Source organism: Martinezella lusitana, from assembly GCF_016901135.1.
In the GTDB taxonomy this organism is placed as follows: domain Bacteria; phylum Pseudomonadota; class Alphaproteobacteria; order Rhizobiales; family Rhizobiaceae; genus Rhizobium; species Rhizobium lusitanum_D.
On sequence record NZ_JAFEVL010000015.1, the window covers coordinates 1 to 57,224 of the forward strand.

At 59.4% G+C, this 57,224-nt stretch carries 54 protein-coding genes and 2 pseudogenes (1 of these 56 running past the window's edge); 35 read left to right on the forward strand and 21 right to left on the reverse strand.

Annotated features, from left to right (window positions below; genetic code table 11):
* Window positions 1–224: 224 nt before the first annotated feature.
* A complete protein-coding gene (locus tag JTP94_RS05920; RefSeq protein ID WP_246754677.1) occupies window positions 225–656 on the forward strand; it encodes a transposase in 432 nt (143 codons plus the stop codon).
* A gap of 272 nt (window positions 657–928) precedes the next feature.
* Here the strand turns inward: JTP94_RS05920 and JTP94_RS05925 are convergent, their stop codons facing one another.
* Window positions 929–1,756 carry a LuxR C-terminal-related transcriptional regulator gene (locus JTP94_RS05925; protein ID WP_204849612.1) on the reverse strand — a complete coding sequence of 276 codons (828 nt, stop codon included), beginning with the start codon at window positions 1,754–1,756 and terminating at the stop codon, window positions 929–931.
* 153 nt (window positions 1,757–1,909) lie between these two features.
* Entirely contained in the window at window positions 1,910–3,082 is a 1,173-nt protein-coding gene (locus JTP94_RS05930; protein ID WP_246754673.1) for an acyl-CoA dehydrogenase family protein, read from the reverse strand.
* A 282-nt stretch (window positions 3,083–3,364) separates the two neighbouring features.
* Here JTP94_RS05930 and JTP94_RS05935 point away from each other — a divergent pair, with 282 nt between their 5' ends.
* The 6 genes from JTP94_RS05935 to JTP94_RS05960 all read left to right on the forward strand — a co-directional run bounded on the left by JTP94_RS05935 (window position 3,365) and on the right by JTP94_RS05960 (window position 9,421).
* Window positions 3,365–3,910, forward strand: a complete 546-nt coding sequence (locus tag JTP94_RS05935) for an NAD(P)H-dependent oxidoreductase (protein ID WP_204849614.1) — start codon at window positions 3,365–3,367, stop codon at window positions 3,908–3,910.
* Between the two features lie 13 nt (window positions 3,911–3,923).
* The gene (locus JTP94_RS05940) at window positions 3,924–4,730 is read left to right on the forward strand and encodes an alpha/beta fold hydrolase (protein ID WP_204849615.1); all 807 of its coding nucleotides are present in this window, start codon (window positions 3,924–3,926) and stop codon (window positions 4,728–4,730) included.
* A 32-nt stretch (window positions 4,731–4,762) separates the two neighbouring features.
* Window positions 4,763–5,206, forward strand: coding sequence for a cupin domain-containing protein (locus tag JTP94_RS05945; RefSeq protein WP_204849616.1), 444 nt, complete (start codon window positions 4,763–4,765; stop codon window positions 5,204–5,206).
* 134 nt (window positions 5,207–5,340) lie between these two features.
* Complete coding sequence (locus tag JTP94_RS05950; protein ID WP_204849617.1) at window positions 5,341–6,624, forward strand: nitrate/nitrite transporter; 1,284 nt, start codon at window positions 5,341–5,343, stop codon at window positions 6,622–6,624.
* A 164-nt stretch (window positions 6,625–6,788) separates the two neighbouring features.
* On the forward strand, window positions 6,789–8,441 hold the full coding sequence (locus JTP94_RS05955) for an AMP-binding protein (RefSeq protein WP_204849618.1): 1,653 nt from the start codon (window positions 6,789–6,791) through the stop codon (window positions 8,439–8,441).
* Between the two features lie 149 nt (window positions 8,442–8,590).
* Complete coding sequence (locus JTP94_RS05960; RefSeq protein ID WP_204849619.1) at window positions 8,591–9,421, forward strand: alpha/beta hydrolase; 831 nt, start codon at window positions 8,591–8,593, stop codon at window positions 9,419–9,421.
* 228 nt (window positions 9,422–9,649) lie between these two features.
* Here the strand turns inward: JTP94_RS05960 and JTP94_RS35340 are convergent, their stop codons facing one another.
* The 4 genes from JTP94_RS35340 to JTP94_RS05980 form a co-directional block, all read right to left on the reverse strand.
* Entirely contained in the window at window positions 9,650–10,177 is a 528-nt protein-coding gene (locus tag JTP94_RS35340) for a hypothetical protein (protein WP_246754674.1), read from the reverse strand.
* Window positions 10,178–10,406: 229 nt separating this feature from the next.
* Window positions 10,407–11,192 (reverse strand): NAD(P)-binding domain-containing protein, encoded by a 786-nt coding sequence (locus tag JTP94_RS05970; protein ID WP_204849620.1) that lies wholly within the window; start codon window positions 11,190–11,192, stop codon window positions 10,407–10,409.
* A gap of 56 nt (window positions 11,193–11,248) precedes the next feature.
* Window positions 11,249–12,253, reverse strand: a complete 1,005-nt coding sequence (gcvA, locus tag JTP94_RS05975) for a transcriptional regulator GcvA (protein WP_204849621.1) — start codon at window positions 12,251–12,253, stop codon at window positions 11,249–11,251.
* Complete coding sequence (locus tag JTP94_RS05980; RefSeq protein WP_204849622.1) at window positions 12,250–13,323, reverse strand: LLM class flavin-dependent oxidoreductase; 1,074 nt, start codon at window positions 13,321–13,323, stop codon at window positions 12,250–12,252. Before JTP94_RS05980 ends, gcvA begins: the two co-directional genes overlap by 4 nt.
* A gap of 275 nt (window positions 13,324–13,598) precedes the next feature.
* Here JTP94_RS05980 and JTP94_RS05985 point away from each other — a divergent pair, with 275 nt between their 5' ends.
* From JTP94_RS05985 to JTP94_RS06035, 11 genes are all read left to right on the forward strand, one after another.
* Window positions 13,599–14,330, forward strand: coding sequence for an SDR family NAD(P)-dependent oxidoreductase (locus tag JTP94_RS05985; RefSeq protein WP_204849623.1), 732 nt, complete (start codon window positions 13,599–13,601; stop codon window positions 14,328–14,330).
* 32 nt (window positions 14,331–14,362) lie between these two features.
* Window positions 14,363–15,424: an LLM class flavin-dependent oxidoreductase gene (locus JTP94_RS05990; protein WP_204849624.1), complete on the forward strand. Its 1,062-nt coding sequence runs from the start codon at window positions 14,363–14,365 to the stop codon at window positions 15,422–15,424.
* A gap of 118 nt (window positions 15,425–15,542) precedes the next feature.
* Window positions 15,543–16,784 (forward strand): branched-chain amino acid ABC transporter substrate-binding protein, encoded by a 1,242-nt coding sequence (locus JTP94_RS05995; RefSeq protein WP_204849625.1) that lies wholly within the window; start codon window positions 15,543–15,545, stop codon window positions 16,782–16,784.
* Window positions 16,781–17,878 carry a branched-chain amino acid ABC transporter permease gene (locus JTP94_RS06000; protein ID WP_204849626.1) on the forward strand — a complete coding sequence of 366 codons (1,098 nt, stop codon included), beginning with the start codon at window positions 16,781–16,783 and terminating at the stop codon, window positions 17,876–17,878. The genes JTP94_RS05995 and JTP94_RS06000 overlap by 4 nt, the downstream gene beginning before the upstream one ends.
* Before the next feature lie 3 nt (window positions 17,879–17,881).
* Window positions 17,882–19,552 carry a branched-chain amino acid ABC transporter permease gene (locus JTP94_RS06005; RefSeq protein WP_204849627.1) on the forward strand — a complete coding sequence of 557 codons (1,671 nt, stop codon included), beginning with the start codon at window positions 17,882–17,884 and terminating at the stop codon, window positions 19,550–19,552.
* On the forward strand, window positions 19,545–20,360 hold the full coding sequence (locus tag JTP94_RS06010; RefSeq protein WP_204849628.1) for an ABC transporter ATP-binding protein: 816 nt from the start codon (window positions 19,545–19,547) through the stop codon (window positions 20,358–20,360). The genes JTP94_RS06005 and JTP94_RS06010 overlap by 8 nt, the downstream gene beginning before the upstream one ends.
* A complete protein-coding gene (locus tag JTP94_RS06015) occupies window positions 20,357–21,073 on the forward strand; it encodes an ABC transporter ATP-binding protein (RefSeq protein WP_204849629.1) in 717 nt (238 codons plus the stop codon). The genes JTP94_RS06010 and JTP94_RS06015 overlap by 4 nt, the downstream gene beginning before the upstream one ends.
* Complete coding sequence (locus tag JTP94_RS06020; RefSeq protein ID WP_204849630.1) at window positions 21,070–21,594, forward strand: flavin reductase family protein; 525 nt, start codon at window positions 21,070–21,072, stop codon at window positions 21,592–21,594. The genes JTP94_RS06015 and JTP94_RS06020 overlap by 4 nt, the downstream gene beginning before the upstream one ends.
* A gap of 30 nt (window positions 21,595–21,624) precedes the next feature.
* Complete coding sequence (locus tag JTP94_RS06025) at window positions 21,625–22,380, forward strand: SDR family NAD(P)-dependent oxidoreductase (RefSeq protein ID WP_204849631.1); 756 nt, start codon at window positions 21,625–21,627, stop codon at window positions 22,378–22,380.
* Window positions 22,381–22,394: 14 nt separating this feature from the next.
* A complete protein-coding gene (locus tag JTP94_RS06030; protein ID WP_204849632.1) occupies window positions 22,395–22,778 on the forward strand; it encodes a VOC family protein in 384 nt (127 codons plus the stop codon).
* A 468-nt stretch (window positions 22,779–23,246) separates the two neighbouring features.
* Complete coding sequence (locus JTP94_RS06035; protein WP_204849633.1) at window positions 23,247–23,441, forward strand: hypothetical protein; 195 nt, start codon at window positions 23,247–23,249, stop codon at window positions 23,439–23,441.
* 428 nt (window positions 23,442–23,869) lie between these two features.
* Here the strand turns inward: JTP94_RS06035 and JTP94_RS06040 are convergent, their stop codons facing one another.
* Window positions 23,870–24,412, reverse strand: coding sequence for an NADPH-dependent FMN reductase (locus JTP94_RS06040; protein ID WP_204849634.1), 543 nt, complete (start codon window positions 24,410–24,412; stop codon window positions 23,870–23,872).
* Between the two features lie 236 nt (window positions 24,413–24,648).
* Between JTP94_RS06040 and ltrA the strand changes: the two are divergent.
* The 7 genes and pseudogenes from ltrA to JTP94_RS06075 all read left to right on the forward strand — a co-directional run bounded on the left by ltrA (window position 24,649) and on the right by JTP94_RS06075 (window position 32,219).
* Window positions 24,649–25,907, forward strand: a pseudogene (ltrA, locus tag JTP94_RS06045) (group II intron reverse transcriptase/maturase).
* A 62-nt stretch (window positions 25,908–25,969) separates the two neighbouring features.
* Window positions 25,970–26,431: pseudogene (locus JTP94_RS06050) on the forward strand (IS6 family transposase); the annotation flags it as partial.
* Window positions 26,432–26,868: 437 nt separating this feature from the next.
* On the forward strand, window positions 26,869–27,858 hold the full coding sequence (locus tag JTP94_RS06055; RefSeq protein ID WP_204849635.1) for a BMP family protein: 990 nt from the start codon (window positions 26,869–26,871) through the stop codon (window positions 27,856–27,858).
* Entirely contained in the window at window positions 27,848–29,452 is a 1,605-nt protein-coding gene (locus tag JTP94_RS06060) for an ABC transporter ATP-binding protein (RefSeq protein WP_246754675.1), read from the forward strand. The genes JTP94_RS06055 and JTP94_RS06060 overlap by 11 nt, the downstream gene beginning before the upstream one ends.
* Window positions 29,449–30,531, forward strand: a complete 1,083-nt coding sequence (locus JTP94_RS06065) for an ABC transporter permease (RefSeq protein WP_204849636.1) — start codon at window positions 29,449–29,451, stop codon at window positions 30,529–30,531. Before JTP94_RS06060 ends, JTP94_RS06065 begins: the two co-directional genes overlap by 4 nt.
* Window positions 30,528–31,484, forward strand: coding sequence for an ABC transporter permease (locus tag JTP94_RS06070; RefSeq protein WP_204849637.1), 957 nt, complete (start codon window positions 30,528–30,530; stop codon window positions 31,482–31,484). Before JTP94_RS06065 ends, JTP94_RS06070 begins: the two co-directional genes overlap by 4 nt.
* A 6-nt stretch (window positions 31,485–31,490) precedes the next feature.
* On the forward strand, window positions 31,491–32,219 hold the full coding sequence (locus tag JTP94_RS06075) for a creatininase family protein (RefSeq protein WP_204849638.1): 729 nt from the start codon (window positions 31,491–31,493) through the stop codon (window positions 32,217–32,219).
* Window positions 32,220–32,335: 116 nt separating this feature from the next.
* On the opposite strand, the gene JTP94_RS06080 is transcribed toward JTP94_RS06075, so the two are convergent.
* The 11 genes from JTP94_RS06080 to JTP94_RS06130 form a co-directional block, all read right to left on the reverse strand.
* A complete protein-coding gene (locus JTP94_RS06080; RefSeq protein WP_204849639.1) occupies window positions 32,336–32,812 on the reverse strand; it encodes an ureidoglycolate lyase in 477 nt (158 codons plus the stop codon).
* Window positions 32,812–33,729 (reverse strand): allantoinase PuuE, encoded by a 918-nt coding sequence (locus JTP94_RS06085; protein WP_204849640.1) that lies wholly within the window; start codon window positions 33,727–33,729, stop codon window positions 32,812–32,814. The genes JTP94_RS06080 and JTP94_RS06085 overlap by 1 nt, the downstream gene beginning before the upstream one ends.
* A gap of 25 nt (window positions 33,730–33,754) precedes the next feature.
* Window positions 33,755–34,768 carry an ABC transporter permease gene (locus JTP94_RS06090; protein WP_204849641.1) on the reverse strand — a complete coding sequence of 338 codons (1,014 nt, stop codon included), beginning with the start codon at window positions 34,766–34,768 and terminating at the stop codon, window positions 33,755–33,757.
* Between the two features lie 10 nt (window positions 34,769–34,778).
* Entirely contained in the window at window positions 34,779–36,320 is a 1,542-nt protein-coding gene (locus tag JTP94_RS06095; RefSeq protein WP_204849642.1) for a sugar ABC transporter ATP-binding protein, read from the reverse strand.
* A 17-nt stretch (window positions 36,321–36,337) separates the two neighbouring features.
* Window positions 36,338–37,453, reverse strand: a complete 1,116-nt coding sequence (locus tag JTP94_RS06100; RefSeq protein ID WP_204849643.1) for a sugar ABC transporter substrate-binding protein — start codon at window positions 37,451–37,453, stop codon at window positions 36,338–36,340.
* Window positions 37,454–37,793: 340 nt separating this feature from the next.
* Entirely contained in the window at window positions 37,794–38,522 is a 729-nt protein-coding gene (locus JTP94_RS06105; RefSeq protein WP_204849644.1) for a GntR family transcriptional regulator, read from the reverse strand.
* Between the two features lie 168 nt (window positions 38,523–38,690).
* Window positions 38,691–39,779, reverse strand: coding sequence for a ring-opening amidohydrolase (locus JTP94_RS06110; RefSeq protein ID WP_204849645.1), 1,089 nt, complete (start codon window positions 39,777–39,779; stop codon window positions 38,691–38,693).
* A 16-nt stretch (window positions 39,780–39,795) separates the two neighbouring features.
* Window positions 39,796–40,608 (reverse strand): energy-coupling factor transporter transmembrane component T, encoded by an 813-nt coding sequence (locus tag JTP94_RS06115; RefSeq protein WP_204849646.1) that lies wholly within the window; start codon window positions 40,606–40,608, stop codon window positions 39,796–39,798.
* On the reverse strand, window positions 40,605–42,488 hold the full coding sequence (locus JTP94_RS06120; RefSeq protein WP_204849647.1) for an ABC transporter ATP-binding protein: 1,884 nt from the start codon (window positions 42,486–42,488) through the stop codon (window positions 40,605–40,607). The genes JTP94_RS06115 and JTP94_RS06120 overlap by 4 nt, the downstream gene beginning before the upstream one ends.
* Before the next feature lie 3 nt (window positions 42,489–42,491).
* Entirely contained in the window at window positions 42,492–43,193 is a 702-nt protein-coding gene (locus tag JTP94_RS06125; RefSeq protein WP_204849648.1) for an ECF transporter S component, read from the reverse strand.
* A 448-nt stretch (window positions 43,194–43,641) separates the two neighbouring features.
* On the reverse strand, window positions 43,642–44,829 hold the full coding sequence (locus JTP94_RS06130; RefSeq protein ID WP_204849649.1) for an alanine--glyoxylate aminotransferase family protein: 1,188 nt from the start codon (window positions 44,827–44,829) through the stop codon (window positions 43,642–43,644).
* A 270-nt stretch (window positions 44,830–45,099) separates the two neighbouring features.
* Here JTP94_RS06130 and JTP94_RS06135 point away from each other — a divergent pair, with 270 nt between their 5' ends.
* The 6 genes from JTP94_RS06135 to JTP94_RS06160 all read left to right on the forward strand — a co-directional run bounded on the left by JTP94_RS06135 (window position 45,100) and on the right by JTP94_RS06160 (window position 51,321).
* Window positions 45,100–45,834 (forward strand): FCD domain-containing protein, encoded by a 735-nt coding sequence (locus JTP94_RS06135; protein ID WP_204849650.1) that lies wholly within the window; start codon window positions 45,100–45,102, stop codon window positions 45,832–45,834.
* Between the two features lie 119 nt (window positions 45,835–45,953).
* Window positions 45,954–47,069 (forward strand): ring-opening amidohydrolase, encoded by a 1,116-nt coding sequence (locus JTP94_RS06140; RefSeq protein ID WP_204849651.1) that lies wholly within the window; start codon window positions 45,954–45,956, stop codon window positions 47,067–47,069.
* Entirely contained in the window at window positions 47,066–48,271 is a 1,206-nt protein-coding gene (locus JTP94_RS06145; protein ID WP_204849652.1) for an NAD(P)/FAD-dependent oxidoreductase, read from the forward strand. The genes JTP94_RS06140 and JTP94_RS06145 overlap by 4 nt, the downstream gene beginning before the upstream one ends.
* Window positions 48,268–49,671: an amidase gene (locus tag JTP94_RS06150; protein ID WP_204849653.1), complete on the forward strand. Its 1,404-nt coding sequence runs from the start codon at window positions 48,268–48,270 to the stop codon at window positions 49,669–49,671. Before JTP94_RS06145 ends, JTP94_RS06150 begins: the two co-directional genes overlap by 4 nt.
* Before the next feature lies 1 nt (window position 49,672).
* On the forward strand, window positions 49,673–50,416 hold the full coding sequence (locus tag JTP94_RS06155) for an SDR family NAD(P)-dependent oxidoreductase (protein ID WP_204849654.1): 744 nt from the start codon (window positions 49,673–49,675) through the stop codon (window positions 50,414–50,416).
* Window positions 50,413–51,321 (forward strand): NAD(P)-dependent oxidoreductase, encoded by a 909-nt coding sequence (locus JTP94_RS06160; protein WP_204849655.1) that lies wholly within the window; start codon window positions 50,413–50,415, stop codon window positions 51,319–51,321. The genes JTP94_RS06155 and JTP94_RS06160 overlap by 4 nt, the downstream gene beginning before the upstream one ends.
* 49 nt (window positions 51,322–51,370) lie before the next feature.
* Here JTP94_RS06160 and JTP94_RS06165 read toward each other — a convergent pair whose 3' ends face one another.
* The 3 genes from JTP94_RS06165 to JTP94_RS06175 are packed head-to-tail and all read right to left on the reverse strand — an operon-like array spanning window position 51,371 to window position 53,842.
* Entirely contained in the window at window positions 51,371–52,297 is a 927-nt protein-coding gene (locus JTP94_RS06165) for a nucleoside phosphorylase (RefSeq protein WP_204849656.1), read from the reverse strand.
* Complete coding sequence (locus JTP94_RS06170; RefSeq protein WP_204849657.1) at window positions 52,294–52,698, reverse strand: secondary thiamine-phosphate synthase enzyme YjbQ; 405 nt, start codon at window positions 52,696–52,698, stop codon at window positions 52,294–52,296. The genes JTP94_RS06165 and JTP94_RS06170 overlap by 4 nt, the downstream gene beginning before the upstream one ends.
* 7 nt (window positions 52,699–52,705) lie before the next feature.
* Window positions 52,706–53,842, reverse strand: a complete 1,137-nt coding sequence (locus tag JTP94_RS06175) for an SIS domain-containing protein (RefSeq protein WP_204849658.1) — start codon at window positions 53,840–53,842, stop codon at window positions 52,706–52,708.
* 224 nt (window positions 53,843–54,066) lie between these two features.
* Here JTP94_RS06175 and JTP94_RS06180 point away from each other — a divergent pair, with 224 nt between their 5' ends.
* The 4 genes from JTP94_RS06180 to JTP94_RS06195 all read left to right on the forward strand — a co-directional run.
* The gene (locus JTP94_RS06180) at window positions 54,067–55,356 is read left to right on the forward strand and encodes an ABC transporter substrate-binding protein (protein WP_204849659.1); all 1,290 of its coding nucleotides are present in this window, start codon (window positions 54,067–54,069) and stop codon (window positions 55,354–55,356) included.
* Window positions 55,357–55,427: 71 nt separating this feature from the next.
* Window positions 55,428–56,249 (forward strand): carbohydrate ABC transporter permease, encoded by an 822-nt coding sequence (locus JTP94_RS06185; protein ID WP_204849660.1) that lies wholly within the window; start codon window positions 55,428–55,430, stop codon window positions 56,247–56,249.
* Window positions 56,242–57,093, forward strand: coding sequence for a carbohydrate ABC transporter permease (locus JTP94_RS06190; protein ID WP_204849661.1), 852 nt, complete (start codon window positions 56,242–56,244; stop codon window positions 57,091–57,093). The genes JTP94_RS06185 and JTP94_RS06190 overlap by 8 nt, the downstream gene beginning before the upstream one ends.
* Window positions 57,090–57,224 carry the 5' end (the start) of a carbohydrate kinase family protein gene (locus JTP94_RS06195; protein ID WP_204849662.1) on the forward strand. 813 nt of this gene lie beyond the right edge of the window, so only the first 135 of its 948 coding nucleotides appear in the window; it begins with the start codon at window positions 57,090–57,092; its stop codon lies off the right edge, out of view. Before JTP94_RS06190 ends, JTP94_RS06195 begins: the two co-directional genes overlap by 4 nt.

Here is a 57,224-nt window from a genome sequence, read left to right on the forward strand (position 1 = left end):
GGTTCTCACATTAAGTGCCGAAATCCAAAAGAAAATCTCACATTAACTGCCCAATCTCACTTTAAGTGCCGGGCTATCTTATTGAAACTATTGCAGAGAGAGTCTTACGATTAACTGCCAAACGACAGGAACGGTCACAAGCACGGTGCCAAAGGCGCCCGTAGACCTGGCGAAAGCTGCATCTTGCCCTCGATCCTGACAGCGGAGACATTCTCGCATCCGAACTGACGACCGAGCACGTTGGCGACGAGACCGCGCTGCCAAGCCTTCTCGGACGTGTCGACGCACCAGTAGGTCGGTTTCTGGCAAACGGCGCCTATGATGGCTCTGGCGTTTCAGATTGCCTGGCGGCCGCTTTCGGATACTTGGTCGATGTCGTCGTCCCGCCTCCGAAGAACGCTGTTCCCGGCGGCAATTGCCAGCGGAACCAGCATATCGAGCATATCGCCAAACACGGCCGGATGGCCTGGCAGGCTGCGACCGGCTACAACCAGAGATCCCGGATCGAAACTCAGATAGGGCGCTGGAAGGCGGTCATCGGCGACCACCTGCACGCCAAGAACATCGAAAACCAGACCGCCGAAACGTGCATCGCCGCCAGCGCGCTGAACCGCATGTCCGCCTTCGGACGGGCAAACTACGAGCGTGTCAGCTGATCATTGCTGAAAGGGTAAATGCTGACTACGACCTCATCCGTGCAACACGGTCTATCGGGGGCAACGGTCACGGCGAAATCGCCTTCAGTGCGATGCAAGCGAGCCTCGATCTCGGCTACAGCGCGTCCAAGCGACACGATGGGTAACCATCGTCCCAACCGGGACCACTTAAATCGAAACGGCCGCATTCTTACAAATAACTTCTGCCAAGTGACACCGGATCCCACATTTTCATCGCTTCTCGGCGAACGTTACAGTGCCGACAGCCTCTATCACCTCGCAGGTCGCGCTTCAGAACTCACCGCCGTCAACATGCGCTGCACCAGTTCGGTCCGGTTGTGCGCCTCGAGGCGTTTGCAAAGCCGCTCGATGTGATCTTTGACCGTATATGCCGAAATGCCCATCGTGCGAGCGATCTGCTTGTTGGAATGGCCGTAACAAAGGAGCAGGGCGACTTGGCGCGAGCGTTCGGGAAGTTGGCGAATTGTTGCATTGTCGGCCAATCCACGCACATTTCCTGTTAAATTCGAGGATGATTGCTCCGACCAAGTCGTATCGCATTGATTTAACTGGCCAATTTCGACCATATGGGCAAGAGCCAACGAACCCGCCCTGCAAAGGAGTTGCATGCTTTCTTGCGCTGTCTGCAGGTAGGCCTGGGACTTCAGATCGCTGGCGGTGTAAAAGACGCCGGCGATCTTGTGGTCGATAAACAGCGGCCCGGCCATGCAATGCATGAAGCCCCACCGTTGTAGAAGGTCGAAGTTACCGCACCTTGGCCAGTTTGAGGCACCGAGCAGCGTAGCGCCGTCGATGGGCTTGCCTTCTTCCTGGACATAAGCGAGCAAAGGGTCGTGGCGATAGGACCCTTTGCCATATTCGCTGATGAAGCCTTCCGGGGCTTGCTTGCTATAGAAAAGATGAGGTCTGCGCTGATCAAGAAAATAAAGGCCGACGGCGGCAGATCCGATGAGTTGGGCAATTCCCCTGTGGCATGCCTCACCAAGCGCTTGCAGTGATCGACTCCCGGCAACCGACAGAATAGCGTCTCCGACGACCCCATTGGCAGAGCGTTGCGCAACGTCAGAAGACATGTTCATTCATTTCTCCTTCCGTTCGTCGGCCCGGGCTGTCAATGCGGTAAAATAGGCAATTTCCTCGTCCAGATACAACGTTCTCTGCGGATCACAGTTTGCGGCAAAATTGCGCAAATGCAAGTGCTGAAGATGGCCAACGCCCTTGTCCTGCGGGCGTCAACCGTTGACGCCGAACACGTCCCATTTGGCGTTTGGCCCAACGGCGCCGAGATAGACGCGCCCGCATTCCTGTACGATCTCGTCAGCCATCAGAATGTGCTGGGTTCCTGAATGAATGTCACGATAGACACGCTGCATGACGCCGTTGTGCAGCGAGGCACCGCGTGCTGCCCTATGCGCGAAGGTACCGACGTCGGAAATCACGTCATGAACATGGCGTAGCGCCAGCTTGATATCGGCGATCTGCTCGAGCGAGGCTTCCTCATTGCGCGCAAAAGTCTCAGCGACACTGTTCCATGCCTGATAGGCAAAGGCGCGAGCGGAACGGAAACGCGCCTCGGCGCGGGCGAATTCGTACTTGAAGGTGGCGCCCTCGTTCATCTTTCCAAAGGCGTCGATACGTTTTGATGCCAGGCTCTTCAGTTCGTCGAGCATCCGCCTGCCGACGCCAAGCCCCCAGGTCGTATGGCCCCAAGCGGTGTAGCCGACGAGCCCAAGCGTCGATTGCTTGCCGCCGCGCTTGGCTGTGGCAACGCTGAAATCATAGCAGAAGCGTTCCGGCACGAACAACTCTTCGGCACCTTTCAGCGTGTAATCAAAACTCCCGGTGGCGCGCAGTCCGAGGACGTCCCAATTTCCCTTGAGCTCGACAGTCGCGCGCGGATGGTGGGTGACCACGATTTTCGGCTTGCCATCGGGCAGCTTTAGAACATTGCCCGCATCATCTGTGAGGAAGCAGCCGGAATGGATCCAGTCCGCGTGATGAATACCGCTCCCATAAGCCCAATGGCCGCGGATCATATAGCCGTTTTCGACTGCGCGCGCATAGCCGCGCGGCACTCCATTACCCGCAACCATTGTATTCGGCCCGTGTGCGAAGACATCTTGGGCACCATCGTCAGGCAATAGGATCGACAGGACGCCGCCAACGCCGTTGTTTACCACGACGCACCAGCCGGCCGATCCGTGCGCCCAGGCGATGCGTTCACCCAGCCGCATGGCGTCGACATGCGGCAGTTCCGCTCCGCCAAGCTCCTTAGGCATGAGCATGCTGTAGAGCCCCGCGTCCTTCAAAAGGCCGTATGTGCTGTCGGCGAGGCGGTTGAGGTTCTCGCTCTCTTCAGCAGCGGCTTCGATGGCAGGGAGTATGGCCTCGACTCGAAGCGACATTTCTTGGAAATCGTCTGCGCGAGAATCCCTCGGTTTGACGGCGGACATATTCATTCGCTTCACCCTCTATGTCTATTTTGTCGGCAATCTTTGAATAGCTTTCCGCATACGCATGGACGCCGTCTCTTGCCGCTAGCTTCGCTCCGCAACCAGCCTCTTTCAACGCCCCCATGTGGGGGCGTTGTTTGTTTGACGCATGGCGCCGAATACTTCGTGCACTGGGAACTTAGCGGGCGATTGAACAGCAAAAATGCGTGTCGCCCAGATAGGGAGTTCGAGCCAATGGTCGGCATAAAGGTCATAGGCTTTTGTGGAAACACGCAAAGGCCCTCGAAGACACGTGCATTGGTGGAAAGCGTCTCATCCCACCTCCAGCTGCATTATGGCATCGAGGTCGAGATATTCGACCTGGCCGGCCTTCGCTTAGATGCGTTCCAGCCGGGAAGCCTCACTGGCGACGCCAAGAAACTGGTGACGGCGATCGAAGGCGCCGATGGCCTGGTCGTTGGGAGCCCCGTGTACAAGGGATCCTACAGTGGCCTCTTCAAGCATGTCTTCGACCTGGTTCACCCCGGCGCGCTGATTAATCGGCCCGTCCTGCTAACCGCGAGCGGCGGCGGCGCGCGCCATTGCCTCGTGCTTGAACATCAACTGCGGCCCCTGCTCGGCTTCTTCGAAGCCTGCACAGTTCCGACCGCCATCTACGCCAGCGAGAACGACTTCACGGATGGCCTTCCATCAAATCCGCTGATCTTGCAACGCGTTGCGGCCGCCGCGTCGCAATTTGCAAGCCTCATCAACCGTCAGCGCCTCGAAGCCGCAGAGTAGGGGCGATAACAATATGAGACAGAATATAGGGACCCTCTTTCTGCCCGATATGATTGGTTTCCAACGCACGGAATATGATATCGGCGGCGTCCACACTGTCGTGCACGCCATCGGGCAAGGACGACCGCTGGTCTTCTTGCATGGCGCGGGCACGTTTCCGGGCTTCGAGTTCGCCCGCCGCATTGCATTCGAGCGGCGGGTGATCATTCCGTACCATCCGGGCTTCGGTGAATCCGGCGACAGCGATCTGATGACATCGATCGACGGAGTTGTTCGCCATTATGAGAGCCTATTTGCCGATCTCGGCCTCGATGACTTCGATCTTGCAGGCTTTTCGCTCGGCGGCTGGATCGCGGCTGAATTCGCGGCACAGGAGAAAAGCGGAGTTTGCCGCTTGGCACTGATCGCGCCTGCAGGCCTGGTCGTCCCCGAACACCCGGTGCCAGATCTGTCGATCGTCATTCCGCAGGATTTGCCAGGCTATCTCACCCACGATCCGCAGATCGCCCATAGCTATTTCCCGACGGTCCCCGATCCAGCCTTCGACCGCTCCCTTGGACGCGAGATGGCAGCGCTCGGCCGCCTCTTGCAAAAGGATCCGCAAGGCGACCCGAAACTGCAGGGACTACTTCACCGCATCCGTGTCCCCACGTTGCTGCTTTGGGGCGCTGACGATCGTATGCGGCCGGCGGCCCAGGCCGACGCTTGGCTAGCCGCGCTTCCAGATGTGAGATTGCATTTATTCCCGGAGACCGGTCACCTAGTCTTTGAAGAGCGGCCCGAAGCGGCCGACGCTCTTCTTCTTTTTTTCAACACGTAGCTCATCAAGACCGAACTCAGGAAGGAAGAGACATGGTTGATATGCTCCCCGGCGTCACCAAAAACGACGAGGCCTTCGACGGCGTCGTCTGGAACATTCTTGGACAGACCTACACGCTCAAACAGGAGTCGGATTCGTCGATGGCCTGGCATGCGGTATTCCCGCCGGGCACATTCGTGCCTCCCCATGTTCATCCGACGCAGGATGAATTCGTCTATATCTTCGACGGGCGGCTCGATCTGGTTCTGAATGGCGAAAAAGCGACGGCAACTGCTGGTGATGTCATCCGTATGCCGATGGGTATTCCGCATGGCCTCTTCAACAATTCCGCCGGAACCGTGAAGTGTTTCTTCTGGGTTTCGCCCACAGCCAAGCTCAGGGGGTTGTTCGAACGCATCCACAATCTCGGCGATCCGGCCGAAGTCGTTCGCATTGCCGCCGAACACGAGGTTCATTTCCTTCCGCCACAAGGCTGAGTGCCATGCCTGCAACGCGATGAGCGGCGGAGAGGAAACCGCCGCCAATCCGGCCGAATTCATCCGACCTCGCCCCAAGAGCCGCCACCAAGGAGGCCATGGTCGAGCGTAGACATCAAACAAGGGGAACGACAATGAAATGGGAAATGCTATCGGATTTCGACAAATCTCGCATAAGACGCTGGCAGATCGGCATGTTGACGCTGGCCCTCCTGTGCGAGATGTTCCTGGCAGCCGACTGGTACGCCTTTGCCGCCGTCATACCGTTTATTTCAGAGACCTTGACGCTCGATCCGGCCCAGGCCGGTCTGGCGCAGGGCATTTTCGCGTTGACGTATGGCCTGGGCATGATCGTCTGGTCGCAGGTGAGCCGCGGAATGAGTGCCCGTGGCATGCTGCTGATCGGCCTTGCCGGCACCGGCATCGGCATGGTTCTGCAGGTTTATGTCCAGAGCTACAGTCAGTTGCTGACGCTGCGGCTGATCGTCGGCTTCTTCGACGCCGCGATCTTTCTTGGAAACATGAAACTCGTGATCGGATGGTTTCCGCAGGCACGCCGCGGCAGTGTCGTCGGTCTGATCCTTGCGGCATATAGTCTTGCGATTACCCTGGACTTCGCCATCGGGGTGCCCCTCACGATCGCCTTCGGCTGGCGGGTATTCTTCGCGATCTTGGCCGGAGGCACGCTGCTAATCGCAGGATTCATCGCCCTGTTCGTTCGTAATGGTCCGGCCAATATCGGCATTGCCGGCTTCCTCTGGGAAACTGAGAAGGCAAAGGCGGCAACTGCGTCGCTTGCGGGCATCTTCAAATCGCGGTGGATCTACGTCGGAGGTTTCGGGATTTCAGCCTGCACGATGGCCATTGCCGGAACGGCGACCTGGGTCATTCCGGCTTACATCACTGTGCACAGCATGCCTATTGCAGACGCTGCCCTGATTGGCACGTTGATGGGCATCTCTCAGGTGTTCTTCCTGGTAGTCGGCGGATATGCAGCGGATCACCTCGGGAAAGCCCTGATGATCAAGATCGGAGCCGCTCTGGCGCTGCTGGTTGCCATCTCCTTCACCGTTGGAACTGCGCAGCCGATCTCTTTCACCTGGATGATCCTTCTGGCGCTCTTCAGCGGTGTAGCGCTGTTCGGTGGCGGTGCCATCTTTTCTCTGCTCAGCGAGAAGTATCCCGATGAGCTGGCGACTGCGGCCGTCGGCTTTGCCGAAATTTTTGGGATCCTATCGACCTTCATATCTCCATGGGTGATGGGCGTGGTCATCCACACTACGGGCGGGTCGTTCAGCAGCGCGTTCCTCGCATTTGCCATCGCGGAGGCCGTCCTGCTTGTGGTCATCGTCGCCATGGCCCGCGAATCCGCCGCCGTTGCAAGCAACAGTGTGGTGGGCTCTGCGTCCAGAAGCTAAAGGATGCTCACTGTCAGCCGGCATGACCGGCTGACAGTGAGAAGTTCGACACAACGCCTGTCCAGCATGCGTCGCCGGGCGATTGCGGTCTGCAAAGAAAATCGTTGAATGACAGGGAAACGGTCGGCTTTCGAACAAAGCGCCCCGCTTCGATGGAGACAATCATGCGTGACACCTGCCACCTCGACACATTCGTAGTCGACAACCTTCCTCCGCCGGATCGCATGCCCGATCTGATCAATCTGAAGGAACTCGGCTACCCGAAGCATTTGAACGCGACTGTGGAACTGGTCGACCGTCATGTCCTCGATGGCCGCGGAGATCGGATCGCCATCCGGGCGCCCGGGTTGGTCTGGACCTATGCGCAGCTGTCGCACGTCATCGACCGGATGGCGAATATGCTGGTCGACATGCTCGGAATGCGACCGGGAAACCGCGTGCTCTTGCGATCGGCCAATAATCCCACCAAGGTCGCGCTCTATCTCGCCATCATCAAGGCCGGCGGCATCGTGGTCGCAACGATGCCGCTTCTGCGGGCGAAGGAACTCGTCCAGATCATCGAAAAGGGGGAGATCGGTCTCGCTTTCTGCGAGATGAGTCTGATGGACGATATGACGGCCGCCGCCCGACTGACTGGGCGGCTGGACCGGGTGGTCTCATGGTTTGGAACGAGCGACGGAGAGCTGGGCGGTCTTCTGGCAGATATGCCGGACAGTTTCATGGCGCCTGAGACACGCGCTGAAGATCCCTGCCTGCTCGGTTTCACATCCGGAACGACCGGAGTTGCCAAGGCAACCATCCACTATCATCGAGACCTGCTCGTTATCTGCGATTGCTACGCGCGGCACGTCCTGCGGGCCGACGAGAACGACATCTTTATAGGTTCTCCGCCGCTCGCGTTCACATTCGGCCTTGGCGGACTCGTGCTGTTTCCGTTCCGGATCGGCGCTTCTTCCGTTCTGCCCGCACGCTCAGCGCCGGACGACCTGGCAAGGGCGATCGAGGAGTTTCGAGCGTCCGTCTGCTTTACGGCTCCCACCGCATATAGGGCGATCCTGGCAAAGATCGGCGACTACGATCTATCCTCGTTGCGCAAATGTGTCTCCGCCGGTGAAGTTCTGCCGTTGCCAACCTATCAGGCGTGGCTGAACGCGACAGGTATCCAGCTGATGGACGGGATAGGCGCCACGGAAATGCTCCACATTTTCATCTCCGCGCCTGTTGAGGCGATCCGTCCCGGCAGCACGGGGCTTCCGGTTCCGGGCTACGAGGCCATGGTGATCGACGACGCCGGCAATCGATGTCCAGCCGGTACCGCTGGACGACTTGCGGTTCGCGGTCCGATCGGCTGCCGTTACCTTGCCGATGATCGACAACTCAACTACGTCGCCAACGGATGGAACATTACCGGCGATACTTACCGTATGGATGAGGACGGCTACTTCTGGTATCAGGCTCGAAATGACGACATGATCGTCTCTGCCGGATATAACATTGCGGCCCCCGAGGTAGAGGCCAGCCTGTTGGCGCACCCCGCCGTAGCCGAATGTGCCGTCGTCGGCGCAGCCGACGAAAGCCGCGGCATGGTCGTAAAGGCCTATATCGTTCTCAACGATGCCTTTACGGGCGATGATTCCCTTCGGAAGACCTTGCAGGACTATGTGAAGATGGACCTGGCGCCCTACAAGTATCCGCGCGCTATCGAATGGATGGACACATTGCCGAAAACCGAGTCCGGAAAACTGCAGCGCTTCGTGCTTCGTCAACGGGCGAACAGCGCGCCACCGGAGGGCCCGCCGTCCAAAAGGACCGGCTGATACGTTTCCCGTATCGATATTGACCCAAGTGACGTTCCTTCAGCCGGGACCGCGATCCTGTTTGCAGGCATTTCTGAATCTGTGAACACGTGCTGGGTGGACAGCAATCAGATGCAGTCCGCCGCAATTTCAGACAAGGAGACGACACCATGATCCTTCATCATATCGATGACTGGGACGACGCCTATTCCAATGGCCCAAATATTCCCCACGGGGATCGGTGGCCGGCCGCATGGGTGGAACCGGCTCGTGCCTATCGCGATAGGCTTGCCGCGCTAGGGCGATCGAAACTCGATGTCGCCTATGGTGAGCGACCGCGAAACTGCATGGACCTGTTTCTCCCCGAGGGTGAGCCGAAAGGCCTGGTCGTCTTCGTGCATGGCGGTTTCTGGCATCGGCTGGACAAGAAGCTCTGGTCGCATCTCGCCAACGGTCCGGTCTCTCACGGGTTTGCCGTCGCCATCCCTTCCTACACGCTTTGCCCTGAGGCTCGGATAACGGACATTACAATCGAGATCGGTCGAGCGATAGAGACTGCGACTGGTATGGTACGCGGGCCGATACGGCTTGCCGGACATTCGGCCGGCGGCCATCTCGTCACGAGAATGATAACAACGACGTCGCCGCTGCCGGCAGTCATACGCGGACGCATTGACCACGTCGTCTCGATATCCGGCGTGCATGATTTGAGACCGATCATCAAGACGGCGATGAACGCCATGTTGCGGATCGACGCCGAGGAGGCCAAGACAGAGAGCCCTGTGCTGCTGGAGCCGATGCCGCATGCGCGTCTGACATGCTGGGCCGGGGCCGGGGAACGCTCGGAGTTCCTGCGGCAGAACGCGCTTCTTGCCAATATATGGACCGGATTGGGCGCAGAGACGGCAACGGTGGAGCAGCCCGATCGGCACCACTTCAACGTGCTCGACGGGCTCGCAGATGCAAGTCAAGCGATCACGAGAACGTTGTTGGCCATTTAGATCGGCGACAAGTTCGCCAGGGACTTTCCTTGCGGCTACCTAGAGCAGTTCAATTTCTGCTGATCATCAACAATACGCCGATGGGGCCAGTTTTGCTGGGGCGGCCACTCGACGTCATCTGCTGTACCATCAACGAAGGGTGTTCGATTGCCGTCGGCAACAGACACAACAGAACCCTCTCCATCGGCCGCCATCAAGACCCCCGGCTAGCACCCGCCGAGGTGGGGATCAGGCGACCAGCATGGGATCTTGCAGGCTCTGGGCGCCAGCAAATTCGGCGCTCTCCAGGGTCGCATCCATCAGTTCCTTCACGTAGGCGAGAGCAGATTTTGAGTCGTCTGCGCTAAGATGAACGTCGTTGCATTTGGCACGCATCGCTTTGCGGATCGACGAGAGCGCCTGTTTGGCCGCAATCTTATCACCCTCCTTTAATAACAATCGGAGAGATGTCGCAGCAAGGACTTCAAGAACCGTTATTCGGCCTTCTATCGCTCCCATGGATGGAATGGCATGAGAGGCTCCCCCACCTTCACTATCACGCTTCGCATTGTACATTCCGCATTCCTTTTCAAAGGCTTTGGTATCGCCTGTCCGGTCAAGCTCGCATGCGACGATCACGGATCCGAAAGCTTCGAAGCGAAACGGTGGCACGTAGCAAATTTCGGGTGTCCATCGAAAGGATCGTTGGAACAACTCCAGATCAGTCGATAAGTTCCATAATAAGGCGTGATGCCGGATGAGGATCGCGGGGTCCACGGTTCAATACCCATCAAGACCACCACCTTCAGGTCGTAAGCAGCCGGGGTGTCGCTTGGCAGCGTTTCGCCTCATCAGAAACAAAATCGCCATCGTGCCCCAGGGAATGGCCGAGTGGAGAACCCTCACTGGTAGGCTGGTTTGCTCTTTCCCTCGGCAGCTCAATGCTTACGTTTTACCAACAACGTGCCAGCGCGGCACCAATGCCATCGCGAACCGTTTCGCCTATTCATGAACGTCTGGTCAATCCGGAGGCATGGTCCTTGATGATGTCAAGCGCAGAGATAGCCTCGTCGAACCAACCCGCTTCGAGAAGTTGTGCGCGGCCACGCTCGTTGAGACCGCCCTTTGTCTCGTGATGTTGGGGGATCACCGGCTCTCCCACCTTCAATGCTTGCAAGGTGACTTCCGCCAAGCCGTCATACATCGACCGTATATAGGCGGCGGCAGCCGGCACGGGCATACCCTCGGCCACAAGCCAGCCGATCTGCCGGTTCTGCAGTTCATAGTGAGAGGACATCAGCGCACTTGCAATGCCGATGGCATGCAGGTCGCTCTCCTTATCGACAACGATCAAGTCGCCGATTCCGGCAAAGAGCTCCTCAATGAGCGGATTGGCGGGATACAGCACAACCGGTCCCTTTCGGAAACGGATTGGAGGAAGCGGATTGACGCGCACGACATTGCGGGCAGGGTGAACCGTTGGCAGAATCTTCTCGATCGATGCGCCCGCCAGAAAGCTGACGACGATGTGGCTCTCCCGGAAAGGCAGACTCGCCACGGCCTCATCGAGTTGATGGGGCCGCATGCCTAGAAAAAGGATATCGCTCTCCTCTACGACCTCCACACTGCTTTCTGCCCGCCGGACGTTTGGATAGGCAGCGGCGAGCGCCGTTGAGACGGTTTCGGAGCGTGGTGAAAGCAGGATTTGCATCCGCCCAGCGTCGGTTGTTTCGAGGCCACCGATAACGGCTTGCGCGAGCGTTCCGGTTCCGATGAAGCCGAGCCTGTGCATGAAGCGGTCTCCTGTAAGGAAGGGGATAAAGAGTTCGGAAAACGATGGGGTGGGTTTCACCCGCTGCCGGCGCCCTCGGCACGGATCCATTGCCGGAACTCCGCGACGGCCGCCTTTTCGGAGAAATCCGGGCTTGTCAGAATATGATAGCCTTCGCCGCTCTCGATCTCGGTGTTGAAGGGGCGGATCAGCCTTCCGGTCTTGAGGTCGTTTTCCACTAGCATATGGTTTGCCAAGGCGATTCCTTGGCCCTGCACCGCGGCGTCCAGCAACAAACCGGCATCATTAAAATAAAGCGTCTCGTCGAAATTGATGCTGGCGACGCCGGCGGTTGCGAACCAGGTGGCCCAGAGGCTGGAATTCATGTTCTGCAGCAGGGTATGGCGGGCAAGATCGCCGGGGCTGACGATCGGAGGCCCTTCGCGCAGGACGGAGGGGCTGCAGACCGGGAACAGCTTGTCGGGGCCGAGCCGTTCCACTCTTGCGCCCTGCCAGTCGCCGCGACCCCAGCGAATGGCGACATCGATATCCTGGCGGTCAAAATTCACCGTGTCGTTGGAGGCGAGCAGCGTTACCTTGATCTGCGGATTGAGCTGCATGAAGCGCTTCAGGCGCGGCACCAGCCAGCGCGAGGCGATTGCCGGCGGTGCGTTGATGCACAGCACCGTCGGCGCCATTGGGTCGACGATGCGCTCGCAGGCCCGGGCGAGCAGGGCAAGCGATTCATGCACGGCGCTTGCAAGCTGGGTGCCCTCGCGCGTCAGCTCGACCCGACGCGGCAGGCGGCGAAACAGCCGCACATCCAATAGATCCTCGATCTGGCGGATTTGCTGGCTGACCGCGGATTGCGTCACGCAAAGCTCGTCGGCGGCAGCCGTGAAGCTGCCGTGGCGCGCGGCCGCCTCGAAGACGCGAAACAGGTTGAGCGGCGGCAGTCGATTCATGCGACGCCCCGAACCTCCGGATGGCTGGCAGTCCTGCGGCGCGGTCGGCACCGCCTCATTCGTGGCGATCTCGATCGCCTCTCCCAGCAAGTTTGTTCCGAAGGGGCGTTCGTTCATGCGGCATCCCTTAACGTCGTGTTGCGCAGCTCCACCAGACCCTCGAGCTGGGGGATAACCTCGCAGCCGAAACGCTCGATGGAGGCGAGCGTTTCCCGCCGCCCGATGCCGGCAAAACCCATGAAGCAGGAGAGGTGTGTCGGCTTCAGGGCCTTGATTTCGCCGACGAGTTTTTCGGCACAATAGCTTGCCGATCCGATGACGGCATTGTCGAGGAAATCGTCAAGCGGCGGTTCGTCGTTGAGGGGCATCAGGCGCAGGAACGGACCGTCCCGCTTGGGGTCGGCCGTCGAAAGCGGCACGGCCGCGCGGGCGAGGTCGCGCACGCACTGCGCCGCATGGCGCGCGTCGTCGCGGTCGTCGGTGACGTAGACATAACGCTGAACGGCGAGCGGCATCGTGTCCGGATTGCCGCCAGCGTCGCTCCAGCTGGCGGCAATCCTGTCCCGGAAACTGCGTGCTGCGCTCAGGCCGCGATGGCCGAAGCTCATGAACGGCGTGTGATTACCCCTGACCATGCGCGCGATCGGATCGCGATGGCTGGTGGCGACGAAGACGTCCGGCATGGCAAGGCCAAAGGGACGCATGGAGAGTTCGGTGCGTGGGATGGAAAAGTGTCTGCCGCTGAATTCGACCACGCCAGCGGTGAGCCCCTGTTCGAGGATCGTCCAGGCTTCGAGCATGATCGAATGCCGCTCTTCCGGCTGCACGCGAAACCGCTCGAACTCGTGCGGCTGGTAGCCGCAACCCAATCCGAGCACGAGCCGGCCATGGGTCAGGAGATCGGTGAAGGCAGCCTCCTGCACCAGGCGCAGCGGATCGTAGAAAGGCAGCGCGAGCACGGCGGGTGCCAGCCGGATTTGCTTGGTCTCGGCGGCGCAATGGGCAACCATGAGCATGGAGGATGGGCAGATCGAATGATTGGTGAAATGGTGCTCGGCAAACCATGCGACATCGAAGCCGAAATCCTCGGCCATTTTCACCGCGTCGACAGTCGTCTTCAGCACGGAGGCAGGCGAGGTATTCCTGTCGTAGAGTCCCATCAGGTTAAAGAGGCCGAGCTTGACCATATTTGTCTCTTTCCCTAGTCCGGCCTGCATCTGCGCGCGGACGGCATTTGATTTTCTCTGGCATTCGCCAGGTAGCCTAAATGATAGGCATGGATCGATCGGCTCACAAATTAGCTTATCTAATGTGCACGACAGTACAGCTTCAGTCAGCCATGTCATAGCGTCTGCGCTTATCGGGTCATGAGAAGAGATCGTTTGCTGATTGTCCAAAGACCGGAGACAGTCCCCCATCGACATTCGAAACCGGCAAGGTAAGGCCGGCCAAGCGGGGTATCATGAAGAACCAGACCATGATTGTAACTGGTGGTGGCAGCGGGCTCGGGAAGGCCGTTTCGCTCGGACTTTCGGCAGAAGGCGCGCGTGTTGCAATCATCGACATCGATCCGAAAGCGGCCGACGCAGTGGTCGCAGAAATCGAATCCTCCGGCGGCGCTGCATTTGCGATCATCGGCGACATCACCACCCGCGCCGGTGCCGCCGCACTCGTCGGCGATGTCGTTGCCAGAGCAGGCCGCGTTCATGGCCTGTGCAACTGCGCCGGCGTCTACCCAAGACGGCCGATCCTCGACATCAGCGACGAGGACTGGGATTTCAGCTTCTCGGTCAATGTGCGCGGCCTCTACGCCGTGTCCGTCGCCGTCATCGCGCATATGAAGGAAAATGGTGGCGGGCGCATTGTCAATGTCGCCTCCATCGACGCTCTCAAATCTCATCCGAAGAATGCACACTACGCGGCGATGAAGGCGGCGGTGGTCAGCCTGACCAAGAGCCTTGGCGAGGCCTGCGCGCCGGACAATATCCTCATCAATGGCGTGGCACCGGCCGGCATCGCGACGGAAAAGGCGCGCGCGGCGGGTTTTCTGCCGGAGCTTGCGGCCCAGACCGCGATCGGCCGCGCCGCCGAGCCTGAAGATGTCGCCGATGTCATCGTTTTCCTCCTCTCGGAGAAGAACAGGTACATGGTCGGCGAAACCGTCGCCATCAGCGGCGGCTACTTCATCGCCTGATCCATCCCCCCAATTAAAGCAGGGCACTCGACATGCATTTCGGCATTTTCAACCTCATGAGCTTGCGTGACAATCCGGGCGGGATCGGCGGTATCATCGAGGACACGCGCACCATGGTCAGGCTTGCCGAGGATATCGGCTTCGAGATTGCTTGGTTCGCGGAGCATCATTTTACCAACTATTCGATCAGCGTTTCGCCGCTGATGGTCGCCGCGCATATGGCTGGCATCACCAGCCGCATCAAGCTCGGCGCCGGCGTCGTCGTGCTGCCGCTCTATCACCCGATGCGCGTGGCGCAGGAGATCGCGCTTCTCGATCAGTTGAGCGGCGGCCGGGCCGTTCTTGGCGTCGGGACCGGATACCAGGCCTATGAATTCGAGCGCTATGGCGCCGAGGTGACGGAAAAGGCCGATATCTTCCTCGAATACTGGAGCATCGTCGAGCAGGCGCTGACAGAGGGGCGCGCGGCGCTGAAGGGCCGCTACGTCAATGTGCCGGAAGCCGTCTTCACGGTGCGGCCCCAGCAAAGGCCGATGCCACCGGTCTATTGCACCTCGCCGCATCCGCCGATCTTGAAGGCGCTCGCAAAATGGGGCGGGATTCCGTTCGTGACCGCCGGCTGGCGCGGATCACAGGCACTTCCCGACATTACCGAGAAAGTGCGGGAGGCCTGGGTGGCTGGCGGCTTGGATGGTAGATCGATGCCGGTTGCCCTGCAACAATACATTCATGTGACCGACAGCAAGGAAGAGGCGCTCGAGGCGGCCGAACGTGCCCGCTGGGTGGGCAGGCTGGTGCACGGATTGCGTAGCAACGTGCTGACGCTGGACGGCTCGCATGTGGTTGCCGCACCCTTTCCGGACGAGCCGCCGCTTGAGGTCTTCCGCGACAATCTGCTGATCGGCGACGCCCACTATGTCGCCGAAAGGCTGATCGCCGAAATCAGGACGCTCTGGCCCAGCCATTACAATTGCTTCTTCCAGTTCGGCGACATGCCGGTCGCCCGCGCACGTCGCTCGCTCGAGCGCTTCGGCGCCGAAGTGCTGCCGCTGGTCGAGAAGGAGCTGGGTCCGCTCGACAGGATCGGCCGATAGAAGCCGACGACAGATCGCATAGGGAAGGAAAACGCCTCGGAAGGACAGACAGGGAATTTCAGCAGATGACGTGAACGCAACGACGCTCACGGGGACAATCGAACCAGAGGGAAACGACATGTTGAAAGAATTCGCAGCAGCGGTGTCGCTTACGACACTGCTCATGACGACCATTGTATCTTCATCTTCCGCCGAAACGCTGGGTCCCGTGACCGACGATATCGGCGTCGTGAAAATCGCCAAGGGCGATCCCATCTTGATCGGCGGCTACACGTCGCAGTCGGGCGGCGACACCAACCAGGGTATCGACGAGTTGCGCGGGGCAGAAATCGCCATCGCGGATCAGGGTGGCAAGGTGCTGGATTTCCCGGTGAAGCTTCTCGGTGAGGACGCCCAATGCACCGCCGAGGGCGGGCAGACCGCCGCCACCAAGCTTGCCGGCAACAAGCAAATCATCGCCGTTGTCGGCCCGACCTGCTCGAGCGGCGCGCGAGCCGGCCTTCCGATCCTCGCCAATGCCGGGATCCCGAGCGTCGGCATCGGCGCCACGGCTCCGGCATTGACCGCTGCGGATCGCCCGGCGGAGTTCAAGGGCTTCCTTCGCGTCGTGCCGAACGACCTTCTGAGCGCCTCCTTCACCGTCGACTATGCCGTCTCGAAGCTTGGTTTGAAGACAGTCGCCACGATCCATGACGGCAGCCCCTATACAGAACAGCTGGTGAAGGCTTTCGAAAAGGATTTCGTTGCCAAGGGCGGAACCGTCGTCGCCAGCGAAGCGATTGCCCCGACCGACACCGACATGCGTCCGGTGCTGACGCGCATTTCTACCAAGAAGCCCGACCTGGTCTTCACCCCCGTCTTTACCTCCAGCATCGGCTTCATTCTGCGCCAGCTCCCCGAAGTGCCGGACCTTGCCAAGACGACCGTGATCGGCGGCGAAGGTGTGTTCAGCGCCAATGTCATCGAGGCGGCGGGCAAGGATATTGTCGGCTTTCGTCTCGTGGGACCGTCGACCGAACTTTTCTCGGAACGGTTTCCGGTCTTCGTGAAGAAGTTCAAGGATGAGTATGGCGAAGCGCCGACAGGCGGCTTCAGTGCCTATGGCTATGACGCAACATTGCTGACGCTGGATGCGATCAAGACGGCCGCCAAGACCGACGCTGAGGGCAATCTCTATATCGGCCGCAAGGCTCTGCTCGACGCGATGATGGCCTCGAAGAACGTGCCGGGGCTGACCGGCATGCTCTCATGCAACGCCTATGGCGATTGCAGTGCCGCAACCTACGCCGTCTGGCAATTCGTCAGCGACGATGCCTCTTCCTTCGCCCCCGGCGAAAATCCTAAGCGGATCTACCCATGAACGTGCGCGCCGTCTCCGTGACGATCAGCGACGGGATATCGGAATGGCTGCGCCGATCGATATGGGTCGATCATCTCATGCTCGCCATTCGTATCGCCGTGGCGGCGGTCGTCCTGGTGGGTCTTGCCGGCGGAGTGACCGCCGGCACCTACTCTCTCACCAATTTCGTCTCCTTCGTAGTCTTCGGGCTTACGATCGGCAGCGTTTACGCCCTGATCGCACTCGGCTATACCATGGTCTACGGGATATTGAGGATGATCAACTTCGCCCATGGCGACGTGATGATGACCGGCTCCTTTGCCGGTCTGTTTGCGGCGCTGGCGCTGGCCGATGCCGGCCTGACAAGTGCCGCGCCGCTTTTGGCGTTGCCCATCGTGCTGGCGGTCGCCATGGGAACCGGGGCGGCGGTGTCCATGACCATCGAGCGCATTGCCTACCGGCCATTTCTGCACGTCCGCTCGCTAGCGCCACTGATCTGCGCGATCGGCCTCTCCTTCGTGTTGCAATATGGCGCCCGTGGGTTGTTCGGCACCCGCAACCGCGCCTATCCGTCCTTTGGCTGGATGGAGGGAACGGTCAACCTTGCCGGCCTTGTCATCCCCATTCCGCAGATCGTTGCTTTTGCCTTCGCGGCGATCGCGCTCGCCGGCCTGGCAGCCGTGGTTCGCCTCAGTCCTCTCGGCAAGGCAATGCGTGCGGTTTCCGAAGACCGTGACGCAGCGGCCCTGGTCGGGATCGATGTCTCCCGCACCATCGTCTTCACCTTCGCGATCGGCGGTGCGATGGCTGGTGTCGCCGGCGTCCTCTATGCGCTAGTTTTCAAACAGATCACCGTCTTCATCGGTTTTTCGCTCGGCATCAAGGGCTTTGCGGCGGCAATCCTCGGTGGTATCGGCAATCTTGGCGGCGCCATGCTCGGCGGTCTGGTTCTCGGGCTTGCCGAGGCGCTCGGGCCTGCTCTCCTGCTGGAAGGATATGGCTTGCCTGCGCCCTACCAGCTCAAGGATGTGATCGGCTACGGCATGCTGGTGCTCATTCTCATCTTCAGGCCGCAGGGTCTGCTTGGCGAGCGGCTTGCCGCGAAGAGGGCCTGACCCATGTCCTTCAACGTCGTCACTTCGTCCTACAGGCTTGTGCGCAAACGCCGGAGCGCGCTGCAGGAAGCCTTGCGCATCGGCGTACTCGCCGGTCTTTCGGCTGTGGCTTTCGCGCTGATCGGCGCTTACGTCCTCATGGACAAGCGCTTCATCGTCGAGGACACGCTCACCCTCTCGCAGATCGTGCTCGCGGTCACCGCATGCGTCGCCGGCTATTGCGGCGCGAAGGCTGCCGACGAGATCGGCCTATCCAAAGCACCCATTTTTGCCTGGGGCGCCGTAGCGGGCCTCATCGCCGCCATCTGCCTTATCCTGATGCTGGTCCTGGTCGCGACGACCAATATCCGCACGATCCTCGTTGCCGCCAGTCCGATGCTGCTGAATGTCATGAGCTTCGGATTTGCCAGAGCATCATGGCAGTGCTTTGCGGGCATTCTGGCGGGGGCTTTGGTCTTCGCCCTTGCCGGAGCAGGGCTAACTCAACTGGGTAGAAACCTGCGTCGTGCGATCCTGACGGGCCTTGCAACGGCGCTCATCGCTGGACTGTTTCGCGACGTTCTCGTTGCCATGATACAAAATCTTCCGGGCGGCGCCTCGCTCGCCCGCGCGGCATTCGGATCCATGGGGCTCAATCCGCTGACCTGTGGCATCCTCGTCGTTGCGGCCACGCTAATATCCTACATGAAATCCCGACGGCCCGCGTCCCCGCGCAACGGACATTCACGGCTTGGGCTTGCGGCACTCCTAGTCGCTGTTCTGCTGCTGCCGATGATCACCAGTGATTTCGTGGCGCAGATTGCCATGCTGGTCGCGCTCTACATGCTGATGGGCATGGGGCTCAATATCGAACTCGGGCTTGCCGGCCTTGTCGATCTCGGCTTTGTCGCGTTCTTCGCTGTCGGTGCCTACACGATCGCGCTGTTATGCTCCGACGGACCGTTGGCAATCGCTGACATCTCCTTCTGGCTGGCTATGCCGATCGCAGTCGGCTTGGCCGCCACGGCCGGCTTTCTCTTCGGTCTGCCGGTGCTGCGCGTGCGCGGCGATTATCTCGCCATGGCCACCCTCGGCCTTGGTGAAATCGTCCGGGTTCTCGTCCTCTCCGACGCTCTCGCACCGATCCTTGGCGGCTCGCAAGGCATGATCGGCATCAAGCGACCCATGCTCGGCGACATCGTGCTGAACCAACCCACCGAGCTTTATTATCTGGCGCTGGCGCTTGCCGCCGTAGTCGCCTTCATCTCCTGGCGGCTTCAACGCTCGCGCATCGGCAGGGCCTGGCTCGCCATACGCGAGGACGAGGATGTCGCGCAGGCGCTCGGGATCGATCCAGTCGCTTCCAAGCTGGTCGCCTATACCGTCGGCGCGGCCTTTGCAGGGGCAGCGGGCGCGGTCTTCGCGGTGTTGATCGGCTCGGTCTTCCCGTCTTCGTTCCAGCTCCTGGTCTCGATCAACGTGCTGGCGATCCTGGTCATCGGCGGGCTCGGCAGCCTGCCCGGCGTTCTGGTGGGCGCGGCCGTGTTGATCGGCCTGCCCGAATTGCTGCGCGAGTTCGGCGAGTTCCGCTATCTCTTCTACGGCCTGGCGCTCGTCGTGATGATGCATGTCCGCGCCGAGGGGCTGTGGCCGGTCAAGGTCGCTTCCGCCGGAAAGGGGGTCGCCCATGGTTGATACGGAAAACCTTCTGCAAGTCGATGGCCTCTACAAGAGCTTTGGCGGCCTGCACGCGGTCAACAATGTTCATCTGAGCATTGCCGCCGGCAGCATTCATGCCATCATCGGGCCGAACGGCGCGGGCAAGACCTCGTTGTTCAACTGTATCACGGCCTTTGTCAAACCCACCGCCGGAACCATCCATCTCGCCGGCGAGCGGATCGATGGCCTTCCCGCCCATCGCGTGGCGCGATACGGCATTGCCCGCACCTATCAGAACGTCCGGCTGTTTCCGGATATGACGGCGGTGGACAATGTTCTGGTCGGGCTGCATCGCCGGCTGTCCTGCCCGATATGGCAGGCCGTTGTCAGCACGCCGCGGTATCGCAGGGAGGAGCGCGAGGCGAGGGAGAAGGCCCACGAAATCCTCTCCTTCACGGGCATCGAAAACAGGGCGAACGAGCTTGCCCGGCATCTCTCCTATGGCGACCAGCGGCGGCTGGAAATTGCCCGGGCCATCGTTGCCGGTCCACGGCTTCTGATGCTCGATGAGCCGGCGGCGGGCATGAACCCAGCGGAAGGTGTCGCACTCGTGGAGCTTATCGAACGGATCCGAAGCCGGCTCGGTATCACCGTCATTCTGATCGAGCATCACATGAAGGTGGTGATGGCGGTTGCCGAGCGCATCACCGTCATCGATCGCGGCACAGTCCTGACGGAAGGGACGCCATCGGAAATCCAGGCCGACGAGCGGGTGATCGCCGCCTATCTCGGCAGTCGCCGTGTCCGGGCGCCGCAAGCGGGCAGGAAGGTGGCCGTCGAATGAAATCCCTCGAAGTCAGAAACCTGACGGTCGCCTATGGTGAGATCGCCGCGGTGCGCGACGCGAGCTTTCACGTTGCGGCCGGCACCATCGCCACCATCGTCGGCGCGAACGGCGCCGGCAAGACCACGATCCTCAATGCGCTTTGCGGCTTGCGGGACGTGCGATCCGGCACCGTGCTCCTCGACGGGGAGGACATCACGGCACTCCCACCGCATTTGCGGGTGCGCGAAGGTCTTGTGCAGGTCCCAGAAGGGCGCCGCCTGTTTGGGCGCATGACAGTGTTTGAAAATCTCGAGATCGGTGGCTTCGCGCGCAAGGGCAAGACGGGACGCAAGCAGGATCTGGACGAAATACTCGAGCTTTTCCCGCGCCTTGCCGAGCGGCGACGCCAGCTTGCCGGCACGCTGTCGGGCGGGGAACAGCAGATGGTTGCGATGGGACGCGCCATGATGACGAAACCCGGCGTGTTGCTGCTGGACGAGCCGACGATGGGCCTTGCGCCGCAGATCGTCGATACCGTTCTGGACGCGGTGCAAAGCATCAATCGGCAGGGTGTGACGGTGCTGCTGGTGGAGCAGAATGCCTACCGCGCGCTCGAGATCGCCGATCATGCATTCGTGTTGGATACCGGCGAGGTCACGCTTTCCGGCTCGGGTGAGGACCTGCTCAACCATCCCCGTGTGCGCAGTGCCTATTTGGGAGAGGAGAAATGAACATGCCATTCGGAGCGGCGGCAAATACCTGTATCGACCCGCCGCTGGCCGCTGACGATTTTCGCGCCGCCATGCGCGAATTCGCCGCCGGCGTCACCGTCGTCACCACGCTGTCGAAGGACGGAAAGCGTGGTTTGACGGCAACCGCCGTCTGTTCGCTTTCCGCCGAACCCTCGACGCTGCTTGCCTGCATCAATCGCGATTCCGACGGGTACAAGGCGATCTGCGAGAGCGGTTTCTTCTGCGTCAATGTGCTTGCGGCCGAACAGAGCGAGCTCGCCAGCCGCTTTGCCGGACGCGACGGCATCCGCGGCGAAAGACGCTTCGATCTCGGAGACTGGGAGAACATGCGGACCGGCGCGCCAGCGCTTGCCGATGCGCTCGCGGTCTTTGATTGCCGCACCGCCGGAACCCTCGATTGGGGAAGCCACACCATTTTCATCGGCTCGGTAGTTGCCGCCCGCGTGCAGCCTGGTCGCCCTGGACTGGTCTATCGCGCCGGCAGTTTTTACGGCGCATGATCAATTAAATTGAATAGGGAACATGACCTCATGACGCGTCTGGATGGGAAAGTGGCAATCATCACCGGAGCCGCGTCCGGCATCGGCCGGGCAATGGCGCAGGCCTTCGTGACGGCCGGCGCCCGGGTCTTCGCCGTCGACCTCAGTGCCGAGAGGCTGCAGGAGACGGCGGCGATCATCGACGCGCCGGAAAGCTTTGCAACCCACGTTGCCGATGTCGGCAAGCAGGAGCCGATTGCCGGCATGCTGGCGGCGGTGGAGGCTTGTTTCGGTCCGCCCGCGGTGATCTGCAACAACGCGGGCGTGCTCGATCGCATGGCGCCGGTCGACGAGACGGACGATGCCCTTTGGCAGCACGTGCTTGATGTCAATCTCACCGGTCCGTTTTTGGTTACCCGTGCCGCACTGCCTGGCATGTTGCAGCGCGGCGCCGGCATTTTCGTCAACACTTGCTCCATCGCAAGTTTCCAAGGGGGCAGGGCGGGATTTGCCTATACGGCCACGAAGCACGGCGTTCTTGGCCTTACCCGCTCGGTGGCAGCAGCCTATGGTGATCGCGGCATACGCTGCAACGGCATTGCACCGGGATCGGTGAAGACCAATATTGCATCAGGTAGCGAACCGTCGGCATCGGGATGGGAACTGAGAAAGAAGGGTTTGCCCACTCGGCCGCCGCAGGCGACGGGGAACGATATCGCACCTGTCGCGGTCTTCCTGGCCTCGGACGCCGCCGCCTATATCAACGGAGCCTGCATCGTCGCCGATGCCGGCTGGACAGTGTACTGAAAGCGGGAGGAACGATGCCTGTAAAGCGTCTGCAGAATACGTGGTTGGTCGCAGGAGATGTCGCGGCAACCCGGGATTTCTACGAGCACCTGTTGGGACTAGAGGTGAAATTCGCCGACGGCAGCCGCTGGGTGCAGTTTGCCGCCGGCGGCACGAATTTCGCCATCGGGGCGACCGGGGAATATCCCGTTGGATTGCAAGACAGCCCTGCGGGTGCAATTCCGGTGTTCGAGATCGATGATATGGACGAGCGAAGGCAAAAGCTCGCCGTAGGCGGCGTGGAGGTTCTGGAACTACGCGACATGGGCTCGCACGGGCGGGTATTGACCGTCCGAGATCCGGACGGCCACATTGTCCAGCTCTTCGAGCGGGCGGCGGAATCCTGCCGCCTCGGTTAACGGGCTCACCTCCTCAGGGAATTCAACCAAAACCGGAATCTGTGCATTGATCGGGCAAGTCTAAAGCGGTTCATTTCTTATCGAAATCGAGTGGGGATTCCCAAGTCGGGGCGTCCACAGATGCACCAACGCCGACCAGCGGCGGAAGACAATTATCGTGGCTGTGAACACCCACCCTGCCGAGCGCTATACGCATTCCGTCGAGGGGTGGGTTAATGTCCCCAAAATCAAGAAGCGAATTGTGCCGGCATAATCTTGTTTATGGCCGCAAGAAATGCCGCCGCGGCCTATCTATTTTCTTGTAGCAGAAAGTTGCGGGCGATCTTCGGATGAGCATCTGCCAGCTGCCTGACATTTTCGCGGATGCTTGCTACCTCTCGGCGATCGTGCCCTTGGCGTCAAAGCGCGTCAATGCGCTGTAGATGTTAGCGCCAACGAGCTGGACGCCGCCAACGGGATGGAGACCGTGTGGCTATATCCGAACGTCTTGCAGTGATAGCGCAGAACGTACAGCGTGCCGTTCCTTCGGCCAGCTTTTCCGACGATCAACCGTTCAAGCTCACCAGCGTTGCTTTTACGCAACCGGATGATGAGGCCCAGCAAGTCACCATTCTTGACGCATTACGCAGCATGTCCGCCACTGTGACAGTCAATAATCTCTAGATACTCGGCTGGCTCGGTCAATATGACAAGCTGGCTATGGCGCGACGTGTTCTCCTTGATCAGTATGGCCTCGATATAGATTCAGATCGTTCAGCCGTTCTTTATGTTCGCGATTCCATGAACGACGCCCCCATGTTTTCGTTCTTTCAGCATACAGTGGGGGGTGAGCACGGTACGCACGTATCTCGATAGGCTCCCCCAGCCTCCACGCTGGGTCAAGCGAGGTCCCGGTGGTGCAGGCTTTGTTGAGGCGGCAAACGCGGTCATCCTGTCGCGGGCGGCCTAAGTTTTAATAAGCGATCAGCCGTCGCGGCAGGGAAGGGAACGGATGTTTTCGACTTTCGCCCTGGATTTCGGAGGCCTCGTCCGCCGCCTCGCTTCGGCATCGAGCGGGCCGGCATAGCTCGCAGGCCCACCCACCTGAGCGATCAGGCCTCGGCTGCCTTTGCCGCCATCGTTGCCTTGGCCCACCAGACCAGTTCGTCGAGTGCAGTTTTTGCCGTGGGCAGAAGGTTTGCCTCGATTTCGGCGATCGGTTTGTTGCCGAAGGCCGGATGTATGGCCATAAAATCGCCGGCGCAAATATGAACGGCAGCATGCGTGGAAACCATCTGTAGTTCCACGCCGATTCCCCGAAGATGTTCGATCGCACGCGCCGCACCAGTGCCGCCATAACCAATGGCGGTGAATGGCTTGCGGATCCATTCCTTGTAGGCCTGATCAAGCGCGTTCTTGAGAACCCCTGTAATCGAGTGGTTATATTCCGCGACGACGAAGATGTAGCCATCGTAGCGCGCGATAGTTTCCTGCCAGCGCACTGCTTCGGCATTCTGGCTTGGCATCCACAAGTTCGATGCCATTTCGTCGAACAAGGGAAGCGGGTGATCGCGCAGGTCGACCAGTTCCACTTCGATGTCTTCGTTAGCCCGGGACGAGTCTGGGGGGCGACCTGATTTCTGCCCAGGCGGCATCCGGCATGAAGGCGGCGTGACTCTTCACCAGGCTTTCGTGTGGAACGCGGGAACCTGTCGCTCCGATGTTAAGGGAGAAACCCAAGCAGGCGGTCCCTGCGAGGGTGAGATTACCGAAGCGGAGCACAGGGGCGGAGCAGCCCGTAGTAGTGCTGAAGGTCCCGTAATAGGACTGGAGCGAAGGGGTTGCGTTGTTCAGCTCTGGAGCGAGGACAACCGGCGACGGGAGGATCCTCGTGGATAGAGCAAAGCCATATACGATTCCGAAAAGGGAGGTGTGGGAAGCCTATAAGAGGGTTAGAGCCAACCAAGGAGCGGCTGGCATTGACGGCCAGACGATTGCGGACTTTGAGGCTGATCTTACGAACAACCTATACAAGCTCTGGAATCGGCTGGCGTCGGGCAGCTACTTTCCGCCGCCGGTGCGGCGGGTCGACATACCCAAGAGCGATGGGAAGACGCGCCCGCTGGGCATACCTACGGTCGCCGATCGCATTGCGCAGATGGTGGTCAAACGCCATCTGGAACCGACGGTGGAGCCTAAATTCCACCAGGATTCCTATGGATATCGGCCCGGCAAATCGGCGCTCGATGCGATCAGCGTGGCACGGCAGCGATGCTGGCGTTACAACTGGGTTCTTGATCTCGATATCAAGGCTTTCTTTGATAGCATCGAACCGGACCTGCTGATGCGGGCTGTGCGCAAGCACACCGATTGCCCGTGGGTGCTTTTATACATCGAACGATGGCTGAAAGCGCCAGTGCAGATGCCGGACGGAAATCTCGTCGCCAGAGAACGAGGAACGCCACAGGGCGGGGTAATCAGCCCCCTCTTGGCAAACCTCTTTCTTCACTATGCGTTTGACATGTGGATGTGTCGTTATTTTCCGGACATTCCGTTTGAGCGTTATGCTGACGACGCGATCTGTCATTGTCGGACCGAGGACCAGGCGATGGCGCTTCAGAAAGCTCTGGACGCGCGTTTTACTGACTGCGGGCTGACGCTTCATCCTGACAAGACCAAAATCGTCTACTGCAGGGATGAAAGTCGGCGAGGTACTCACCCGGTCTACAAGTTCGACTTTCTCGGCTACACTTTCCGGCCGAGACTGGTGAGCAAGAAGGCCGGGGGCATGGGTGTTTCATTCGGTCCTGCGGCCAGTCCGACGGCGCTCAAGGCGATACGGGCACGATCCGTAGTTGGTCCTTGCACCTTCGCAGTGACAAGGCTCTCGATGATCTGGCACGGATGTTCAACTCATACATCCGCGGCTGGATCAATTACTATGGTCGGTTCTGTCCGTCAGCGCTCCAACCTACGCTCTGGAGCATCGAACGATACTTAGCTCGATGGGCTTCGGGAAAGTACAAGTCCTTGCGTAGGCACAAGCGGCGATCCCGACATTGGCTTTTGCGCATCGCGCAGCGCCAACCTCGACTGTTCGCCCATTGGCCTCTGCTTCATGGATACGGCCGAACAATGGGAGCCGGATGATGCGAGAGTATCACGTCCGGTTCTGAGAGAGCGTGGGGGTGAAACTCCCGCGCGCCACTCGCCTCGTCATCACCATCGCCGGCAGGAAACACTGGCTCTGGCGTGCCGTCGATCATGATGTCTACGTACTCGACGAAATCGTTCAGAACCGCCGTAATACCAAGGCCGCCAAACGCTTGCTTGTTCGTCTGCTGAAAAAGCAGGGCTTAGCGCCAAAACGGATGATCACCGACAAGCTACGATCTTACGCCGCCGCAAAACGCCAGATCATGCCTACCCTCGAGCACCGTTCCCACAAAGGATTAAACAATCGAGCGGAGAACTCGCATCTGCCGCTGCGAAAACGGGAGCGGGTGATGCAAGCATTTCGATCATCGGGAAGCCTTCAACGGTTCCTCTCAGCTTTCTCCGCGGTCCGCAATCTCTTCGTGCCGCCTCGGACAAAACGCACCGCGCTTGCACTCCACCTGCATCGGCTGAGCGCGTTTGCACACTGGAAGTCCGTCACCGCTGTTACCGCCTGAAGTCCGGCACCCACTAAGCTTTGTCTTCACAGACTTAACCTGAGATCACCCTCCAAACAGCTAGGTTCCAGGGCGCACAGGTTGCCATGCCTGCGCCGACCTCGGCACTATGCGCGCAAAATTTTTCAGTTGCTAGGACGTTGAAAACGTGGCGGCGTCCTCATGGGGGAGGGCTATTTTTTGAACAGCGCGTTTACAAGCCTAGTAATTGAGCAATAGGATGCTATCGCAAGCTTTGCTTCAGGCTCAGACTACCCGATTCCAGCAGGCATTTTCCATGGTGTCCTCACCCTTAAATCTTCCCGATGACCTTCCTATCATGGACGCCGACGAGCTGCCGGTACGCTAGGGTTTGACGCTGGTCGCCGCCGGCAAGATTCATCTGATCGTCTTGTGATCGAGCGGCCCCGTATTCACAAAAACAAGAGAGGGAACTGATGACAAGTATTTTCAAGCTAATGAGACAGGGGTTGCAGCTTCTGGCGGCAGTCATGCTGATCGCTTTTGGCGGCACGCAGACCGTTCACGCTGCCGGATTGAAAATCGCCATGGTCATGCCTGGTCCGATCAGCGACAATGATTGGAATTCGGTCGGCTACAAAGGACTTCAGGCGGCGGCCAAGGCGTTGGGGGCAGAGGTTGCCTATTCAGAAAATGTCAGCGATGCGGATGCCGAGCGTGTTCTGCGCGACTATGCATCGCGCGGCTACAAGCTGATTTTTGCCCACTCGTTTTCCTATGGCGACGCCACCCTGAACGTCGCCGAGGATTTCCCGGATACAACGTTCATGGCGGGAACTGCCAAGGAACTTGCCCACAATGTCGGCAGTTATTCCAACCCCGATTATCAGGGCGCCTACCTCGCCGGCATGCTGGGCGCCGGGGCATCCAAGAGCAAGACCATCGGCTGGGTCGGTGGCATGCCGGCGCCGAATATGCTGGCCAATCTCCACGCCTACGAAGCCGGTGCCAAGGCGATGGTTCCCGATGCCAAGGTTCTCCATAGCTTCATCGGCTCCTGGTTCGATCCGCCCAAGGCTAAGGAAGCCGCGATTGCTCAAGTCGAGCAGGGCGCCGATGTTCTGTCCGCCCAGGGCGTCGGCGTGATCGATGCCGCAAATGCCAAAAACGTCTTTGCGCTCGGCGCCATGACCGATCAGAACCATCTCGGTCCTAAGGTTGTGCTGACGAGTGTTCTCTGGGATCTCGGTCCGCTCATCACTGCTGTCGGCAAAGCCGTGGAGGACAAGACTTGGAAAAGCCAGAACTGGTCGTTCGGCATTCCGGAAGGTGCCGTCAGGCTCGCCGATTTCCACGGGCTGGATGCCGGCGTTTCTCCGGACGTGCTGAAGGCCGTCAAGGCAAAGTTTGACACGATCAAGTCTGGCGCCTTCACCGTGCCGCTGGATACGTCAAATGCCGACTGAAAACAAAGGTTTTCCGACAGCTTCCGGCATCGCGCCAGAAGCCCTCGGGGAGGCTGAGACGAAAGCTGCGCCGCTGCTTGACATGCGGGGCATCCGGGTCGCTTTCGGCAATTTTGTTGCCAATGATGCTGTCGATCTCACCGTCAGGGCAGGCGACATCCATGCGCTGCTCGGGGAGAATGGTGCTGGCAAGTCGACCCTGATGAGAGTTTTGGCCGGCCTCCTGGTCCCCTCCAAGGGCGATGTGTGGATCGGCGGGAAGAGAGAAACAATAGCGGGTGCTGCTGAAGCCATGCGGCTCGGTATCGGCATGGTCCATCAGCATTTCATGCTGGTGCCTCCGCTCACCGTCGCCGAGAACGTGTGTCTGGGCCTCCCTTCTGCTGGAAGGCTTATTCCCAATCTCAAGCAGTGCGCCAACAAGATCCAGGCGCTGGCGAAGGCCTATGATCTGGATGTCGACCCGAATGCGCGTATAGCGGATCTTTCGATTGCTAGTCAGCAGCGGGTGGAAATCTTGAAGGTGCTCTATCGCGGCGCTCGCATCCTTATTCTCGATGAACCAACGGCCGTGCTGACACCGCAGGAAACCAGTGGATTATTTCGTATCCTGCGCCTGCTTGCAGCGGAGGGAGCGGCAATCATCTTCATCAGCCACAAGCTCAACGAAGTGATGGCGTTGACCTCGCACGTCACAGTGCTCCGGCACGGCCGTGTCGTGGCGAGCGCCGCCACCGCGGATACAGATACACGCAGTCTGGCGCGCATGATGGTTGGGGCAGATATCGCTTTGCCGAGGCTGGAAGACACAGTCGCTTTGGGCGCTGTTGCCGAAGACGGCAAAAGCCCCGTGCTTTCGGTCAAGAACCTCGTCTGCCGTGATGTAAGTGGCGTTCGGCGCGTCAGCGGCGCCAGCCTAAGCGTAAGGTCGGGCGAAATTGTCGGCATCGCGGGCGTTGATGGGAATGGTCAACAGGAACTGGCAGAGGCGATCGTCGGCTTGCGCAAAGTCGAAGGCGGCTCCATCAGCGTGAACGGCCACGAGGTCACGCATGCTTCTGTCGCAGACCGGATCGATCTCGGTCTTGCCCACATACCGGAGGATCGTCACCGCACGGCATTGGTGGAGCCGATGACGATAAGCGAAAACGCAGTGTTGGAACGCATCGGAGATGCGCCATTTTCTAGAAGCGGTTGGATCGACAAGGCGGCGATAGCATCGCTTGCAGATACTATCATCAAGGATTTCGACGTACGCACGACGGGCCGGGAGCAAAAAATCGGAACGCTCTCGGGCGGCAATCAGCAAAAGGTCGTTCTGGGGCGGGCACTTTCGCGTGATCCAGGCCTGATCGTCGCCGTTCAACCCGTTCGCGGTTTGGATATTGGTGCGACCGCATTCGTTCATCGGCAGCTTCTGGCGCGTCGCGCCGCCGGGGCCGGGGTCCTTCTGATCTCAACAGAGCTCGATGAAATCCTCGCGCTTTCAGACAGAATCGTCGTCATGTTCAAGGGCGAGGCAATCGGCGAGTTGAAACGGGAAGAGGTGACTGTCGAACGGTTGGGTTTGATGATGACGGGGCAGGTGGCATGAGTGGAACAGAAGATGTTCAATTGAAACGGCTGGACGTTTCACCCGCTTTGGTCAGCAGCATAGTTGCGGTCCTCGCCGCCTTCATGGTGGGCGCGCTGTTGATCGCCGCAGTCGGTGTCAATCCGCTGACGGCATATGGCGTGCTTTTCGATGCGAGCCTCGGCAATCGCAATGGGCTGTCAGAGACCCTGGTGCGCACCGTGCCGCTTGCGCTTTGCGGTCTCGGCATTGCGCTTGCCTTCCGAGCTGGCGTCTTCAATGTCGGCGCCGAGGGACAGTTATACCTTGGCGGGACTGCGGCGGCGGCCGTCGGCGTCGCAGGTTCCACTTTTCCCCTTGTCCTCCTTCTGCCAGCAATGATGCTGGCGGCGGCCCTGGCGGGTGCGCTCTGGTCGGGGCTCGCCGCCTGGCTCAAACTTCGCTTTCGCGCTGATGAGCTGATCACCACGATCATGCTGAATTACGTGGCGATTGATTTCGTCTCCTTCCTTTTGCATGGACCGCTTCAAGACCCGAATTCGCCACTTGCGCAGACGGCACGTTTGACGACTGAGGCGCGGCTTCCCGCGCTTCTGTCTGGTACGCGCTTGCATGCCGGTATTCTTATCGTTCTTGTCGCCGTCATTCTGGCTCACGTCTTTCTCTGGAAACGGGTTGGTGGCTTCCGCCTTCGCGTCGTTGGCCTTAATGCGCGCGCGGCCGTCAACGCCGGGATCAATGTGCGCTGCGTGATCATTCTCGGATTTCTGGTGAGCGGTGCGCTTGCCGGGCTCGCGGGATTTGCCGAGGTGTCCGGCGTGCAGCGGCGCATGATCGAGAACCTTTCACCCGGTTTCGGTTATACTGCCATCATCGTAGCGCTGCTCGGCCAAACCAATCCGATCGGCGTATTGGCGTCAGCGTTCCTGTTTGCCGCTTTGCAGATAGGCGCGACGACTATGGAGTCGGCGGCGGGGGTGCCGAGCACGCTGACGACAGTCATTCAGGGGCTTGTCGTTCTGTTTCTCATCGGTAAATCGGCGGTGCCGCTTGCCTTGGGATGGCTTTCTCGCCGATTGCGACTAAGGGCGGTAACATGAGCATGGTGTCCGCTCTGAACGACCCGGTATTTGCGGGCTTTCTTGCTGCTTCAATGCGGTTGGCCATACCGATCATGCTGGCAGCCCTTGGCGGGCTCTTTGCGGAGCGGTCTGGTGTCCTGAACATCGGACTGGAAGGCATGATGCTCATCGGAGCCTTCGTAGGCTTCGTCGTCACATTTGCAACTGGGCAATTGGCCATAGGAATTATTGCCGCTGTTTTCTCAGGCGTCGCCGCCGGCCTTTTGCTCGGCCTTTACACGATAACGCTCAGCGCCAATCAGGTGGTGGTTGGGATTGCCCTGAACCTGCTGTCGGTCGGCGTGACCTCCTTCTTCTACCGCCTGTTCTTTGGCGCGGTCGCGGATCGACCGCGGATCGAACCCTTCGCGCCTGTTGACTTCGGCTGGGTCGGTGACGTACCGGTAATCGGCCCCTTGCTTTTTCGTCAGGACATGCTGGCTTATCTCGGGCTCTTGCTGATCGTCCTCACCTGGTTTGTGATGAAGAAGACGCGATTCGGGTTGAATATCCGTGCCGTCGGCGAGCATCCAGAGGCAGCCGAGACACTCGGAGTCGATGTCGTTCACACGCGATATATCGCGATTGCTCTCTCCGGTGGACTGGCGGCACTCGGCGGCGCCTTTCTGTCGCTTTCAGCAACAGGCGTCTTTCTCGACAACATGACCGCGGGTCGTGGCTATATCGCCCTTGCCATCCTCATTCTCGGTCGCAGACATGCCATTGGCATTCTGTTTGCCGCCCTCCTCTTCGGTTCCGCGGATGCTCTGCAACTGCGAGCCCAGCTTCTGCCCATCAATGTACCACTGCAATTTCTACTCATGTTGCCATATGTCTTGACGATTGTGGTGCTTGCCGGATTTGCCGGTCGGCAAGGCACGCCCGCGGCCCTCGGGTTGCCCTTTCTCCGCAGTGGTTCGCAAAAAGGATGACTGACTATGCTTGATCTTCACGAAGCCACTTCGCCTGAAGTTGGGAAGGCGGTTAGCAAAGGTGCGGTTGCCGTACTGGCCGTTGGTGCACAGGAACAGCACGGTGCGCACCTGCCGCTGTCGACGGATACCGTCATGGCACAGGGCGTAGCGCGGCGCATTGCCGAGGCAATCGGCGGTCTTCTGTTGCCGCCGATTGCCTACGGTGACGCATGGAACAATGAAGGCTTCCCAGGCACGCTGTCGCTTTCGCCAGACACCATGCGCACGATCTTTATGGATATCGGCCGGGGGCTTTCGCGATCCGGGTTCAGGGCGCTCGTCATCGTCAATGGTCACTTTGGAAATCGAGAGCCAATCGCACTTGCCGCCCGTCTGCTGAAGCAGGAGACAGGCTTTCCCGTGCTTCATCTGGACTATCCAGGTATGGAACAGGCCGCAAACGATATCTGCGACAGCAAACCCGCCGCGCCGACCTTCTACCATGCTGACGAGGTCGAGACCTCGATCATGCTGGCGCTAGCCCCCCATCTGGTGAGGATGGACAAGGCCGTAGCGGAATATCCGACATTTCCCGCGACATTTGGCATGGAGGCGATCAGTCTCAGCACGTTCAACAAATCCGGCGTCTTCGGCGACCCAACACCCTCCACGGCTGCCAAGGGAGAAGCCCTGATTTCCCGTATCGTTGATGAGAGCGTCAAGCTTGTCGAGTTATTCCTCTCGGGTAGATGACAAGTGCGATGGCCCAGCCGCAGTCCCCGGGCTTCGCTCCGGGTAGCCGGCTCGTTAGTGCCGCAACGACGACCTGATCTCCCGTCGCGAGAGCAGGCTGCAATGGCCCCATTTATTTAAGGTCCAATGATCATTGTATCCGGTAGCGGGACAAATTGCTCATCGCTTTCGGTCCCATCAACGAAAGTCAGAACGACGAAGCGGGCCGGGCTATCGAGTGCGGTCAGGGGATGATGCCAGGTATTGGCGCGGTAGTTTATGCCCATGTTGCCGGGAACGCGGAATGCCTTGAGGCCGGATATGTCTGGCCGGTCATCTGGCCCGTGCGGAGCGACGAGCACGAGGTAGCCGTCGCCGTCATAAGGAACGAAGGCTTGCGACGAAAACACATGCCGCTCCATTTCGGTGACCTTTAGCGGCAGCGGCTTCGGTGCGACAGCCGCCAGGCTCAGACGCGGTTTCGCCGTTGCGCGGAGGTTCTGCAGTTCTTCGATCAGCTCGACCCGTGCCTGTCCCGTTTCCGGTGCGGGAAGAAGCTGACCGAATGGAGCGAAAGCCTCGAGTGTAACGGGTTCAATTCTAATCTCGGCCATTATGCGACCTCCTTGAAGGGGTGGGTTTTCAGCCAGTGCTGAGCAATTTCGATCCGCTTGCAGACCCATACGTCGGGTTTCGATTTCACATAGTCGAGGAACCGAATGAGGCCAGTGGCGCGGCCGGGATGACCGAGCAAACGCATGTGCATGCCGACATTCATCATCTTCGGTGCGTATCCCCCCTCTTCGTAGAGCAGGTCGAAACTTTCCTTGAGCGCCGTGAAAAAGTCTTCGCCGGTCCCAAGATTGCCGGTCGCCCATTTGAGATCGTTGTTGGTGAGCGAGTAGGGAATGACGAGCCGCGGGCGCCCTTCGGCCAGGACGTAATAGGGCAGCTCGTCATTGTAGCTGTCGCTGTCATAGAGGAAGCCGCCTTCCTCCATCAACAGCTTGCGCGTATTGACGCTCGGTCCGTAGCGGCAGTACCAGCCAAGCGGCCGCTGGCCAACAGTCTTCTTCAGGCTTTCGATTGCGAGCCGAATATGATTGCGCTCCTCGGTTTCCGTCAGCTTGAAATGTTCGATCCAACGCCAGCCGTGGCAGCAGATGTCGTGGTCCGCCGCCTTGATTGCGGCAGCTGCAGCCGGGTTGCGCTCGAGGGCAAGCGCGCAGGCGTAGACCGTCAACGGCAGTTGGCGTTCCGCAAAGATCCGCATAAGCCGCCAGAAGCCAACGCGGCTGCCGTATTCGAACATCGATTCTGCGGCAAGGTCCCGTTCGCCGCGGCTAACGGGCGAGCCCGACATTTCGACCAGGCCTGAATCAGTGACGCCATCATTGTCGCCGATGCTGTATTCGGAGCCTTCCTCATAGTTCAGCACGAAATTCAGCGCCAGCCGGGCGTCATTTGGCCATTGCGGATGAGGCGGTGTCGCGCCGTAGCCGATGAGATCGCGTTCCAGCGATTTTGTCATGATTTTCTCCACGTCGGTTGAGATATTAGAACTGCTGCTCTTGCCGCCCGCGCACGAGCTGCGACAGCGTGACGGCGATGACCAAGGCGCCGCCGTAGAACATTTCCTGAATGAACGAGCTGAAGCCGAGGAAGACGAGCCCAGTGATCCCGGTCACAAGAAAATAGACGGCGACCGTCGTGCCCCAGGGATTGAAGCGGCCCGGAACGATGCAGGTCGAGCCAAGGAAGGCGGCGGCGAAAGCCGGCAGCTGATAGCTGACGCCGGAAACGGGATCGGCGGCCCCTTGGGTGCCGGTGTACAACACGCCCGCGAGCGCGCCGAGAAAGCCGGATGCAGCCAGGCAAGTGATCCGTACGCGGTCGGTATTGATGCCCGAGAGACGTGCGACCTCGCGGCCCCGACCGACAAAGAGAATGCGCCGCCCGAAAGCCGTATATTCCAGCAGGTACCAGATGATGAACGCGATGCCGATCGCATAGTAGAACTCGAGCGGTATGCCGAACAGGCGCTGGACGATAACGGCATTGATCAGTGTCATCGACACCCCGCTGATGGTCATCGAGTCGCTGATCCAGAGGGTCACGCCATGAATGAACGTGCCGACGCCGAGCGTGACGATCAGCGAATGGATCCGGAAGATGGTGATCAGCAGACCGTTGACGACGCCGATAGCCGCGCCCATGACCAATGCCGCAAGAATACACCAGCCGATCGGAATGCCGTGATTGACGTTCATGACTGCGATCAGCATCGAGGAGAGGGTCATCGTGTAGGCGATCGAGAGATCGAAATCGTTTGCGGTCAGCGGGATCAGCAGGCCGAGCGTCACGACCACCAGCACCGCCTGGGAACCGAGGATCGTCGACAGGTTCGACCAGGTCAGGAAGGTTGCGGGCTGAAGATAGCCGAAGGTGGCGATCATGATCAGCCAGACGACGATCAGGCCGAACTGTTCGGCACGCCGGATAAATGTCTTTGTGCCTGATGACTCCCGGGTTTTACCAGCTACGATCGCGGTCCCGTGTTTGTTTGACATGCATAACCCCTTATAATTTCGCGCCGCCAAGGCTGTGTTCGGCGATCGCTTCCTTGGTCACGTCGGCGCCCGTCAGCGTCGCAACGATGCGCCCTTCGGAAAAAATCAGGACACGGCTGCAAATTGCAGCAAGCTGTTCGTAGTCGGAGCTGGCGCACAGAATTGTTGCACCGGCGTCCGCCGCGTCGCCGATATGCTGGAACACGTTCTGGCGCGCGCCGATGTCGACGCCTTGCGTCGGTTCGTCCAGGAGCACTAGCTGCGGCGACTGCTGCAGCCACTTGGCCAGCAAGACCTTCTGCTGATTGCCGCCGCTCAAAGCAGACATGGGCAGCAGCGGGTTGGGTGGCCGCACGTCGAACTGCATACCGAGATCCCGCGCGTGACGAACCATGCCGCCCCGGTCAAGCAGCCACCTGCTGAAACGCGTGGCAAGGACCGGCATTGTCACATTGTCGTAGATTGGCAGAATGCCGATAGCACCTGCATTGGCACGGTCGCCGGGAATGAGCACGATGCCCTTTTTGATCGCCTCGCGCGGGGAAAATCTCTTGAGATCATAGGTATCGTCCGCAAGCTTGAGAGAGCCGCTGGCGGGGCGGGCGCCGTAAAGCAGATAGGGGAGTTCATCGTATCCCGAACCGATCAAACCGGTCAGACCGACGACTTCGCCTCTGGCGGCGGCGAAATTGAAGTTGCTGACCGTGCCGCCGGAAAGTCCTGTTACAACGACCTGGGATGGGGCCTCGCTTACCGGTGCTGGCGGACGTTCCGCATAGGCAAGACGCCGGCCGACGATGGCTTCGATGAAATCCTGCTTGGAAGAATTGCGGGTGACGAGCCTAGCCGCCACGCGTCCGTCGCGAAGCACGGTTGCCCGGTCGGTGATCTCCATCACTTCATCGACATCATGCGAGACGAAGATGACGCTGGCGCCGCCGGCAACGACCGTGCGTACCACGCGAAAAAGCTGATCGACGTCCCGGCGCGGCAGAAACGGTGTCGGTTCGTCGAGAATGAGAAGACCGTTGCCGGAGCCTGTACCATTTCGAATCTCTTCGGTCGCGCGCATGATGGCAAGCAGCGCCCGCTGCACCGGTGAAAGGTCGGCAACGACCGCCTCCGGATCGAGTGGGACGCCATAGGCCTCAAAACGTCTTGCCGTCTCACGCCGCTCGCGTATCCAGTTGATCGCCAGAGATTTGCTCTGCGCCAGCCGGCCGATCAGCATATTTTCGAGCACGGTCAGCGCCGGTATCAGGCCAAGGTGCTGATGCACGAAGCTGATGCGGTGCTGCCGGAAAGCGCCGGGCGCAAGCGGCATGGGAACGGTTGTGCCGTATATCGTCAGCTCGCCGCCCGGATCCGGCGCATGAAAGCCGGCCAATACCTTGATCAGCGTAGACTTGCCGGAGCCGTTCTGACCCAGAAGCCCGTGAACCTCGCCCTGGGCCACTTCCAGTGAGGCATTGTCAAGCGCGCGCTGACCGCCGAATGTTTTCGTCAGTCCCGTCAGCAGGAGCGCCAGTGGCTGCCCCTGCTGACGAACCATTGGGGAGGCCGCCTCCGTCATTTCAGCTGCCACAGGTCGTGAAAGCCCTTGATATAGGCGTCGCCATAACCTTGCGAGAGCTGCGGCGGGGTGCCGGCGTCGTTCGCATTGTCTTTCGTGAACATCATGAAGGGGATCTTTGGATCGGTGACCAGGGGCAATCCGCAGACTCGGCGCATTTCGGAATCGAGGATCGAATGGGCGATCCAGTCGAGGTTTTCGCCGATATCCATCTCGACCTGACCGGTCTGGACCATGCCGATCACGAAAGGTGTTCCATTGAAAGCTGCGATCTTCACGCGATCCTGCGCCCCGGTGATCGTGATGGCCGGAACCACGAACTGGGTCATGCTGTCATAGATGACGATGATGTAGTTGATGGTCGGGTCCGCCAGAAGCGCAGCCTGCACGCCGGGGGTAATTCTCGTCGCCCAGTCGGTGCCGATATAGTTCAGCGTTTTGGTTTTGCAGTTGTCGCAGTGCTTCAGTTCTTCGGTGATGCCGGAGACCATGGAATCCGTCGAAAGCGGTCCGCTCGAAATCAGCACCAGCGCATTGAGGTTACCTTTCGTGCTGGTCACGGCCCAGTCCACCAGCAGTGAACCAGCCTTTGCATAATCGATGGGAACGTCGCCGTCGGCGAAGGTCTTTACGGTCCCAGTCTGTTCGACGCCGCTATAATGTGAGGCTATGACGGGGATTTTGGCGGCTTGTGCAGCCTTGATCTGCGGAACGAGGACGCGCGGATCCGAGCCGGCCAGAAGGTCGATCAGATCCACTTTCTGGTTCAGCGCGGTATCCATGCCCTGAACCCATTGCGAGCTCTGGCCCTGGTTTTCCCAGGTGGTGAAATTGAAGCCGACTTTCTTGGCGACGCCCTGCATCGCCTTCTCGATGTTGCCGGTAAAGGGGTTTGCGCTCGACTGCGGTATGCTGAAGACGGTCTTGCCTTTCATGCAGCTGGCCGCATCGAAGGACGGGCCAGGCGGCACGAAAGTCGGCTTGCCGCGATAGGGTTCCAGCTGCTTTTGGAAGTAAGAAAGATCGTCGGCTTTCGCATTATCCGGACTGCTGACAGCGCCAATCGCGCTTCCCACAACAGCCAAAGCAATCAGCCAAACTCTATGTCTCATAAGGACCTCCAGGATCTGTCGCGCATATTCGCCAAAGCAGGCCGACGGAGCCCTTTAAGGATGAGGACACCACCGCCTAACGGTTGATTTCAAAGTGCGTGCAATATTGCGTGCACTTTGAAATGACAGAGCAATTGCCATGCCAATTCCGCTGCACGGCAGGCGATGCTGTTGACTTCAAAGGTGGGAATGAAAAATAACGGAGATTCGCGCAGTCAGAGCCGCACACCGTTGTCCTGATAACAGGGCTTCGCCGTACTTCCAGCCGGCATTGCCTTCTAGGTAGCATGCTGCGCTATTTTTAAGCATGCAGAAAGTCCAACGGAGGCAATCTTGCGTCTCAAGGAAGCTCGTAAATATCGATCTCGGTTCGGCGGCGCTCCGTCAGATCGAGACTGGATTCGATATGGGCGCAATGATGGAGCGCTTCAGCCGCGGCTCCCTCGGGATCATTTGCAGCAATGAGATCCACCAGCCTTTCGTGCTCGTGAACCAGGCATAGAACGCCGCTTCGTTTCTCATAGAGCGACTGTATCAGGCAGACGCGACGCATGAGCAGTGTCAGCATCCGCGCCAGTACCGCGTTGCCGGCCGTCTTGGCCAGCAAAACGTGAAAGTCCCCCGCGACGCGGTTCATTTCCGGCCGTAGATTGTCGAAGACCTGACGCTCCTTCGTCAAATGGGCACGGAGTTCGTCGATATCGGCCGAAGTGGCGCGCGCGCAGGCAAGGCGGACGATGATCATTTCGAGGTTTTTGCGCGCCTCGAAAACATCGCGCGCCTCGGCAATCGTCGGGCGCGAAATGAAAGCGCCCCGGTTGAGCTCGATCTCGACCACGGCCTCGTCGCGAAGACGTTCGAGGACACGCCGGACGCGCGAGCGGGGAACGGCATAGGTGGCTGCGAGCTTGACTTCGTTGAGATGTTGACCCGGCCGCAGGGTCTTGTCGATAATGGCATCGACAAGCCGATCGTAGAGCAATTGCTCTTCCGGCCGCTGGCCGCGGGAACTCTGCAGGCTGGCGGAGTTTTCTTCCGATTGCGGATCGGGAGATGACAATTCGGACATGGCTTTCTCGACTGATCTGCGACGTCCGGCATGCTCTGGCGCTCTCGCCAGAAGGGCAGACATGCGCGAACCCAATTTTCGCAGACTTAGCCGAGGAGCTTGTGAGGGCGCAATAGCCGATATGATGGAAGGCAGCCGTAACCCGCCTGCGCGCGCACTATCGAACGATTAGCGGCAGCGCACAATGGCGGCGATCGGTGCCTCGCCCGGTGCGCATTGGTGTTCGGTCCCGCCGGAAACGAAGATCGCCGGATCGCCGGTCACGGATGCAATGACAGCACCGAGTGCTGCCCGGGCATGCCGTTCGAAATTGATATCGGCATCCGACAACATGGTATTTCGCCAGCCACGCACCCGGCCACTCGGGCTCGCTTCGGCCTTCGCGAAAACCGCGGCGATCTGCGATGCCGCATCGGAATTGCTGTCGAGGCCGGCATTGTCGAGAGCTTTATGCACGCCGGCCGCATCGATGACGTCCTTCAGCACCGCATGGCCGATGCGATAGCCGCTCGCCGATCCCGGTGCATTGCCGAACAGAAGGACCTCGCATGCCTTCAGCTCTCCTCCGGCGGATGTGGAAGCGACGGTCGAAAATAGCTCAAGCGTCTTGCCGATGACAGTGTTGGCAAGCTGGTTTTCCGTCACCTCCCCAAGTGCCGTGGCCACACCCAAGCCCATGGCGCCCCGCGCGAAAACCTTGGAGCCGTTCGGATCGCGCGTGACCACCGCCATCCCGCGCTGATCGGCGTCGGCAATGGCAGCACCGGTGAGCAAAGGTCCCTTGACCTGAACATAATGGACATCGTTGGGGTCGATGATTCCGGCCTGCCGCAGGGCTCGCGATACAGCATCTGCGACAAGCCGCACATGGACCATCGTGCCGACTTCCTCCGGCAGAAGCGTGCGTGTTTCCGCAATACCCAGCACAAGCCGCAGATCCGAACTCTTGGTGGTTTCGGCGGTGCGTGTGAAAATCGTGGCGTGGGGCGAAAGAACGCCTTCGGTGCCGCCGGACCAGACGAAGGCGATGCGCCGGACGATCTCATCGAAACTGATGCCGAGCTTTTTTGTCAGCATCAGACGAAATGCCAGCGTCGCATAACCACGGGTAAAATCGTTGGCGCCGCCGTTACCCTCGGTCTTGCCGATAACGGCGACGATATCCTGCGGGTTTACCTCGCCTGCATCGATCAGTCTTTCGAGCGCCGAGACGTCATCCGGCGACGCCATCGCAATCTTGTGAACTCCGACTTTCATTGCACTGACCGCCTTCTCAGTTTGGCGCAAAAACATAGACGGAGTGTACAACTCCCATTGCCAGACTTGTATACCAGGCGATGACCGCTGCAAGCGTGATCACGATCAGCGCGATCCCCGTCACACCCATGCGAGGCGCATCGACGAAGGTCCGCTGGGGGTAGGCGCCAAACGCCCGCCCTTCCATCGACATCACCATCATCGACGCCTTTCTGAGGCTGCCGACCAGAAGCGGCATGGCATAACGCTTCGTTTCGAGAATACGGCCAGCTATTCCGCGCTTGCGCGCGACACCGCGAACCGCCTGCGCCGACCTGATGATCTTGACCTCCTCCTCGATCGTCGGAACGATACGCAGTGCGATGAAGAACGCGTAGGCGATGCGGTAGGGCACGTGCATCTGCGTCACCAACGCGATCGCAAGATCGCGCGGGTCGGTCGTGCGTACGAAGATCATCGACGACAGAATGATGGTGTAGATACGCAATGCCGAGGCCAATGCGTAATCGGCACTTTCGGCATAGATCGGCATCGACATGATATGAAAGGCTACCGTCTTGCCCGGCAGCGTCAGGCTCTGGACGACGAAAAAGCCGATGCAGGCAATGATGAACAGCCAAGTGCCTCTGACGATGTCGAGCGGCGTCATCCGGGCGAGCAAGAGCGCGGTCAGAAGAACGACCACGGCAATGGTGATCTGGATCCAGGCGATGTAGGCGCCGAATGCGAGCAGCGAAATGCCGATCAGCCAGGCGAATTTTGAAAGCGGGTCGAGCCGGTGGAACAGTGACCTGCCGGCGCGGAACTGGAATGTGTTCTTGCTTTTCACGATGCCCTCGCTTGGGATGTGGCTGCCAATGCGGAAACAAGCGCCGCCGAGGAAAGCACGGGCTTCAAAGCCCGGCCCGGATCGAGTGCGGCGAGCTGTCGGCTGACCTCGTAGATCGGCGGAGCAAGCAGGCCCGATGTTTGCAGCAGTTCCATCTGACCGAAAAGATCGAGCGGGGCACCATCGAAGGCTATTTCGCCCGAGCGAAGCACCAAGGCGCGGTCGGCCCATTCGGCAACAAGGCGGACGTCGTGGGTAATCATCAGGATCGTCGTCTGGTAGCGTTCGCGAAGCCTTGCCATCAGACCCATCAGCTGCTGGGCGCGTTCGTGATCCTGGCCGATGGTCGGCTCGTCCAGAACGAGCAGGTGCGGTTCAAGCACCATCATCGTCGCCACGCTGAGACGCCGGCGTTCGCCGAGGCTCAAGCTGAAGGGCGAACGATGCCTGTAACGGGCGAGATCGACGATCGACAGCACGTCCTCGACGCGCCGCTTTACTTCATCCTCGGCAAAGCCCCGCGCACGCAGTCCGTAGGCGACTTCTTCGTCGACTTGGTCGGTTACGAATTGATGGTCGGGATTCTGGAAGACATAACCGACCTCAGCAGCGATTTCGCGAGGACCGAGTTTCGAAATATCTTTGCCTTCAAGATAGATCGTATCCGGCGGCGCCTCATTGATACCGACAAGCATGCGGGCAAGGGTGGTTTTGCCGGATCCGTTGCGTCCGAGCAGTGCAACGATGCGATCACTTTCGAGCGTCAGATTGACGTTTTTCAGGATCGGCGTCTTGCGGTCGTAACCGAAGCCGAGAGAACGGATTGACAGAAGCGGCTTGCCGGGCACCTGGGAGAGGACCTGTGTTGCAGTGCTTGTCTGCGAGAATGGCGGCATGTTAGCGCAGACCTCAATCGCCTCGCTGACAGATAGGGGAACGTCCTTTGTTGCAAGTGGTGTTTGCGCCGCATGCGCAAGGTCCATGGCGAATTCGGAAACCTGCGGAAACCAGCTCGCCGTCGGAACCACGTCCGCCTCTTCTGAATGGACCACCCGGCGGGAGGAGAAGGCAGCGCGCGGCGAGCCGTCGAAGACGATGGTGCCGCGATCCATCATGACGACGCGGCTCACCTTGTCGGCGAGTTCGTCGACACGATGTTCGACCATGATGATCGTTGTGCCATGGTCGCGATTGAGACGGGCAAGCACGGAAAACACCTCGGCCATTCCAGCCGGATCGAGGTTGGCTGTCGGTTCGTCGAGAACCAGCACGCGCGGCCGGGCCGCAAGAACGGCAGCAATGCTGATACGCTGCTTCTGGCCGCCAGACAGTTCGAAGATCGAGCGATCTCCGAAATCGCCAAGGCCGACGAAATCGAGCGCTTCCTGCTGTCTGGCAAGAATCTCATCAATCGGCCGGCAAAGATTCTCGAGACCAAAACAGATCTCGTCACGAACCCGCGTATTGATAATCTGGGCGTCAGGATCCTGGAAGACCATCCCAACTTCGGTGGCAAATGCGGGTACTTTTGTGTTCGCAACGTCCATGCCGCAGATCGTTGCCATGCCTTGCAGCGTGCCGCCGAGAAGATGCGGGACCGACCCGTTGAGGAGATGAAGAAGCGTGCTCTTGCCGCAACCGCTGGGGCCGAGGATGAGAACGAATTCACCCTGTTCCACCGTCAGGCTGATGTCGTGGAGAACAGGTTCTGCTTCGCCCTCATAGGTGTAGGTGATCCCGGAAAGATCGACCAGCCGGTGGGAAGACGATGCGCCGCTCTCCTCGGTGGCCTTGCTGTCGATGTCTCCGGTGCGCGAGGGGGCCAAATGGAGGGTGCGATCGAGCGCACCCTCGTCAGCATGAAAGGAAGCAGCACTCATCAATCAAGCTCCGGTCGGCTGGTTCACGATCGTGGCCGATGCCTCGCTCTTGGCAATCGCTGTGCCGCGCAGCACGCCCGCCTTGGCAAGACCATGGGCGATCGGCTTGACCAGAATGATGGCATAGACGGCACCGCTGACCATGCGGATGATAAGAGCGAGAAGGTTGTAGGAAATGCCCATGTCGCCGACGCCGAAGAAATAGACCTCGGGAATCTGCTGCAGAAGAGGGGCAAGAGCGCCGGAAAGGGCGAGAACCGAAAGCGTCCATTTCCGGTAGCCGTAGAAGGCAAAGCCGACATCCGACATGAAGCCTTGGAGGAACCCTGCGCCCAGCACCATGATGCCGTTCGGGTTGCCTGACAGGACCTGCGCAACACCGTTCATGGTTTCAGCGATCGTCGCAGCGCCGGGCTTGCGAATGATGTAGCCGCAAAGCGGACCTGCGATATAAAAGCCGCCGCAAATCGCCGCGAAAGCCAGGAAGCCGTAGGCGCCGGAAAAGGTCATAAAGAACCGACCGATCATCGCATTCGGTGTGCCAAGCACACCGTTGATGACGCCGATAATTGCCATAATGACGATCTCGAGCAGGGTGAAGGCCACGAAGACCTGGCCACCCTTGCCGCGATTGATGAAGAAGGCGATGGCGGCAAGGGCGACGGCGATGATGGCGACGATGAGATAGATGAGACCAACGGACATGGTGCGTTCTCCGCAAAGTGGGAAGCAGGCTCGGGCCCTTCTGTCGACGGTGCCTGCACTCCGTCAGCGGGACTACTCATTTGCAAGCCGAACTCCGCGATTGGGCGCTTTGGAGGAAGAACCCGCTCTGGAGATGCTCGCAGACGTCACATTTGGCGATCGACCTCGAAATGGCGCATCCGGAACGCACCTTGATCGCGACCGCAGGGAATCAGAGGTTTATTTTGAATGCAGTTTACTGATCCCCATCAGTTGGACGCGCCGTACATCGCGTCCTTCTCCATGAATTGCATTCTAAATTCAAATTTCGTTTAATTGCAAGAAGATAAAAGCGCCAATTTGGTGCTATTTTTTAAGCAACATGCACGGAAATCGGTCAATATCAGAGTATATGTTCGATATTGTGCAGGATGATTAAATATAGATCATCATCCTGCGTAAAAAATTATCATTCGGCAGCAGCCTGCAGCGGGCCGTCGGTATTAAGCACTGCAATGGCCTTGGAAAGCCCGCCGGCCCGGATACCCATGCCGGAGGCGAGCAGTCCGGCTTCAATCGCCGCCAGCGCTCCGAGAAGCGAGGCATCGTTAAAATCGCCGAGATGCCCGACACGGAAGACGCGATCGGCAAGCCGGCCAAGGCCGTTGCCGAGTGATACTCCGGATTGCTTCAGGATGGTTGACCGCAGAGCGTCGGCGGACTGGTTCTCCGGGACAAGGACAGCCGTCAGCGCACTGGAATATTCGGCGGGTTCGGCGCACCAGATCTCCAGCCCCCAATGGCGCACGCACTGCCGCGTGGCCTCGGCGGCGCGATCGTGCCGGGAAAAGACCGCCGGCAACCCTTCATCCTGCAGCATTTCGAGCGCCACCTTCAGGCCCTGCAACATGTTGGTTGCCGGCGTGTAGGGAAAATATCCCTTGGCATTGGCAGCGATCATATCCTCCCAGTCCCAGAAAACGCGGGGCAATCGGGCATTCTTGGCCGCCCGGCGTGCCTTCTGCGAAATAGCGTTGAACGAAAGCCCGGGCGGCAGCATCAGGCCCTTCTGCGAGCCGCCGACGGTGATATCGACCTGCCATTCGTCATGCCGGTAGTCGATCGATCCGAGGGAAGAGATCGTATCAACCATCAAAAGGGCCGGGTGACCTGCCGTATTGAGCGCGCGGCGGATCGCGCTCACATTCGATACAGCGCCGGTCGAGGTCTCGTTGTGAACGATCGCGACGGCTTTGATCGTGCCTGAGCGGTCTTCGGCCAGCCGGCTTTCGATGGCGCCGACATCGGCTCCACGGCGCCAGTCGCCCGGCAGGAACTCGACTTTCAACCCCAGCCGCGTCGCCATTATTCGCCAGAGTGTCGAAAAATGACCGGTTTCGGCCATCAGCACGGTATCGCCGGCAGACAGCGTGTTGACGAGCGCTGCTTCCCAGGCGCCCGTTCCCGAGGCCGGATAGATCACGATATCGCCTGAAGTCTGAAAGATCCTGCCCAGACCCTCCAGGACATTGAGGGTGAGGGATGGAAAATCGGGGCCACGATGATCGACCGTAGGTTGGCCGATCGCGGCCAGAATGGGCAGTGGCACATTGGTCGGCCCCGGGATTTGCAGGAAATGGCGACCGGCTGAGCGCATGGGAGAACCTCTTTTGACGAGCATTTCGAAATTGCATTATGAATGCTATCTGCGCGAGGGTGGCGATGCAAGAGCTCATGAGAGGCAGAAAAAGTGAGAATTAGACTTTCATTTCTCCAATTTCTATTTAAAAATGGGTCGTCAGCAAACCGGAGCTCGGTTGACTCTTCAAAAGATAATGCAATTTTGAAAAGTGGCTGCAATTGTTCAAACTCGCCTTGGACGCAGGATCGGGTTAGTGGACAGCAAAGGAAACGGGGAGGCCATTTGGTGAATACGATCGACCGTTATCGCGGCATTGTGCGCAAGACGCTGCATCATGAAGTTGTTGTCGAGACGCTGCGCGAGCTCATTCTCGATGGTGAGCTTGAACCGCGGTCCCGCATCAATGAAGTCGCGCTTTGCGAACGCTTCGGCATTTCCCGCACGCCGTTGCGCGAGGCGATCAAGCTGCTCGCCGCCGAAGGATTGCTGGAGCTCTTGCCAAACCGTGGCGCCCGGGTGGTGGCTTTATCTGACACCGAGATTCGCGAAATCCTGCAGGTAATCGGCGCTCTTGAAGGGGCGGCAGGCGAGCTGGCCTGTGCACGCATCACCGATGCCGAGCTTGCGGCGATTGAAAGCGCGCATGATGCGATGGTGGCTGCCTGGAAGGCAGGAGACTATACGATTTATTTCGCGCGCAATCGCGAGATCCATGATGCGATCATGGCAGCGGCCGGGAACTCCGCGCTTCAATCGACCTATCGCAGCCTTTCGGGGCGCGTACAGCGCGCGCGCTTCTCCGCCCACAAGACGGAACAGCAATGGGCACGGGCGATCGATGATCACATCCTGATGATCCTGCTTCTGCGCCGCCGCGACGGGACAGCGCTTGCCCAGCTCATGCGCGATCATATCAAAAGCAAATGGCCGGTCATCAGTGCCGCCTACAGCGAGGCCAAGCCGGCAAAGCCGTCTGGTCAAAAAAGGAAGGCTTCGGCCGAAGAGATCAGCAACGGCTGAACACGCAGACGCGGCTTTGCCCGATTTTGGTTTGTTTCCCTCTTGCGGAAGAGGTGAAGGGTTATTTCATGGCTAGACATCTGACCTCTGTCCACAAAACTGATTGTCACGAAGTAGCCATGCTGGCAGGCGTTCATCGTTTCAGCCTTCCTGATCCGGGTGATGTGTCCGGGCTTGCTGCGGCGATCGCGTCAGGTGTGATCGATCCCACGAACATCGTCGCGGTCATCGGAAAGACCCACGGCAATGGCCTGGTGAATGACTATACGCGCGGCTATCTGTCGCAATCCCTGGCGCTGCTGATCGGCGAGGCCACCGGCCGGTCGATCGACGTGGTCCGCAAGCATATCCCGTTTATCTTTTCAGGCGGTGTGGAAGGCGTGCTGTCTCCGCACTATACGGTCTTGACCGCTTCGCATGAAACTCAGGTCGGCGGCGGCAAGGGGCTGGCGATCGGCGTTGCCTTCACATCGGATCTCGCACCCGACGATATCGGCCGTCAAAGGCAAATCGATCTTACCGCAAGCGCGGTGCTGGAGGCGATGGCAAAGGCCGGCATCGCCACTGCGGACGACGTGCATTTCGTTCAGGTCAAGGGGCCGGCCTTCACGCAAGCCGATATTGTGGCGAGCACAAAAGCGGGGAGGGCGCCGGCGACCGACAATCCCGGCAAACTGATGGCCTTTGGCCGCGCAGCCTCCGCATTGGGGGTGGGGAAGGCGATGGGGGATATTTCCGCCGAGCGCGCCGTCGGCGAAGCAGTCCTCAAGGATTTCACGCTCTATTCGCCGGTCGCCAGCGTCTCGGCCGGGGTTGAGGTCCGGTGCAACGAGGTCGTCGTCATCGGATTGAGCAAACACTGGGGCGGTTCGTTGACGGTCGCTCACGCACCGATGGCTGATGCTCTGGATATTTCCGGCATTCACGCCATGCTCGGAGATCTCGGTTTCAGCAGAGGACCGCAGGTGCCGCGTACGGACGCTGCCAGGATAAAGGCAGCCTTCGTCAAATGCGAAGCAGCGCGCGATGGCCTTGTCCGCGGCAAAATCCACACGATGCTCAATGACGGCGACATGGATCAGCAGCGGCATATCCGCGCCGCGGTCGGCGCTATCGTCGCAAGCGTGCTTGGGGATACGGCTCTTTTCGTGTCCGGCGGCGCCGAACATCAAGGCCCCGATGGCGGCGGGCTCGTCAGTTTGATCGTTGAACGCGCAGGAGACATTCGAGCATGATCGATAGCAACCGGAAACGCATCGTTGTCGCAGGCGCCGGGATAGCGGGCAGCCTGATTGCATCGGGTCTGGCGGAGAGAGCAGATATTGAACTTATCTGCCTGGAACGGGTCGGCGCCACGGAACATATGGATGCAGGAACCGGTCTCAACATAGGGCCTAACGCAATCAAGGCGCTGCGCGACGCCATGCCCGAGCGTGCCGAGGCGATCGTTGCCAACAGCCTGCCATGGGAAAACTGGTCCATTTCGCTGACCAATGGCCGCGTGCTGATGGATCTGCCCTTGCATAGTGTTGCAGGCAATCCGGGGATACGGATCCGCTGGGCGGAGCTTTACGCCTTGCTGCGCAAACCACTCGCTGCAGTCATCCGCTACAGCGCCGAGCTGCTTTCCTGCGGGCGTACGGCCGACGGGCTCTTTGCCGTCTATCGCGACAGGGAGACTGGCGCCGAAGTCCGGATCGACAAGATCGATCTGCTGATCGCCGGCGACGGGCGCTATTCCAAGATCCGTGAGCACTTCGTCTCGCGAGAGGAGCCGAACCTTCTTGGCGTCTGCCTGTACCGGCTGCTGTTTCCGGCCGGTACGCAATGCCCGATCGACGATTATGGTCAGTGGTTCAACGGGCCGAACCGCCTGCTTGCCTTCCGCGTTCCGGGAGATTTCGTCTATTGCGCTGGATCTTTTCCGATCGGCGACGACGGCATCGTCACCGACGAGATGAAAATGCCTGCCGCCTTGCGGCGGATCTATACGCCGCAGAGCGGAAGTCTTTGTGCAGAGGCCGCCTATCTGGTCGACGCCATCGAGCGGAATGCTGATCGAATTCATTGGGCTCGCCTGCAGGACGGGACGACCCGCTATGACGCGGGCGCCGGGGTGCTTCTCGTCGGCGATTCCGCGCATCCGATGGTGCCGACCCTCGGGCAGGGCGCGACGCAAGCGGTCGAAGACGCCTGCGTCGTCGTCGACGAAGTGAAAAGAGCGCTTAGAATGGGCAGGCCATTGACGGATATTCCCGCGGGTGTCGCGGCGCGCAGAACCGAGCGTGCGGAGTTTGTCGTCTCCTTTTCCCGCGACGCCACCGACACCATGCTTGCCGGCGGCGATCCGGTGGCAGGCACCCTCAAGAAGCTGGAGCCTGCTTTCACCGCAAGGCTTGAAAAGCTTTATCGCGACGTGTCGGTGCCGCTGTCATGAAAACAGATCTATGGGAATTGACTGCTAGGGAACTGACTGACGGCTATGGTACCGGCATGTTCACGCCCCTGGAGGCGCTGACTTCGATCGAAGGACGGCTTGATGCCGTCAATGCGAATATCAAGGCTGTGATCGCAGAGGACCGGGGGGCGGCGCGCGCTCAGGCGAAAGCTGCGACCTTGCGCTGGCGCGCTGGCCAGCCTTTGTCGCCAATCGACGGCGTTCCCCTGACCATCAAGGACAATCTGCTGTCTGCCGGCTTGCCAGCAACTTGGGGCAGCAAACTCTATTCCGATCATGTGCCCGCGCAGGACGAGGCGCCGGTTGCGCGCCTCCGCGCTGCGGGCGCCGTCTTCCTCGGCAAGACCAATGTCCCCGAATTCACGCTGCAGGGCTACACCGCGAATCTCACCTTCGGAACGACGGAGAATCCCCACGCTCCCGGCATGACCCCCGGCGGCTCCACCGGCGGCGGTGCGGCGGCCGTTGCTGCAGGCATCGGCCCGGTTGCCATCGGAACAGACGGCGGCGGATCATTACGGCGCCCGGCTGCCCATTGCGGGCTTTATGCCCTGAAGCCGTCGATCGGGCAGATCGCACGGTATAACGGCTTTCCGCAGATTCTCTTGGATTTCGAAGTCGTCGGACCGGTGGCGCGGAGCGTAGAGGACCTGTCGGCGGTCTTCTCCGTTCTCAAAGGCTATGATCCGACCGACCCGTCCTCGCTCTCGGCGCTGGCGCCGCCGCAACCGCTGCCGCGGCGTGCCCGGATCGCCTATTTACCAAAAATCGGCCCGGCGCCGGTCGATCCGCTGATTGCAGAAGCTGCCGATGCCTTTGCAATGCAGCTGGGGGAGGCTGGTCACTTTATTGAGACGATCGAGACGCCTTACAATGTAGATAGCGTGTCGGCGGCGTGGTCGACGATTGCCGCTGCAGGTCTGCATTGCCATCTGAACTCGGTCGGCAAACGGGAGGGTCTCGGCACCAATGCTCTTGCGCTCGACGCCCAAGGCGGCGCGCGCACGGGCGCTGACTATGCCGGTGCGATGGCGGTGGCGCTTGCTGCCCGCGCCGACGCGGGCCGTCTGCTGTCGCATTACGATCTCCTCGTTTGCCCTTCGACCGCGGCGCTGGCTTGGGCGGCGGACACTGCCTATCCGGCCGAGATCGACGGGAAGCCAGTCGGCCCACGCGGCCATGCCGTCTTTACCGGCTGGATGAATGTCACCGGCGTCTGCGCCATAAACATCCCCGTTGCGATGACCGCCGATCGCGGCGGCATCGGAATCCAGCTCGTTGCCGCTGTCGGCAGGGACGCGGAACTGATCGATTTTGTGAGCAATTTGCCGCCTGTGCGGGCTCTGGGTCCGGCGCGGCTTTCCAGGAGATTTGACTGATATGGCTGAGTTTACGGACAAGGTGGTGATTGTGACAGGCGCGGGCGATGGCATCGGCCGGGCAGCGGCGCGCGAATTCGCCGAAAAGGGCGCCAAGCTGGTTCTGATCGATGTCAAGGGCGTGGAGGTCATCGCCGACGAATTGCGGGCGAAAGGAACTGACGTCATCGCCGCACCGATGGATGTCCGCGATGCCGCTGCCTGGGATAAACTCGTCACGGAGGTCGTGGCGCGGTTTGGAACCATCGACGCGCTGGTGAACAATGCCGGCGTCGCCGTTCCCGGGGACACCGCAGCCGATGTCTCAGAAGAGGTCTGGGACAAGATCATGGATGTCAACGCCAAGGGCGTCTGGCTCGGGATGAAAGCGGTCCTTCCGACGATGATCGGAAAGAAGAGCGGCAAGATCTGCAACGTCGCGTCCACCGCCGCCCATATCGGATTGAAGAATGCCGCGGCCTATTGCGCCTCCAAAGGCGCGGTGCTGGCACTGACGCGGCAGGCAGGCGTTCAATATGCGCCTTTGAACATCCAGATCAATTCCGTCTCGCCAGGCACGACGATGACTGGTCTCCAGCGTGACGTCACCGAAGAGCAACGCGCAGCCTTCCTGCCGCTGACGCCGATCGGCCGCTTTGCGGCCTCGGAAGAGGTGTCTTCCGTGATCGTTTTCCTCTGCTCGAACGGCTCGTCGTTCATGACCGGCGCGGATGTCAGCGTCGACGGAGGCATGGTCGCACTATGAACATTCTCATCACCGGCGGTGCGGGCCTGATCGGAATGGCTGCCCGCCAAACGCTTGCCGCTGCCGGACATGCCGTGACCGCCATCGACATCACCGATTTCGGACGCGGCGATAAGGAGCTTCACATCGTCGGCCTGGATGACAGGGATGCACTGGACATGCTCATCCGGGGAAAATCCATCGACGCCATCGTCCATTGCGGGGCGATCTCCGGGCCGATGATGGCGCAGGGCCAGCCGTTGAAAATCGTCTCCGTCAATATCGACGCCACCGCTCTGCTGCTCGACCTTGCGCGAGTTCACGCGATGAAGCGGTTCGTTTTTTGCTCTTCGATCAGCGTCTACGGAAACGCCGGCAGCGTGGCCATCAATGAGGAGACACAGCTCCATCCGACCTCCGTCTACGGCGCCAGCAAGGTTGCCTGCGAGCAACTGGTCGAAGGTTTTGCGGCCGAATACGGTCTCGATGGCGTGAGCCTCAGGATCGGGCGTGTTTACGGACCGTACCGCCGTGCCAACTGCATTCTCAACGATATCATTCGTGATGCGTCGGCCGGACGCAAAACGACGATCCCCTGTGATCCAGACTTCATCTACCACTATGTCCATGTCGACGATGTCGCCGCGGCAATTGCCGCCGTGCTCGTCGCGCCGGCATTTCCAAGACGGACCTACAATGTCGGAGCCGGCGAACCCCTCACCATGCCGAAGATCGCCGATATTGCCGCAAGGGCGATCGACGGCACCGACATAGTCCTTGCGCCAGGCGCCGACGACGTTCCGGATATCCAGACGGAATTCGACGTCAGCCGTATCGGGAAGGATATCGGCTGGCGGCCGCGATTGCCCCTGTCTGCCGGCTTGAAGGCTTACCGCGACGCAATCCTTGCGGGACGCTCTGCCTGAAATCAGCTGAAACAGAGGCGGAACAGACATGACCGATGTCTTCACGCGTCTACTCTCTATCCGTCTGCATTGACGGAAGCCAGTGCGTCGCACCGACAGCGGCGCGTTCGCCATCCATTTTTGCCAGGAGCGCCACTCCTTCCAAGGCGACGTCGATCGCCGCATTGTGCCCGGCGCCTGCCTCAAACTTTTCGCCTGTTGCGATGTTATCCGCGACGGAGCAAACCGAGCCCCCACGCTTTCCGAAAAGCGTTGCCATCGTCACGATTGCGGCGGCCTCACGCTCGCCGTTGAGCACGCCGGTCCTGCGGCACTCGTCGACAGCGTTGAGATTTTCAGGGCGGAGATATCCCCGCACCGACGGACGGCCTCCCGAAATCAGATCTGAATCCACCGACCGCGTCAGGCCGATATGGTACCGAACGTTGAGCGCGCGTGCGGCTTCCGCCAGCGCGATCACAACTTCCGGGTCACAAACAGCAGGCCAGCCAGGCCCGACATAGGCCGCGCTCAGTCCTTCGTCGCGAACAATGCCCTTCGCGATGACAATATCGCCAGGCCTGACGGCCTCATTGGTGCCGCCCGACCCGCCGACGCGAAGAAAGGTGCTGGCGTTCGTATATTCAAGAAGCTCGAACATGCACAGCTCGGCTTCGCCTCCGCCGCTTCCGCCGCTTACCGCCGAAATTCGTGCGCCTTTGTAGGTGCCGGTCCAGGTTGTGAACATGCCCGTCTTTCCAGCGAGCTCTGCATTTTCAAGACGGGATGCCAATTGTGTTGCCGGATCGTCGTCGTAAGCGCAAAGCGGATCGCGCACGAAGATGAAAACGTAGTCACCGATCTTCGTCGGATCGATGCCGGTCAGCGCAGGGCGACCGTTAATCTGCAGACCGCGCAGCGGCACATTATTCCGATATTTGTAGGATTCCCAGGTTTCCCGGCTGACGGAGGGGAGGTGGCTTAGATCTTCACTCATGATTTGATCACCTTTATCTGTACGCTGCGGCTTCGGGGTCCGTCGAATTCCCAGAAATAAATCTTCTGGGAGTGTCCCAATCCAAGCTTTCCCTGATCGATGAAGAAAGACTTCGAGTGACCAACGATCGCCGCTTTGACGTGCCCCGCCGCATCCTGGGGCGTGTCATACTGATGTTTGAAGTCAATTCTGGTCGGTACGAGGCGGCAGATTTCGTCATGGACATCTTCAAGACCAAGCGCGTCCCAAGGAGAAACCACTGTTACCGCGGCGGTTGAGTGGGGGACGGACACCAGGAGCAATCCATCCTCGATCTCACTTTCTTTCAAAGCGGCTTCGGCGAGAGGCGTTATGTCGAAAAGACCGCTTCGGTCGGTCTCCAGCTTAAAATTCTTCAGCATGTAGTCCTCAATTCGGCAGTTCGAGTTTGCTGTTGCGAACGAGACCGGCGTTTTGAGCGCCCCGCCACGGTCCTGTATGGCCTCGATAGTGAACTTCGTTCCGCCGGTGAGCCAAAAACGCAGACAGCATCGAGGCCGGAACAGCATGAACAATCGGTGCGAATGCTTCCGAAACTTTAGGCAGCAACAAGAGGTCGTCAGATGAGGTGAAGTCGCTGGCATCGGTGATGATGAGTTTCGGCCGACCTAGCTGGTCGAGCGCGTCGATTAGTTCCAGGCTTCTATTTCTTGAGAGGGCCGAGGACGGCGCAAACAGGATAGCTGGAACATTCTGAGGTTCAGCCACGAAATAGTTGAGATGATGAAATTCCTCAGCATCCTGTGGAGTTGCGTGAATGCCCGCCGCCTCGACGAATTTAGCCGCAGCGTACTGAGCAGAGGCAAGTGCCGGACCGCTACCAAGGCAATCCATCCGATCCTTTGTCGCCCACGCGGAACTCAGTTTAGACATGAGCGGCTCACTGACGGCAGCAGCTTCTTTCAATGCTTCGCTGGTTCGCCGCAGCTCTCCTCTCAAACCTTCTGCCTGAGCCATGGTCATCGACATAAGCATCTCTGCCATGCGAATCCCGAGTTGATAGACTCCGAGAAGCGACGCAACGTAACTCCTCGTGCCCGGAGCGGACGCCGCCGACGGGATTGGAATCTCGAGATGCTTTTCTGCTGCTTGTCCCAGACGGCTTTCCTTGTTTGCCGTGATCGCAACTGTAATCGCACCAAGATGACGAAGACGTTTGGTTGCCTCCACAAGCCGTGCGGCCTCTCCGGAGTTGCTGATTGCCACGACTAAGAGGCCGCGGTTTCTGCCCGCCAGCGGAGGGCGCCCGTGGTCCATGTATCGTGACGCCTCCATCGACACCATGGCGCTGGTTGGCAATCCGGTCCATGCGCGAATGGACGACGCGGCTGCAAGTGCCGCGAAATAAGAATCTCCCGAGCCTGTGATTATGATTTGACGAATTCCGTATGCTTCTTCCATTGTCAGAAGCAGACGAGCACGCGTTGCTATTTTGTTGGATTCTGTCTCGACAAGCTCCGCAAGACTTCGGGCCTGGCTGAGGTACGCCTCAAGCTGTTCGCTCATTGTTCGGGTGACCTTCCCTTTCAGCAATGTTCTTGTGTATAGAGGTACTATCTTATATACCTTACTCCAATGCCTTGTTTTTTTGCAAGCGCAATCCGCGCGCAATTTTTCGGCGGAGATTCGAAATAGGCCTTGCAGCGGATGAGTGGTTCCGTTAGAGGTATATAGATATAGACCTCCGACAAGAGAGGTGTGAACTGTCCAAAAAATATGGGAACAGAAACATGCGTCAGCAGTCGATTTTCGCCACGCTTGCTCTCACCACCGCTCTGATCGCGCCACAGTTGAGCGCCAAGGAACTCCACGTCTTCGGGCCGTCAACATGGGACACCTTTGCCGCAGGCTCACCTGAGGAAGTCGTCAAAAAGGTCACAGATGACCTTGATGCGAAGTTCATGGCCAAATTCCCTGAGGTCACAAAAATCTCGCATGACGCACGGGGGACGGTGTCCGATGGTCTGTCTCGTTTGCGCAATGCACAGCTTGCTGGTGATCCGATCGATGTGATCGTCTGTGCTGCAAACCCGGTGAATACTTCCTACGCCCGTCTCGGCCTCATTCGGCCAGTAGATGCTTTAGTGGAGCACATGAAGGGGCGTTTCACGCCCGGCTCTGTCGAAAACTTTACGGTCGGCGGCAAGATTTGGGGGGTCCCGCTTTCAGCCGTTAACGTAACGACATTCTTTTATAACAAGGAACTTTTCAAAGAGGCGGGGCTGGGACCGCCGAAGACATATGCCGATTTTCTGGCGGCGGTGCCGAAATTCAAGGAAATGGGGATCATTCCAGTCGTTCATCAAGGCAAGAATGCTTGGATGTGGCCGCTGTATTATATGAGCTCGCTCGCCGAGACCACAGGCAACAAGCAGGTCGAATTTGTAGAGAGCGTGCTGAAAGGCTCAGCGAAATTCACGGACCCGGCCAGCCTCAAAGCCTTGCAGCTTTCAAGAAAATGGGTGGACGATGGTCTCGTCGATCCACAGTCAAACGAGCTTGACGAAGATGCGATGAAATCGGTCTTCTATTCAGGACGGGCTGCATCTTATTTTGGCGCTTCCTGGGATCTCCCCGCCATCAAGGCGAACGCGCCATTCGAGTGGGGTGTCTTTAGATTCCCTCAATATGAGGGAGAGCCGGGCCATTCGGTTGCGTTTGGTGGGGCGGAAAGCGGGCTCTGTATCTCTTCGACTTCGAAGGAGCCGCGGCTCGCCGGTGAGTATATCAAGTTTGCCGCGGAAGACGCTCAGGCTGCGGATTTGCTTGCGCCAGTTGCTCCCATCGCGACATCGCATGTTGGCGTGGCTGGCTCCACCGATGAGGTCTCCAAAGACCTCCAAACCTATCTCCCCGCAGACAAGTTCCTCGACTGGATCTGGCCGAGAGAGCTGACCGAAACAATCCAAAGGTCAGTGCAATCGATGATGGGCGGAGAAGCCACGCCCGAGCAGGCGGCAGAGCAAATGCAGGCCAAGCTCGATAGTATGATTTCGTCAGGTTACGGGTTCGGAAACTAGGACGCAGGGCCGCAATCATGCATAGGCGATTAACCGCCCCGTATGTTTTGCTAGTTCCCGGAATGCTTCTGTTGTCGGTCTTTCTGATCGTACCGAGCCTCTACGGGTTCTGGCTAAGCCTTCATGAGTTTGACGGATTGAACGTCGGCGAATGGAGTGGGCTATCACAATATCTGGCGGTTCTGCGCGACCCAGAGTTTCGCAGTTCTCTATGGCACACGGTGGTTTTCGCGATCATCGTTGTCATCGGGAAAAACGTTGTTGGTCTAGCACTGGCCGTGCTCATGAACGCCCCTTTGAGGGGGATCCGCATCGCGCGGACTCTGGTGTTTTTGCCTGTCACGATGAACATCATCGTTATCGGCGCATTCTGGACGTTCTTCCTGTCGGCCAGCCGGTTTGGTGGCCTGTTCAATGAAATGTTGAACGCTGCCGGACTGGGTGTGCTGCAAGCCTCCTGGCTAAGTTCAGAGGCAACGGCTCTCGCAAGCGTTGCCGCTGTCGAGATTTGGCGCTGGGCGGGCCTGCACATGCTCTTGTTCCTGGCCGGCATGCAAGCGATCGAGCCTCAACTCTATGACGCGGGCAGGATGGATGGTGCGAATTCATGGCAGCGGTTCTGGAACATCACATTGCCGCAGCTCGGGCCGGTCTTGTCCGTTTCAATTCTCCTAGCACTCATGGGAGCCTTTGTGCGCAGCTTCGACGTCGTGTGGGTTCTGACACGCGGAGGTTTTGGAACCGATGTGGTGGTCACTCACATGTACTACGAGGCGTTCCAGTTCTCTCGGTTCGGCCGGGCGGCCGCGATGGGCTACGTACTTTTCGCGATCATAGCCGTCATCACGTTCACCTTTCTTCTCATCACGAAAAGGAGTGGACGCGATGACTAGCCGAGCGTCAAACGGTCTGTGCGTCCCGGCTTTCTCAACGGCGGTGCTGGGATACCTCGCGCTTGCAATCGCAGTGACCCAAGCGATGTGGCCGGTCTTATGGATTCTCTTCGGTTCCCTGAAATCACGCCAAGAATTCTATACCAATCCCTGGGGGCTGCCGCGCAGTTGGCAATTCAGCAATTATACCGATGCATTCGTGGTCGCTCGTATCGGTGACTATCTCGTCAACAGCTTGATTGTCGTTGGTCTCGGCCTTGCGATCCTGCTGATCACCGCATCGACAACCGCATACGCGCTGGCTCGGTTTTCGTTTCCGGGGCGAGGTGCGGTGAGCGTGTTGATCCTCACCACGATGATGGTGCCACCGGACATCCTCACCATACCGTTGTTTGTTGTCTTGCGCTCTCTTGGCCTATTGGGCGGATTTTTCGGCTTGGCATGCATCTATGCAGCGGGCGGTTTCGGAATGTCGGTATTCCTGCTTCGGTCGTACTTCCTTGCAGTCCCCGTTGAATTGGAAGAGGCGGCGACCTTGGAGGGCGCAAGCCCGCTCACAATCCTCATCCACGTGATCCTGCCGCTGACATTGCCTGGTTTCCTGGTCGTTACGATCATTCAGGCAATGGGTATGTGGAACGATCTCTATCTTGCATTCGTGTTTTTGCGCGACCCGGCATCGGCTACCGTCCCCTTGGGATTGCTGAACTTTTTCCATCGTGAAGCAATCGACTGGCCGCGGCTTCTCGCAGCTCTGAGCATCCTCACCGTGCCTGTGCTCGTTTTTTATTCGCTTTTCCAACGGAAGTTTGTGGAAGGCCTAACCTCTGGAGCGGTGAAATGACGTCCGGTCGCCCCCTATTGATCATGTCAAACATCATAATCGACGACGTCTGGGAAGCGGGTGGCGTGCACCGGGGTCCTAATCTTGGTGGAGCCGCCGTCTGGGCGGCCGTCGGCGCCCGCTTCTGGTGG

Coding starts and splice junctions, on each gene's coding strand:
- JTP94_RS05925 (WP_204849612.1), bottom strand. CDS start 1,756: ATGAACATGTCTTCTGACGTTGCGCAACGCTCTGCCAATGGGGTCGTC.
- JTP94_RS05930 (WP_246754673.1), bottom strand. CDS start 3,082: ATGTCGCTTCGAGTCGAGGCCATACTCCCTGCCATCGAAGCCGCTGCT.
- JTP94_RS05935 (WP_204849614.1), top strand. CDS start 3,365: ATGGTCGGCATAAAGGTCATAGGCTTTTGTGGAAACACGCAAAGGCCC.
- JTP94_RS05940 (WP_204849615.1), top strand. CDS start 3,924: ATGAGACAGAATATAGGGACCCTCTTTCTGCCCGATATGATTGGTTTC.
- JTP94_RS05945 (WP_204849616.1), top strand. CDS start 4,763: ATGGTTGATATGCTCCCCGGCGTCACCAAAAACGACGAGGCCTTCGAC.
- JTP94_RS05950 (WP_204849617.1), top strand. CDS start 5,341: ATGAAATGGGAAATGCTATCGGATTTCGACAAATCTCGCATAAGACGC.
- JTP94_RS05955 (WP_204849618.1), top strand. CDS start 6,789: ATGCGTGACACCTGCCACCTCGACACATTCGTAGTCGACAACCTTCCT.
- JTP94_RS05960 (WP_204849619.1), top strand. CDS start 8,591: ATGATCCTTCATCATATCGATGACTGGGACGACGCCTATTCCAATGGC.
- JTP94_RS05970 (WP_204849620.1), bottom strand. CDS start 11,192: ATGCACAGGCTCGGCTTCATCGGAACCGGAACGCTCGCGCAAGCCGTT.
- gcvA (WP_204849621.1), bottom strand. CDS start 12,253: ATGAACGAACGCCCCTTCGGAACAAACTTGCTGGGAGAGGCGATCGAG.
- JTP94_RS05980 (WP_204849622.1), bottom strand. CDS start 13,323: ATGGTCAAGCTCGGCCTCTTTAACCTGATGGGACTCTACGACAGGAAT.
- JTP94_RS05985 (WP_204849623.1), top strand. CDS start 13,599: ATGAAGAACCAGACCATGATTGTAACTGGTGGTGGCAGCGGGCTCGGG.
- JTP94_RS05990 (WP_204849624.1), top strand. CDS start 14,363: ATGCATTTCGGCATTTTCAACCTCATGAGCTTGCGTGACAATCCGGGC.
- JTP94_RS05995 (WP_204849625.1), top strand. CDS start 15,543: ATGTTGAAAGAATTCGCAGCAGCGGTGTCGCTTACGACACTGCTCATG.
- JTP94_RS06000 (WP_204849626.1), top strand. CDS start 16,781: ATGAACGTGCGCGCCGTCTCCGTGACGATCAGCGACGGGATATCGGAA.
- JTP94_RS06005 (WP_204849627.1), top strand. CDS start 17,882: ATGTCCTTCAACGTCGTCACTTCGTCCTACAGGCTTGTGCGCAAACGC.
- JTP94_RS06010 (WP_204849628.1), top strand. CDS start 19,545: ATGGTTGATACGGAAAACCTTCTGCAAGTCGATGGCCTCTACAAGAGC.
- JTP94_RS06015 (WP_204849629.1), top strand. CDS start 20,357: ATGAAATCCCTCGAAGTCAGAAACCTGACGGTCGCCTATGGTGAGATC.
- JTP94_RS06020 (WP_204849630.1), top strand. CDS start 21,070: ATGAACATGCCATTCGGAGCGGCGGCAAATACCTGTATCGACCCGCCG.
- JTP94_RS06025 (WP_204849631.1), top strand. CDS start 21,625: ATGACGCGTCTGGATGGGAAAGTGGCAATCATCACCGGAGCCGCGTCC.
- JTP94_RS06030 (WP_204849632.1), top strand. CDS start 22,395: ATGCCTGTAAAGCGTCTGCAGAATACGTGGTTGGTCGCAGGAGATGTC.
- JTP94_RS06040 (WP_204849634.1), bottom strand. CDS start 24,412: ATGCCGCCTGGGCAGAAATCAGGTCGCCCCCCAGACTCGTCCCGGGCT.
- JTP94_RS06055 (WP_204849635.1), top strand. CDS start 26,869: ATGACAAGTATTTTCAAGCTAATGAGACAGGGGTTGCAGCTTCTGGCG.
- JTP94_RS06060 (WP_246754675.1), top strand. CDS start 27,848: ATGCCGACTGAAAACAAAGGTTTTCCGACAGCTTCCGGCATCGCGCCA.
- JTP94_RS06065 (WP_204849636.1), top strand. CDS start 29,449: ATGAGTGGAACAGAAGATGTTCAATTGAAACGGCTGGACGTTTCACCC.
- JTP94_RS06070 (WP_204849637.1), top strand. CDS start 30,528: ATGAGCATGGTGTCCGCTCTGAACGACCCGGTATTTGCGGGCTTTCTT.
- JTP94_RS06075 (WP_204849638.1), top strand. CDS start 31,491: ATGCTTGATCTTCACGAAGCCACTTCGCCTGAAGTTGGGAAGGCGGTT.
- JTP94_RS06080 (WP_204849639.1), bottom strand. CDS start 32,812: ATGGCCGAGATTAGAATTGAACCCGTTACACTCGAGGCTTTCGCTCCA.
- JTP94_RS06085 (WP_204849640.1), bottom strand. CDS start 33,729: ATGACAAAATCGCTGGAACGCGATCTCATCGGCTACGGCGCGACACCG.
- JTP94_RS06090 (WP_204849641.1), bottom strand. CDS start 34,768: ATGTCAAACAAACACGGGACCGCGATCGTAGCTGGTAAAACCCGGGAG.
- JTP94_RS06095 (WP_204849642.1), bottom strand. CDS start 36,320: ATGGTTCGTCAGCAGGGGCAGCCACTGGCGCTCCTGCTGACGGGACTG.
- JTP94_RS06100 (WP_204849643.1), bottom strand. CDS start 37,453: ATGAGACATAGAGTTTGGCTGATTGCTTTGGCTGTTGTGGGAAGCGCG.
- JTP94_RS06105 (WP_204849644.1), bottom strand. CDS start 38,522: ATGTCCGAATTGTCATCTCCCGATCCGCAATCGGAAGAAAACTCCGCC.
- JTP94_RS06110 (WP_204849645.1), bottom strand. CDS start 39,779: ATGAAAGTCGGAGTTCACAAGATTGCGATGGCGTCGCCGGATGACGTC.
- JTP94_RS06120 (WP_204849647.1), bottom strand. CDS start 42,488: ATGAGTGCTGCTTCCTTTCATGCTGACGAGGGTGCGCTCGATCGCACC.
- JTP94_RS06125 (WP_204849648.1), bottom strand. CDS start 43,193: ATGTCCGTTGGTCTCATCTATCTCATCGTCGCCATCATCGCCGTCGCC.
- JTP94_RS06130 (WP_204849649.1), bottom strand. CDS start 44,829: ATGCGCTCAGCCGGTCGCCATTTCCTGCAAATCCCGGGGCCGACCAAT.
- JTP94_RS06140 (WP_204849651.1), top strand. CDS start 45,954: ATGCTGGCAGGCGTTCATCGTTTCAGCCTTCCTGATCCGGGTGATGTG.
- JTP94_RS06145 (WP_204849652.1), top strand. CDS start 47,066: ATGATCGATAGCAACCGGAAACGCATCGTTGTCGCAGGCGCCGGGATA.
- JTP94_RS06150 (WP_204849653.1), top strand. CDS start 48,268: ATGAAAACAGATCTATGGGAATTGACTGCTAGGGAACTGACTGACGGC.
- JTP94_RS06155 (WP_204849654.1), top strand. CDS start 49,673: ATGGCTGAGTTTACGGACAAGGTGGTGATTGTGACAGGCGCGGGCGAT.
- JTP94_RS06160 (WP_204849655.1), top strand. CDS start 50,413: ATGAACATTCTCATCACCGGCGGTGCGGGCCTGATCGGAATGGCTGCC.
- JTP94_RS06165 (WP_204849656.1), bottom strand. CDS start 52,297: ATGAGTGAAGATCTAAGCCACCTCCCCTCCGTCAGCCGGGAAACCTGG.
- JTP94_RS06170 (WP_204849657.1), bottom strand. CDS start 52,698: ATGCTGAAGAATTTTAAGCTGGAGACCGACCGAAGCGGTCTTTTCGAC.
- JTP94_RS06175 (WP_204849658.1), bottom strand. CDS start 53,842: ATGAGCGAACAGCTTGAGGCGTACCTCAGCCAGGCCCGAAGTCTTGCG.
- JTP94_RS06180 (WP_204849659.1), top strand. CDS start 54,067: ATGCGTCAGCAGTCGATTTTCGCCACGCTTGCTCTCACCACCGCTCTG.
- JTP94_RS06190 (WP_204849661.1), top strand. CDS start 56,242: ATGACTAGCCGAGCGTCAAACGGTCTGTGCGTCCCGGCTTTCTCAACG.